General features: G+C 56.0%; 58 protein-coding genes, 1 pseudogene and 1 riboswitch (1 of these 60 running past the window's edge). Of the genes and pseudogenes, 34 read left to right on the top strand and 25 right to left on the bottom strand.

What is annotated here, in order from left to right:
* Positions 1 to 231 (top strand): annotated as a pseudogene (locus ACN0VM_RS12320) (hypothetical protein); the annotation flags it as partial.
* Between the two features lie 43 nt (positions 232 to 274).
* Complete coding sequence (locus ACN0VM_RS12325; RefSeq protein ID WP_417451189.1) at positions 275 to 886, top strand: hypothetical protein; 612 nt, start codon at positions 275 to 277, stop codon at positions 884 to 886.
* A gap of 58 nt (positions 887 to 944) precedes the next feature.
* Here ACN0VM_RS12325 and ACN0VM_RS12330 read toward each other — a convergent pair whose 3' ends face one another.
* Entirely contained in the window at positions 945 to 1268 is a 324-nt protein-coding gene (locus ACN0VM_RS12330) for a DUF1476 domain-containing protein (RefSeq protein ID WP_417451190.1), read from the bottom strand.
* A gap of 210 nt (positions 1269 to 1478) precedes the next feature.
* Here ACN0VM_RS12330 and purC point away from each other — a divergent pair, with 210 nt between their 5' ends.
* The 5 genes from purC to ACN0VM_RS12355 all read left to right on the top strand — a co-directional run bounded on the left by purC (position 1479) and on the right by ACN0VM_RS12355 (position 7198).
* Positions 1479 to 2249: a phosphoribosylaminoimidazolesuccinocarboxamide synthase gene (gene purC / locus ACN0VM_RS12335; protein WP_262689476.1), complete on the top strand. Its 771-nt coding sequence runs from the start codon at positions 1479 to 1481 to the stop codon at positions 2247 to 2249.
* Positions 2250 to 2327: 78 nt separating this feature from the next.
* Positions 2328 to 2567 (top strand): phosphoribosylformylglycinamidine synthase subunit PurS, encoded by a 240-nt coding sequence (purS, locus tag ACN0VM_RS12340; protein WP_262689475.1) that lies wholly within the window; start codon positions 2328 to 2330, stop codon positions 2565 to 2567.
* A gap of 5 nt (positions 2568 to 2572) precedes the next feature.
* Positions 2573 to 3235, top strand: coding sequence for a phosphoribosylformylglycinamidine synthase subunit PurQ (purQ, locus tag ACN0VM_RS12345; RefSeq protein WP_417451191.1), 663 nt, complete (start codon positions 2573 to 2575; stop codon positions 3233 to 3235).
* Positions 3236 to 3246: 11 nt separating this feature from the next.
* Positions 3247 to 5451, top strand: a complete 2205-nt coding sequence (gene purL, locus ACN0VM_RS12350; RefSeq protein ID WP_417451192.1) for a phosphoribosylformylglycinamidine synthase subunit PurL — start codon at positions 3247 to 3249, stop codon at positions 5449 to 5451.
* A gap of 124 nt (positions 5452 to 5575) precedes the next feature.
* Positions 5576 to 7198: a hypothetical protein gene (locus tag ACN0VM_RS12355; RefSeq protein ID WP_417451193.1), complete on the top strand. Its 1623-nt coding sequence runs from the start codon at positions 5576 to 5578 to the stop codon at positions 7196 to 7198.
* A gap of 7 nt (positions 7199 to 7205) precedes the next feature.
* On the opposite strand, the gene ACN0VM_RS12360 is transcribed toward ACN0VM_RS12355, so the two are convergent.
* Complete coding sequence (locus tag ACN0VM_RS12360; protein WP_417451194.1) at positions 7206 to 7655, bottom strand: hypothetical protein; 450 nt, start codon at positions 7653 to 7655, stop codon at positions 7206 to 7208.
* A gap of 176 nt (positions 7656 to 7831) precedes the next feature.
* Between ACN0VM_RS12360 and ACN0VM_RS12365 the strand changes: the two genes are divergently transcribed.
* The 3 genes from ACN0VM_RS12365 to ACN0VM_RS12375 all read left to right on the top strand — a co-directional run bounded on the left by ACN0VM_RS12365 (position 7832) and on the right by ACN0VM_RS12375 (position 9476).
* Entirely contained in the window at positions 7832 to 8272 is a 441-nt protein-coding gene (locus ACN0VM_RS12365; protein ID WP_417451195.1) for a hypothetical protein, read from the top strand.
* Positions 8273 to 8458: 186 nt separating this feature from the next.
* On the top strand, positions 8459 to 8857 hold the full coding sequence (locus ACN0VM_RS12370; protein WP_417451196.1) for a hypothetical protein: 399 nt from the start codon (positions 8459 to 8461) through the stop codon (positions 8855 to 8857).
* Positions 8858 to 9065: 208 nt separating this feature from the next.
* On the top strand, positions 9066 to 9476 hold the full coding sequence (locus tag ACN0VM_RS12375; RefSeq protein ID WP_417451197.1) for a hypothetical protein: 411 nt from the start codon (positions 9066 to 9068) through the stop codon (positions 9474 to 9476).
* Positions 9477 to 9640: 164 nt separating this feature from the next.
* On the opposite strand, the gene ACN0VM_RS12380 is transcribed toward ACN0VM_RS12375, so the two are convergent.
* Together ACN0VM_RS12380 and ACN0VM_RS12385 are read right to left on the bottom strand one after the other, a co-directional pair.
* A complete protein-coding gene (locus ACN0VM_RS12380) occupies positions 9641 to 10054 on the bottom strand; it encodes a DUF1330 domain-containing protein (RefSeq protein WP_417451198.1) in 414 nt (137 codons plus the stop codon).
* A gap of 125 nt (positions 10055 to 10179) precedes the next feature.
* The gene (locus ACN0VM_RS12385) at positions 10180 to 11421 is read right to left on the bottom strand and encodes a glycosyltransferase family 4 protein (protein WP_417451199.1); all 1242 of its coding nucleotides are present in this window, start codon (positions 11419 to 11421) and stop codon (positions 10180 to 10182) included.
* 454 nt (positions 11422 to 11875) lie between these two features.
* On the opposite strand from ACN0VM_RS12385, the gene ACN0VM_RS12390 reads away from it, so the two are divergent.
* The 4 genes from ACN0VM_RS12390 (at position 11876) to ACN0VM_RS12405 (ending at position 14162) form a co-directional block, all read left to right on the top strand.
* Complete coding sequence (locus ACN0VM_RS12390; protein ID WP_417451200.1) at positions 11876 to 12109, top strand: BolA/IbaG family iron-sulfur metabolism protein; 234 nt, start codon at positions 11876 to 11878, stop codon at positions 12107 to 12109.
* 117 nt (positions 12110 to 12226) lie between these two features.
* Positions 12227 to 12559 carry a Grx4 family monothiol glutaredoxin gene (grxD, locus tag ACN0VM_RS12395; protein ID WP_417451201.1) on the top strand — a complete coding sequence of 111 codons (333 nt, stop codon included), beginning with the start codon at positions 12227 to 12229 and terminating at the stop codon, positions 12557 to 12559.
* Positions 12560 to 12592: 33 nt separating this feature from the next.
* A complete protein-coding gene (locus tag ACN0VM_RS12400) occupies positions 12593 to 13648 on the top strand; it encodes an aldo/keto reductase (protein WP_417451202.1) in 1056 nt (351 codons plus the stop codon).
* 25 nt (positions 13649 to 13673) lie between these two features.
* Positions 13674 to 14162 (top strand): GNAT family N-acetyltransferase, encoded by a 489-nt coding sequence (locus ACN0VM_RS12405; protein ID WP_417451203.1) that lies wholly within the window; start codon positions 13674 to 13676, stop codon positions 14160 to 14162.
* 54 nt (positions 14163 to 14216) lie between these two features.
* Here the strand turns inward: ACN0VM_RS12405 and ACN0VM_RS12410 are convergent, their stop codons facing one another.
* Entirely contained in the window at positions 14217 to 14996 is a 780-nt protein-coding gene (locus ACN0VM_RS12410) for a class I SAM-dependent methyltransferase (RefSeq protein ID WP_417451204.1), read from the bottom strand.
* A 348-nt stretch (positions 14997 to 15344) separates the two neighbouring features.
* The gene (locus tag ACN0VM_RS12415) at positions 15345 to 15887 is read right to left on the bottom strand and encodes a DUF3291 domain-containing protein (RefSeq protein ID WP_417451205.1); all 543 of its coding nucleotides are present in this window, start codon (positions 15885 to 15887) and stop codon (positions 15345 to 15347) included.
* Between the two features lie 198 nt (positions 15888 to 16085).
* On the opposite strand from ACN0VM_RS12415, the gene ACN0VM_RS12420 reads away from it, so the two are divergent.
* From ACN0VM_RS12420 to ACN0VM_RS12445, 6 genes are all read left to right on the top strand, one after another.
* The gene (locus ACN0VM_RS12420; protein WP_417451206.1) at positions 16086 to 16709 is read left to right on the top strand and encodes a PadR family transcriptional regulator; all 624 of its coding nucleotides are present in this window, start codon (positions 16086 to 16088) and stop codon (positions 16707 to 16709) included.
* The gene (locus tag ACN0VM_RS12425; protein ID WP_417451207.1) at positions 16699 to 18084 is read left to right on the top strand and encodes an MFS transporter; all 1386 of its coding nucleotides are present in this window, start codon (positions 16699 to 16701) and stop codon (positions 18082 to 18084) included. Before ACN0VM_RS12420 ends, ACN0VM_RS12425 begins: the two co-directional genes overlap by 11 nt.
* A 40-nt stretch (positions 18085 to 18124) precedes the next feature.
* A complete protein-coding gene (locus tag ACN0VM_RS12430; protein ID WP_417451208.1) occupies positions 18125 to 18766 on the top strand; it encodes a metal-dependent phosphohydrolase in 642 nt (213 codons plus the stop codon).
* A gap of 74 nt (positions 18767 to 18840) precedes the next feature.
* Positions 18841 to 19362: a hypothetical protein gene (locus ACN0VM_RS12435; protein ID WP_417451209.1), complete on the top strand. Its 522-nt coding sequence runs from the start codon at positions 18841 to 18843 to the stop codon at positions 19360 to 19362.
* A 2-nt stretch (positions 19363 to 19364) separates the two neighbouring features.
* A complete protein-coding gene (locus tag ACN0VM_RS12440; RefSeq protein WP_417451210.1) occupies positions 19365 to 20477 on the top strand; it encodes a hypothetical protein in 1113 nt (370 codons plus the stop codon).
* Positions 20478 to 20531: 54 nt separating this feature from the next.
* The gene (locus tag ACN0VM_RS12445) at positions 20532 to 21482 is read left to right on the top strand and encodes a sulfite exporter TauE/SafE family protein (RefSeq protein ID WP_417451211.1); all 951 of its coding nucleotides are present in this window, start codon (positions 20532 to 20534) and stop codon (positions 21480 to 21482) included.
* A gap of 24 nt (positions 21483 to 21506) precedes the next feature.
* Here the strand turns inward: ACN0VM_RS12445 and ACN0VM_RS12450 are convergent, their stop codons facing one another.
* The 5 genes from ACN0VM_RS12450 to ACN0VM_RS12470 all read right to left on the bottom strand — a co-directional run bounded on the left by ACN0VM_RS12450 (position 21507) and on the right by ACN0VM_RS12470 (position 24066).
* Positions 21507 to 21767 (bottom strand): hypothetical protein, encoded by a 261-nt coding sequence (locus ACN0VM_RS12450; RefSeq protein ID WP_417451212.1) that lies wholly within the window; start codon positions 21765 to 21767, stop codon positions 21507 to 21509.
* Between the two features lie 105 nt (positions 21768 to 21872).
* On the bottom strand, positions 21873 to 22478 hold the full coding sequence (locus ACN0VM_RS12455; RefSeq protein WP_417451213.1) for a RebB family R body protein: 606 nt from the start codon (positions 22476 to 22478) through the stop codon (positions 21873 to 21875).
* A 10-nt stretch (positions 22479 to 22488) separates the two neighbouring features.
* Positions 22489 to 22719, bottom strand: a complete 231-nt coding sequence (locus ACN0VM_RS12460) for a RebB family R body protein (protein ID WP_417451214.1) — start codon at positions 22717 to 22719, stop codon at positions 22489 to 22491.
* A 35-nt stretch (positions 22720 to 22754) separates the two neighbouring features.
* Positions 22755 to 22985 (bottom strand): RebB family R body protein, encoded by a 231-nt coding sequence (locus ACN0VM_RS12465; protein ID WP_417451215.1) that lies wholly within the window; start codon positions 22983 to 22985, stop codon positions 22755 to 22757.
* A gap of 103 nt (positions 22986 to 23088) precedes the next feature.
* The gene (locus tag ACN0VM_RS12470; protein ID WP_417451216.1) at positions 23089 to 24066 is read right to left on the bottom strand and encodes a DMT family transporter; all 978 of its coding nucleotides are present in this window, start codon (positions 24064 to 24066) and stop codon (positions 23089 to 23091) included.
* Between the two features lie 144 nt (positions 24067 to 24210).
* Between ACN0VM_RS12470 and ACN0VM_RS12475 the strand changes: the two genes are divergently transcribed.
* Together ACN0VM_RS12475 and ACN0VM_RS12480 are read left to right on the top strand one after the other, a co-directional pair.
* Positions 24211 to 25101 (top strand): LysR family transcriptional regulator, encoded by an 891-nt coding sequence (locus ACN0VM_RS12475; protein WP_417451217.1) that lies wholly within the window; start codon positions 24211 to 24213, stop codon positions 25099 to 25101.
* Positions 25102 to 25228: 127 nt separating this feature from the next.
* On the top strand, positions 25229 to 25993 hold the full coding sequence (locus tag ACN0VM_RS12480) for a hypothetical protein (RefSeq protein WP_417451218.1): 765 nt from the start codon (positions 25229 to 25231) through the stop codon (positions 25991 to 25993).
* A gap of 370 nt (positions 25994 to 26363) precedes the next feature.
* On the opposite strand, the gene ACN0VM_RS12485 is transcribed toward ACN0VM_RS12480, so the two are convergent.
* The 5 genes from ACN0VM_RS12485 to ACN0VM_RS12505 form a co-directional block, all read right to left on the bottom strand.
* Positions 26364 to 27683: an alkaline phosphatase PhoX gene (locus ACN0VM_RS12485; RefSeq protein ID WP_417451219.1), complete on the bottom strand. Its 1320-nt coding sequence runs from the start codon at positions 27681 to 27683 to the stop codon at positions 26364 to 26366.
* 266 nt (positions 27684 to 27949) lie between these two features.
* The gene (locus tag ACN0VM_RS12490; protein WP_417451220.1) at positions 27950 to 28756 is read right to left on the bottom strand and encodes a hypothetical protein; all 807 of its coding nucleotides are present in this window, start codon (positions 28754 to 28756) and stop codon (positions 27950 to 27952) included.
* Between the two features lie 133 nt (positions 28757 to 28889).
* Complete coding sequence (gene katG, locus ACN0VM_RS12495) at positions 28890 to 31061, bottom strand: catalase/peroxidase HPI (protein ID WP_417451221.1); 2172 nt, start codon at positions 31059 to 31061, stop codon at positions 28890 to 28892.
* Positions 31062 to 31388: 327 nt separating this feature from the next.
* Complete coding sequence (gene thiC, locus ACN0VM_RS12500; RefSeq protein ID WP_417451222.1) at positions 31389 to 33227, bottom strand: phosphomethylpyrimidine synthase ThiC; 1839 nt, start codon at positions 33225 to 33227, stop codon at positions 31389 to 31391.
* Positions 33223 to 33348: riboswitch (TPP riboswitch) on the bottom strand. It overlaps the preceding gene by 5 nt.
* Positions 33349 to 33438: 90 nt before the next feature.
* Positions 33439 to 33918: a GNAT family N-acetyltransferase gene (locus ACN0VM_RS12505; RefSeq protein ID WP_417451223.1), complete on the bottom strand. Its 480-nt coding sequence runs from the start codon at positions 33916 to 33918 to the stop codon at positions 33439 to 33441.
* A 128-nt stretch (positions 33919 to 34046) separates the two neighbouring features.
* Here ACN0VM_RS12505 and ACN0VM_RS12510 point away from each other — a divergent pair, with 128 nt between their 5' ends.
* From ACN0VM_RS12510 to ACN0VM_RS12525, 4 genes are all read left to right on the top strand, one after another.
* Positions 34047 to 34223 carry a hypothetical protein gene (locus tag ACN0VM_RS12510; protein WP_417451224.1) on the top strand — a complete coding sequence of 59 codons (177 nt, stop codon included), beginning with the start codon at positions 34047 to 34049 and terminating at the stop codon, positions 34221 to 34223.
* A gap of 265 nt (positions 34224 to 34488) precedes the next feature.
* A complete protein-coding gene (locus tag ACN0VM_RS12515; protein ID WP_262690441.1) occupies positions 34489 to 34617 on the top strand; it encodes a hypothetical protein in 129 nt (42 codons plus the stop codon).
* Between the two features lie 66 nt (positions 34618 to 34683).
* Positions 34684 to 35130, top strand: coding sequence for a hypothetical protein (locus ACN0VM_RS12520; RefSeq protein ID WP_417451225.1), 447 nt, complete (start codon positions 34684 to 34686; stop codon positions 35128 to 35130).
* 65 nt (positions 35131 to 35195) lie between these two features.
* The gene (locus ACN0VM_RS12525) at positions 35196 to 36074 is read left to right on the top strand and encodes a hypothetical protein (protein ID WP_417451226.1); all 879 of its coding nucleotides are present in this window, start codon (positions 35196 to 35198) and stop codon (positions 36072 to 36074) included.
* Between the two features lie 413 nt (positions 36075 to 36487).
* Here the strand turns inward: ACN0VM_RS12525 and rpsD are convergent, their stop codons facing one another.
* From rpsD to ACN0VM_RS12545, 4 genes are all read right to left on the bottom strand, one after another.
* A complete protein-coding gene (rpsD, locus tag ACN0VM_RS12530) occupies positions 36488 to 37099 on the bottom strand; it encodes a 30S ribosomal protein S4 (RefSeq protein WP_262690445.1) in 612 nt (203 codons plus the stop codon).
* 194 nt (positions 37100 to 37293) lie between these two features.
* Positions 37294 to 37830: a rhodanese-like domain-containing protein gene (locus ACN0VM_RS12535; RefSeq protein ID WP_417451227.1), complete on the bottom strand. Its 537-nt coding sequence runs from the start codon at positions 37828 to 37830 to the stop codon at positions 37294 to 37296.
* A 13-nt stretch (positions 37831 to 37843) separates the two neighbouring features.
* A complete protein-coding gene (locus tag ACN0VM_RS12540) occupies positions 37844 to 38098 on the bottom strand; it encodes a metal-sensitive transcriptional regulator (protein WP_417451228.1) in 255 nt (84 codons plus the stop codon).
* 108 nt (positions 38099 to 38206) lie between these two features.
* Entirely contained in the window at positions 38207 to 39199 is a 993-nt protein-coding gene (locus tag ACN0VM_RS12545; RefSeq protein ID WP_417451243.1) for an NAD(P)-dependent oxidoreductase, read from the bottom strand.
* Between the two features lie 44 nt (positions 39200 to 39243).
* On the opposite strand from ACN0VM_RS12545, the gene ACN0VM_RS12550 reads away from it, so the two are divergent.
* The 7 genes from ACN0VM_RS12550 to ACN0VM_RS12580 all read left to right on the top strand — a co-directional run bounded on the left by ACN0VM_RS12550 (position 39244) and on the right by ACN0VM_RS12580 (position 48801).
* Positions 39244 to 41700 carry a penicillin acylase family protein gene (locus tag ACN0VM_RS12550; protein WP_417451229.1) on the top strand — a complete coding sequence of 819 codons (2457 nt, stop codon included), beginning with the start codon at positions 39244 to 39246 and terminating at the stop codon, positions 41698 to 41700.
* Positions 41701 to 41756: 56 nt separating this feature from the next.
* On the top strand, positions 41757 to 42665 hold the full coding sequence (locus tag ACN0VM_RS12555; protein ID WP_417451230.1) for a flagellar motor protein MotB: 909 nt from the start codon (positions 41757 to 41759) through the stop codon (positions 42663 to 42665).
* Between the two features lie 152 nt (positions 42666 to 42817).
* Positions 42818 to 44650, top strand: a complete 1833-nt coding sequence (locus ACN0VM_RS12560) for an SLC13 family permease (protein WP_417451231.1) — start codon at positions 42818 to 42820, stop codon at positions 44648 to 44650.
* 19 nt (positions 44651 to 44669) lie between these two features.
* Complete coding sequence (locus ACN0VM_RS12565; RefSeq protein WP_417451232.1) at positions 44670 to 45407, top strand: arginyltransferase; 738 nt, start codon at positions 44670 to 44672, stop codon at positions 45405 to 45407.
* Positions 45408 to 45530: 123 nt separating this feature from the next.
* Positions 45531 to 46715, top strand: a complete 1185-nt coding sequence (locus tag ACN0VM_RS12570; RefSeq protein WP_417451233.1) for a TRAP transporter substrate-binding protein — start codon at positions 45531 to 45533, stop codon at positions 46713 to 46715.
* 3 nt (positions 46716 to 46718) lie between these two features.
* On the top strand, positions 46719 to 47216 hold the full coding sequence (locus tag ACN0VM_RS12575; protein WP_417451234.1) for a TRAP transporter small permease subunit: 498 nt from the start codon (positions 46719 to 46721) through the stop codon (positions 47214 to 47216).
* Positions 47217 to 47220: 4 nt separating this feature from the next.
* Positions 47221 to 48801 (top strand): TRAP transporter large permease, encoded by a 1581-nt coding sequence (locus ACN0VM_RS12580; RefSeq protein WP_417451235.1) that lies wholly within the window; start codon positions 47221 to 47223, stop codon positions 48799 to 48801.
* Here the strand turns inward: ACN0VM_RS12580 and ACN0VM_RS12585 are convergent.
* Positions 48798 to 50981 carry an ATP-binding protein gene (locus ACN0VM_RS12585; RefSeq protein ID WP_417451236.1) on the bottom strand — a complete coding sequence of 728 codons (2184 nt, stop codon included), beginning with the start codon at positions 50979 to 50981 and terminating at the stop codon, positions 48798 to 48800. The two genes, ACN0VM_RS12580 and ACN0VM_RS12585, sit on opposite strands and share 4 nt — an antisense overlap.
* Positions 50982 to 51229: 248 nt before the next feature.
* Between ACN0VM_RS12585 and ACN0VM_RS12590 the strand changes: the two genes are divergently transcribed.
* Positions 51230 to 51376, top strand: coding sequence for a hypothetical protein (locus tag ACN0VM_RS12590; protein ID WP_417451237.1), 147 nt, complete (start codon positions 51230 to 51232; stop codon positions 51374 to 51376).
* Positions 51377 to 51426: 50 nt separating this feature from the next.
* On the opposite strand, the gene parC is transcribed toward ACN0VM_RS12590, so the two are convergent.
* The 4 genes from parC to rnc form a co-directional block, all read right to left on the bottom strand.
* Entirely contained in the window at positions 51427 to 53679 is a 2253-nt protein-coding gene (gene parC, locus ACN0VM_RS12595) for a DNA topoisomerase IV subunit A (RefSeq protein ID WP_417451238.1), read from the bottom strand.
* An 87-nt stretch (positions 53680 to 53766) separates the two neighbouring features.
* Positions 53767 to 54510, bottom strand: coding sequence for a DNA repair protein RecO (recO, locus tag ACN0VM_RS12600; RefSeq protein ID WP_417451239.1), 744 nt, complete (start codon positions 54508 to 54510; stop codon positions 53767 to 53769).
* A 9-nt stretch (positions 54511 to 54519) separates the two neighbouring features.
* Positions 54520 to 55431: a GTPase Era gene (era, locus tag ACN0VM_RS12605; protein WP_417451240.1), complete on the bottom strand. Its 912-nt coding sequence runs from the start codon at positions 55429 to 55431 to the stop codon at positions 54520 to 54522.
* Positions 55428 to 55865, bottom strand: the 3' portion of a protein-coding gene (gene rnc, locus ACN0VM_RS12610; RefSeq protein WP_417451241.1) for a ribonuclease III. Its footprint extends 228 nt past the window's final position; 438 of the gene's 666 nt are visible here — the last part of the coding sequence; the start codon falls outside the window, past its right edge; its stop codon occupies positions 55428 to 55430. Before rnc ends, era begins: the two co-directional genes overlap by 4 nt.

Below are 55865 nucleotides of genomic sequence, written 5' to 3' on the forward strand. Positions count from 1 at the left end.
GGCGACGAATATGTGCCGCTACCTTATGGTGGCTATGGCAGGACCGGCAACGATACCGACTTGGCATATGATGGTTCGACAAATACGAGCTTGGGTTATTCCAGTTCATTTGCTATTAATGTAGCCGCCCCGGTTCCTGAGCCGTTGGCAGCACTACTGCTTTTACCAGGCATTGCGTTTATCGCACGTCGGGAACGCCGCCGGGCAAAAGCAGAACTTTCAGCCGCTTGATACAGGCTTTTGCCTGATACGGATATTTCGAAGGAAACACACCATGGTCAATTTCTTCACCAGAAAATTGGCGTTTATTGCTTTGGCTTTTGGGTTTACCGCCGCAGCGACGACGGGCGCAAGCGCGACATACTCAAGCGCCGATGTGGTCGCGGATGCTGGCTCATATTCGCCGGTCTCCATCGGCTCTGACATTATTCTTGATGCCTGCGGATCGTCCTTTGCCGGATATTCCATTTGTGACCTGCCGAGCACCAACAAATTTGGCATCGAATGGTTCATTCTGCGTCGCAACACGCAGTATAACTACGATGAATGGTTAGCCCAGTATACATACCACCAGGGACAGGTGGACCCTAACCTTGAGAAAACCATCAATACCGGCTCTGGCAACGTGATTGACGTACCGGGAACCTACTTTATCGGTCTCCATGTCATTTCCTATCACGACTGGATTCAGCTTCCCGGTGGCGGTTACGCCAAGGGCGGCAACAGTGACTGGAGCTGGTCTGGCTACTTTACGGTTGGTGAGGCAGGCCCTGTGACGCCGCCCTCAAGCGTACCGGAACCTCTTGGCGCCCTGCTGTTACTGCCGGTCTTTGCATTGATCGCGCGCCGTGAGCGCAGGAAACAGCGGCAACTCGCTATAGCTTGATAAAAAAACGGGGCCAGATCGGCCCCGTTTTTCTTTGTCTTAGGTGATACTGATCCGGTCAGACTTCACGCATCAATTGAGCCTTAGCCTCGACAAACAGTTCATCAAGGTGCTTCTCAACCCGGTGACGGGAGATATCTACGCCCTTGGCCTCGATATCCTTCATCACCTTGCGTATCACATCTTCATCACCTTCTTCTTCAAGGTCAGCTTTCACGACAGACGCCGCGTATGCTTTTACCTCATCACCTGAAAGGCCAAATTCAGCCGCGAGCCATTCGCCAAGCAGCCGGTTCCGGCGTGCCCGCGCCTTGAACATCATCGCCTCATCATGGGCAAACTTGTCTTCAAACGCTTTCTCGCGACCGTCAAAAGTGGTCATGGCTTACATCCTCCTGTCCGAGTCTCACTGTGAGATCTCGCTGAAACACAATAGCATTCCCTTTATTAAGGGTGTTTGCTTGCTCATTTCCATAGCGTAAACAAAACTTATTGCAAATTATTACAGAAAGATTGTCGCGGCGCACCTTCTCGGTTATGTTCGCGCCCGCGCAACCCACTGACATCCCTCAAGCTGAGGAAGAGGCAATATATGTCCCGCCGCAACAAGCTTTATGAAGGCAAGGCCAAAGTACTTTTCGAAGGGCCCGAGCCAGGAACTATCATTCAATATTTCAAAGATGACGCTACGGCCTTCAATGCCCAGAAAAAGGGCACCCTGCAAGGCAAGGGCGTGGTGAACAACCATATCTCTGAATATATTTTCACTGCCCTGAATGACATCGGCATCCCCAACCATTTTATCGAGCGTCTCTCCATGCGGGAACAGCTGGTCAAAGCGGTTGAGATCATTCCGGTTGAAGTCATCGTCCGCAATATCGCGGCTGGCAGCATCTCAAGCCGCCTCGGCATCGAGGAAGGCACTCACCTGCCCCGCCCACTGATTGAATTCTGTTTCAAGTCGGATGAACTTGGCGATCCGCTGATCGCGGAGGAACATATCCTCACCTTCGGTTGGGCCAACGAGCTTGAGCTTGAGGAAATGACCCATTATGCGTTCCGCATCAATGATTTCCTATCCGGCCTTTTTGCCGGCATCGGCATCAAACTGGTGGATTTCAAGCTCGAATTCGGCCGTCTTTATGAAGGCGACGACTGCATCACCATCCTCGCGGACGAGATCAGCCCGGACGGATGCCGCCTGTGGGACATGGAAACCGGCGAAAAAATGGACAAAGACCGTTTCCGCCGTGACCTCGGTGGTGAGATGGAAGCTTATCAGGAAGTCGCCCGCCGTCTTGGTATCCTGCCCTCCGCCGACATCACCGAATTTGCAGACCACCGCAACAAGGACCAGAAGTAACGCTTCTGGTCTCAGTTTTTATATCGCCCATCACCAATGCCTATCAGGCGAATTTGACTTGAGAAGAAAGTGAGCCCCATGAAAGCCCGTATCTTTGTCACCCTTAAAAACGGCGTTCTGGACCCCCAAGGCAAAGCCATTGAGCATGCCCTTTCCAATATGGGATTTGAAGGTGTCGACGAAGCCCGCCAGGGCAAGTTTATCGAGCTTGAGCTCTCAGAGACCGACCGCGCGAAAGCCGAGGCCAACGTCGACGAGATGTGCCGCAAGTTGCTTGCGAACACGGTGATCGAAAATTACTCCATCGAACTGGAGTAGAGCTGATGAAATCCGCGGTTATCGTTTTCCCCGGCTCCAACTGTGACCGGGATATGGCTGTCGCCCTTGAGAAAATCACCGGGCAAAAGCCACTCATGGTCTGGCATCAGGACTATGATTTCGACAAGGTCGATTTCATCGCGCTGCCCGGCGGTTTTTCCTACGGCGACTATCTGCGTTGCGGCGCCATGAGCGCGCGCAGCCACGTGATGAAAGAAGTTGTCAAACGCGCGGAAGACGGCGTGCCCACCTTCGGGGTGTGCAATGGCTTCCAGATCCTGACAGAAACCGGCCTGCTGCCCGGCGCGCTGATGCGCAACGCAAACCTCCACTTTGTGTGCAAGGACGTGAAGATGACGGTGGAAAACGCCGACAGCATGTTCACCAACGCCTACAAGGCAGGGGAAGAGATCACCATCCCTGTCGCGCACCATGACGGCAACTATTTCGCCGACGATGAAACGCTTGACCGACTTGAGGGTGAAGGCCAGGTCGCGTTCAAATATGCCGAAGACATCAACGGTGCCCAGCGCCGCATTGCCGGCGTGATGAACGCCCGCGGCAATGTGCTGGGCATGATGCCCCACCCCGAACGCATGATCGAGAGCGCACTTGGTGGCTCAGACGGCCGCAAGATGTTCGAATCCGTCATGAACACGCTGGGTTAAGGGGAAAAGACATGAAAAACGGTAACGAGATTAAGATCACCCCGGAACTCGTCAAGGAACATGGCCTGAACGAGGAAGAATACGCGCGTATCAAACGTGCGATGGGGCGTGAGCCAAACTATACCGAGCTTGGCATCTATAGCGTGATGTGGTCTGAGCATTGCTCCTACAAATCCTCACGCTTTCACCTCAAGAAACTGCCAACCAAAGCCCCATGGGTTATTCAGGGTCCGGGCGAGAACGCCGGTGTGATCGACATTGGAGACGGCCAGGCTGCCATCTTCAAAATGGAAAGCCACAACCACCCATCTTATATCGAACCCTATCAGGGCGCAGCAACGGGTGTGGGTGGCATTCTGCGTGATGTCTTCACCATGGGCGCACGCCCGGTGGCCAACATGAACGCGCTCCGGTTCGGCGAGCCAAGCCATCCAAAAACCCGCCACCTTGTGGCTGGTGTGGTGGAAGGCATTGGCGGGTACGGCAACTGCGTAGGCGTGCCCACCGTGGGCGGCGAAACCAATTTCGACCCGTCCTATAACGGTAATATCCTCGTCAACGCCATGACCGTTGGCCTTGCCGATGCTGACAAGATTTTCTACTGCGCAGCGGCAGGCGTGGGCAACCCTGTGGTATACGTGGGGTCCAAAACCGGCCGCGACGGTATCCACGGCGCCACCATGGCGTCAGCCGAGTTTACCGACGACAGCGAAGAAAAGCGCCCCACCGTGCAAGTGGGTGACCCCTTCACCGAAAAACTGCTGATTGAAGCCTGCCTTGAGCTGATGGCAACCGACGCCATTATCGCTATTCAGGACATGGGCGCGGCGGGGCTGACCTCCTCAAGCGTTGAGATGGCTTCCAAGGGCGGTGTGGGCTTTGAGCTGGACCTTGATAACGTGCCGCAGCGCGAAGAAAACATGCTGCCCTATGAGATGATGCTCTCGGAGTCTCAGGAGCGTATGCTCATGGTGCTCAAACCCGGCCGCGAAGACATGGCAAAAGCCATCTTCGAGAAGTGGGAGCTTGATTTTGCCGTCATCGGCCACATCACCGACACCGGCAACCTGACGCTCAAGTTCGGCGGCGAAGTGGTGGGCGACATGCCGATCAACAGCCTTGTCGAAGACGCGCCAGAGTATGAACGCCCGTTTGAGTACACGCCAAAGCGTGAGGCCATCAGTGTGAAAGCACCGGCTGACCTGAACAAGGCTGCGATGGACCTTATCGGCGGGCCGAACCTGTGTTCGCGCCGCTGGATATGGGAACAGTATGACCATATGGTCATGGGCGACACGATCCAGCGCCCCGGTGGCGACGCCGCCGTTGTGCGCGTGCACGGCACGGAAAAAGCACTGGCCATCAGCACCGACGTTACCCCGCGTTACTGCTTTGCTGACCCGGTTGAGGGCGGCCGTCAGGCGGTGGCGGAGACATGGCGCAACATCACCGCCGTGGGTGCCCTGCCGCTTGCCATCACCAACTGCCTGAACTTCGGCAACCCTGAGCGCAAGGACATCATGGGCCAGTTTGTCGGCTGTCTTGAAGGCATGGGCGAAGCCTGCCGCGCGCTTGATTACCCGATCGTCTCAGGCAATGTGTCGCTCTATAACGAAACCAACGGCAAAGGCATCCTGCCCACCCCTGCCATCGGCGGTGTGGGTGTGATGAAAGACAGCGCCCGCATGGCCACCGTTGCCTTTGGGGGCGCGGGCCAAACCGTGGTGCTGATCGGCGAAACGAAGGATGAACTGGGCGCAAGCCTGTACCAGCGCGAAATTATGGGCGAAGACGCCGGCGCACCGCCGCATGTGGACCTCACGCTTGAGCGCCGCAATGGTGACTTCGTGCGTGCGCTGATTGAAAACGGCCAGGTGACCACCTGTCATGACCTCTCCGACGGCGGCCTGATCGCAGCGCTCGCGGACATGGCGATGGCTGGCGGCGTGGGCGTAAACGTGACAGTGGATGACACCCTGCCCGTGCACACACACCTGTTCTCCGAAAGTCAGGCCCGCTACCTTGTCGCAACCGACACCGACACGGCTGAGGAAATCCGCAAGGAAGCCAAGGACGCCGGTATCCCCGTCACCGTGCTGGGTGAAACCGGCGGTGACAGCATCAGCGTGAACGGTGGTGCTGTGAAGCTGGACCTCGCAGCCCTCAAAGCCGCCCACGAAGGCTGGCTGCCCACCTATATGGCCAATGCCAGCTAAGACGGCGAACCAAAAGCCAGAAACACAAAAGGCGCCCTATGTGGCGCCTTTTTCTTTGCAGCATGATAATGTTTTAGCTACAATTAGGTGTCGTTATAATTCTGGAATGGTGGGAGATATTTGAATGACCACGGAGTCTAGCAAGCGCTCTGAGAACAGAATTCGCCGACATACCATTTTGCAATTCATGTGCGACCTCAGTTCCGGCAAACACGAAGAAAATGCATCTAAAGCCAAGCTTGAAATTCTGAAATGGACAAAGAACAGAGTACCCACACTACCAAATGCGGCTTGGGAATTTGAGGCTTTTGAATGGCCACATGCAGCACCGTCCGCCGAAGTCGCAACCTTGGAAACGAGTGAAATAAACTACTGGATATTGCGACTAGATGATCCCGACAAAAACGTTCCTGGCCGAATATGGACAACTGAAGCTTCAATAGTTAAGACTCCCAAACAACTAATGCTGGGTCTCCGTTCGCAGGTAAGCACACGCGAGGAAGAACTTGATATTACTCCAGCAGTACCCGGGCTGGTACTTCAGCTATCTGACACCATAGGTATTTATAGTAGACAAAGACAGCTAAAGCCAACCGCGCATCATATTAAAGATGAAGCCGACTTTGATGGCCTGCTGGCTCTTATAGAAGATCCACATCGTAAACGCCCTGTCTTCGTAATATCTGAAAATGAAGTTGATAACACTGCGTCAATTGATGCAAATCAACTCGCGAGGAAAAGCATCGGGTTAGCTCATGTCGTAACGATACCCGCTTCGCTGACTTATAAACTCACGGACGAATTTGGAAAGGGACTTTCGGTATTCGGAGGCGCAATTAGGACATATAATAAAGGATTTGATCGATACACTTCCTCAAGCTTTCACCATCCATTAGCCATGCCGGAATCGATAGAAAACTGGCAACGTGTAGGACGCGACGCGTTCGTTGATTTCTTAGTTGCAAGGTCCGCACGGCAAAGTTCTTATAACATTGAGGGCGATGCTAATATCCCTAGCTTTCAGTATATCCGCCAACAATCCCTGCAGTTAGAGCAAAAAGCCCGACGTGAATTTGGGCGCCACGACGTGAAATGGCAAAACTTGATCGAGCAAGAAAACAAGCAGCTCAAAAAAGCGCTAAATGAAAAAGATCAAGAACTTGAGGAAGTTTGGGAACTAGCAAGCGAGGCTCAAATTGCTGAAGAAGACGTCAAGCGAGAACGCTTTTATCTTCGGGATAGAGTTAGGGAGCTAGAGCAATTACTTGCAGTATCGGGGGCGAAGGTAGAAATTCCTATACCTACAACTCTTGCGGAGGCAAAAGATTGGTGTGAAAAATACTTCGCCGGGCGACTACTTTTCACGCCAAAAGCGGCAAGAGCCGCCAAAAACTCAGTCTTTGAAAACATCGATCTTGCATATCGAGCCCTAATGGTAATGGGCCAAGAGTATTTCGAGATGAAAACCTCACATGAGAAAAGTTTATTACCTCAATTCAATAAGAAACTTACGGAACTAGGCCTCGTCTTGACGCCAAGTGGCGAGGAAAGCCGCCTAAAGGAGCGAGGAGATGAATTTTTTGTAGCGCACAATGGTCAACGCCGATTGCTAGATTTGCATATTAAAGATAAATCAAGCCCGAAAGACCCAACTCGCTGTTTTCGTTTATATTTCTTTTGGGACGACGAGACCCAACAAGCGGTAATCGGATCGTTACCTGGACATCTTCGCACTCGACAAAGCTGAAATATAGCTACCTTTTCCCGAATACCACAACACTGCCCACAAGCATCAGCAGCATGCCGATAAGCAGGGCGAAGCCGCCCCATTCGAGGTCGAGCACGTTGGTGAACAGCTTTTCGGTCATTTCCTCGGCCATTTTGCGCGCGGGGTCTGAGACGATGTCCTTGATTTCGCCGATTACACCGCCATCATCACCGCCCAAATTCTTGAGGATGGGCCACAACAGCACGAGCCATGCGCCAAGGGCGGCGGGCAGTGCGAGTTTGGCGCGGCCCAGAAACAGCACCACAACAACGATGGCGGCAAGTGCCGTGATGATATAGGCGTCTGTCTCTGCCACGTCGGCGTAGGCGGCGCTCTCGATCCCGCCAATATTCAGTATGGGCGCAAATACCCCCACGATGGCCACAATGGCACCGATGGTGGTGACAAGGCCTGCACGCCCGATAGAATTGTTCATGATGTAGCCCTTCCCCGGTTGATGAAAAACGAGCTTAGGCCGATAAATATTTATCGTCAAAATGATAATCAGCACTCGCAACTGCCTTTACTGCCACAATTATGCTACAACTATAGCGCAGTATCGGTCCTCGGTAATGCACCAGTTTGGGGTTATAAACTTAGGGAGACGGTACAATGAACACACTGATCAAAATTACAGCCATAAGCGCGGTATTTGCTTTGGCTGCATGCGGTGACAAGAAAGAAGAGAAAAAGGCCGAAGACATGGCCCCTGCGGCGGCGAGCGAAAGCAGCACCATGGACACCGCCAAGGACACCATGGACAAAGTGGCTGAGGCCCTGACGCTCGACGCCTCGTCGCTTGAAGCCTTCAAGGAAAGCCTTGCGAGCATGAAAGCGTCGCTGACCCCTGAGGACGGCAGCAAGCTGACAGCGGCCCTTGGCAAGCTGGCAGCCAAGGCCAGCGACACCGGCGGTGACATGATGGACGGCGCCAAGGACATGATGAAAGACATGGGCGACGGCGATTCCATGATCGAGAAGCTGTATGAAAATATGGCTGACGCGCTGGACGGCAAAAGCTTTGACGATATTATCGACATGGCCGACGAATAAGCCACACCACTAGTGACGGCAAAAAAGGCGCCCTTTGCGGCGCCTTTTTTCATTGGCCCCGTGCCTGTGCTCCGCCTACGGCCCTCTCCACCTGACACAATTGTGAGGCGCGCTCCCTCGCTTGTGACTTAGCCCTCCAGCGGTACTGTGGCACGCTTGAGCTGGGAAACACGGGAGGACTATCTGATGAAAACATTGCTTGTAGCCTTTGGCGCGGCGCTTGTGGCCGCAGTAATCAGCGCATCATATGGCGCAACCGCCAATACCAGTGCCACGACAAGCTGGCGGCTGGCATATGCCCATGATGGGCAAGGCAGGGCCATAGAAGGTAGCAAACAGGCCCTTGTTGACGCGGTCCTTGAAGGCAAACCTGTCCGCATTTACTGGACGGGACGCACCGTGCAGCATGTCTCGGACGCGGGCTTTCTGACCCTATTGCAGGGAGAAGTGTTCGCCCAGATCCCGATGATCACGGCACAAAGGCCGTCAACAGACCCGGCAACCGTTGACCTACGCGATGGCACCTGGCAGTCGGTCTTCGCCACCAACGGCGACAGGGCGCTCAGGTGGTTTGTCCAGAACTGACCCCCGCCCCAGATTAAGTAAACTCGCCCCCGCGTCACTTATGCACTTTTTATGCGCGTGCGCCGCAAGCCGTATTTTTTCCTGAACCGACCTCAGGCTTAATGTTTCTCACAGACGACGTCTGGTGTGCGGTGCGGGACCCCCCGCTTCCCCCCCTCCCCGCCCGCACCGCCACCGGACACCCCTCTCACCAAAAGGGAGACGAGAGATGAACGGTTTGATGAAGATTACAGCGATCAGCGCAGCGGCCATGTTGGCGGCTTGCGAGGGCGAAACAAAAACGCAGGACACCAGCACAGAGCGTGATGTCATGGCGGAAAAAACGCTTGAAAAAGACACATATGAAAGCACACAGCAGGTTGTGCTCAACACTTCCAGCTTGCAACAGTTCAAGACCAGCCTTGCGTTCATGCGGGCCAGCCTCCCGGACGATGACAGGGCTGAGTTGACCGATGCGCTGGCGAAACTTTCCGGCACCATGATGGAACGCGCCGAAGCGGCAGTGACCCCAGGCACTGAAATCACGGTTGATGAAGAGGTCGCAGAAGCGGTCTACAGCAAATATGGCAACAAGCTCGACGGCAAGACCTTCGACCAAATTATTGCCATGGCAGGGTAAGCAACCCCCAGCTTCCCGAGTTCCGAGTATAAGATGTAAGTGACAGTCACGAGTATCAGTTTTGAGTAAAGGGCTCTGCGTAGCCCCCTCCCCTTTTCTTTCCCCAGCACTTGTGGGCGCCCTCGCGGCGCTCATTTTTTTTGGCGTACTTACGCTTAAGCTGCTCAGCCGAATTCGCTGCTGCCGTCCAGTTCAGCACAGCGGATAAGGCGACTGTCCAGCACTGCGGCCTGCCGGTGCTTCACCGCTTTGCGGTATTCCGGGTCGGTGACCATTTCCAGAAAGGCTCCCGCGTGCGGGTAGCGTGCGATGAAGGCCACGTCCCATATCTCATCGGTTGGCCCGGTCAACACAAGCTTTGGGGTACCGCGCCAGATGATTGTACCACCAACGCGCTTGAAAATCGGGCCGCTGGTCTTGCCGTAAGTGGCGTAGGCCTCTGCGCCCGAAGCCTTTGTGCCATCTTCATAGGCCGCAGTCTCGCGAAAGCGAACGAGGTTAATCATATTGATTGGCGTATCGCGCGGCAGGCTTTTGAAAGCTTCAAACTGTTTGCGCTCGGGGTCGATATAGCTCATGGCTGGTGGCTCCCTTGAATATCTCAGTCAGTGACTTAGGCGGAATTAAGCGCGAGACAAGCGCAGTTTACGCCGCCGGCCCAGCCGTCTCCTCGTACACATTAGCCATTTATCGAAGCCAGGCGTCAACCGCTAGCGTCGCCGTCGCGACCTTTCACAAGCAGGCTGTCAAAATACGCCAAAAGCTCAGCAGCCTTGTCTTGCCAGCCCTGTGTCATCGCGTGTTGCCGTGCCGCATCGCCAAGCTGAAGTCGTCTCACTTCATCTGTCAGTAATTCCGTCAACGCAAATGCAATGGCATTCGGGTCATCCCCGTTCACCAGCAGGCCGGTCTCGCCGTCGATGATGGCATCAACTGCACCACCAGCACGCCCCCCGACGGACGGCGTGCCCGCCGCAGCAGCCTCCAGAAAAACCAGTCCAAACCCTTCTGTATCACCATCCGGCATTGTACGGTTTGGCATGGTAAAAAGATCGGCAGACGCATAGAGCGACGGCAGAACCCCGTCCGTGACATGCCCCAACATATGCACAGACCCGCCCATTTCGTCAGCTTCCGCGGCTTCTTTCAAGCTATTCTCAAGGGGGCCCTTGCCAACAATAGCCAACTGGGCTTGCGGTACAGACGCCAGCACTTTAGGCCAGGCTTCCAGCAAGCGGTCAAAGCCTTTGCGCTCCACCAGACGGCCAACCGCAAGGACAAGCGGGCCTGCGGTAAGACCCAGCGGCACACGCACATTCTCTGACGGGCGATCCCGGAAACGTTCCACATCAACGCCATTGCCAAGGCATTTTATCCGGGCCGGCGGTACCCCATATTTTTCGGCGATTAATTGGGTAGTGAAACTTGAAACCGCAATCACGGCATCCGCTGCCTGCAAGGCTTGCCCGCGAGCCTTTTCCGCTTTGGGGCTGTATGCCGTTTGCGAAATTTCTTCCCCGTGTGTGTATACAACAACCCGCGCGTCGGTTTTCTCTTTAAGTTCGGGTACCAGCCCGCCGAGGGCATCAAGAGCCCCGATACAAATGATATTTGCCTCCGTCTCACGAACCGCATCAAGCGCCGACCGCAGGACCTCTTGGCGGATACGCCGGGCCTTGACGTGGCTGGCAAGGCGGACAATGGCTCCCGGGCTGTCGCCAAGCAGGTCAGGCCGCATGCGTGGAATTCTGAAGATTTTATAACCGGCAGCTTCGTCAAATGCCCTGTAGCCATCGACGTCTTCACCGCGGGCATAATCGCGCTGCGCCGTCAGCACGCAAAAACGTGCCGGCACCTTATTGGCCAACGCGTCGTAGACGGACTGTGCACCACCAACCAGAGGCTTATAATGTGTGGTGATAATCAGGCATTTAGCATGGGGCATTCGACACATTCCTTCCGCCTTCCAAAAGAGCAATAGGAGGCCCCTGCCGTCAACAGGAAATGAACGTGGATCCTAAAATGAATTGAGCCGATGATAAATCACCGGCCCAGATCACAATAAAAATGCAAAAAGCTGGAATATACTCAGCTGCTCCCTTGAAAATACGGTCCGGCCGTCAGCGAAAAAAACTGACTTTACCGCCTGAACCGGCCCCCACGGCCAAATGAGCCGCTTTAAATGTATTTAATACACTTAATATGAACAAACTATACTGTCAAGTGGGTGATGACGAACCCGGAAAAAGTTTAGCCTATGCCCAAGCGAGACATTGCCAGCCCATTGTGACACCGGTATGAATGGCAAAGCAAAAGGGTGACGTCGTTACGGCTGCACTGCTATAAAGTGAAATACCGCAGAGCCGCAATATCGGCATGACGTATTGAGGGGACCATATATGGCCATGATCGCAGAAGAAATTGAACGTCTTATCAAGGAAGACCTGACAGGTGCCGAGGTCCGCATCGAGGATCTGCGCGGTGACGGCGACCATTATGCCGCCCACGTGACTTATGAGGGCTTTCGCGGGCTTTCCCGTGTGCAACAACATCAGCTTGTTTACAAAAGTCTTAAGGGGCGCATGGGCGGCGAACTACATGCTCTCGCGCTGCAGACAAGTGTACCGGAATAATCATCGGCAGCTGGCCTAAATCCGGACTAAAAACATCATAATTTGACGCCTCCCCTTGGCAGATGGCCAAAAGCGTCTTATTTCTAGCGCAGATGCGCAACGTAAAGGATATCCGTGATGAGTGATCAATCGGTTCATGACCGTATTAAAGAATATGTCGAAAAAGATGATGTCGTGCTTTTTATGAAAGGCACCCCCATTTTCCCGCAGTGCGGCTTCTCCAGCGTGGTGTCTCAGGTTCTAAGCCATATCGGTGCACCCTACGAAAGCTATAACGTGCTGGAGGATTTCGACCTGCGCGAAGGCATCAAGGAATATTCCGACTGGCCAACAATCCCACAGCTGTATGTGAAGGGCGAATTTGTCGGCGGATGCGACATCATCCGCGAGATGTTCGAAAGCGGCGAACTGCAGCAACTCTTCGCCGATAAAGGTGTTAAAGCCGCATAAAGTCAAACTCTTCCGCAACAAGGAAAACTCCCGATGCGCTATCGTGAATTGGGCACGACCAGTATTCGTGTTTCTGAAATTTGTCTGGGCTCCATGACGTGGGGTGAACAGAATACAGAAGCAGAAGGCCATGCCCAGATCGAGCGCGCGTTAGACGCCGGGGTCAATTTCATCGACACAGCGGAAATGTATGCTGTGCCAGCGCGCGCGGAAACCTATGGCCGAACCGAAGAGATTATCGGCTCGTGGCTTAAATCCACGGGCCGGCGTGACGAGATTGTCCTCGCCACCAAGGTCGCAAGCGCCGGGCGCGATTTCAGCTATATGCGGCCTGAGATCAATGGCGGACTTACAAAGCTGGACCGGGCTTCCATCCATGCGGCCTGTGATGCCAGCCTCAAACGCCTCAAAACAGAGTATATAGACCTGTACCAAATACATTGGCCGGAGCGCCCGACCAACTTCTTTGGTCGCCTGCGCTACCGCCATTTTGATGATGATCATTCGACACCACTTGAGGAAACCCTGAGCGCACTCAAGGAGCTCGTTGATGCCGGCAAAGTACGCGCGGTTGGTGTCTCCAATGAAACTGCCTGGGGGGTTACTCACTGCCTTGGCCTCGCCGACCAGCTTGGCTTGCCGAGAATCGCGTCGATACAAAACCCCTATAGCCTCTTGAACCGCAGCTATGAGGTTGCTCTGGCCGAGATTGGCATCAAGGAGAAGGTTGGCCTTCTGGCGCACTCACCGATCGGCTTTGGTATGCTCAGCGGTAAATATCTGGACGGTAAACGCCCCGAAGGTGCCCGCATGACGCTTTGGGCTGATAAATTCCCGCGCTACTGGTCCGAAAAAACATTCGCCGCCACAAAGCGTTACGTGGATATCGCCAAAGCAAACGGCATCAGCGGGGCGGAGTTGGCCATGGCGTTTGTACTGCAGCAACCCTTTGTCACCGCCGCCGTGGTTGGTGCCACCAGTGTTGAACAGCTTGAGGAGCTATTGGGCGCGACACGCCTGACGCTGGATAAAAGCATACTCAAGGCGCTTGATACGGTCGACGATGACCTCACCTTCCCCTGCCCTTAACGTATTGATAGCGTGAGTAAAAGCCATGCAATGGCGCGAAATGACAGAAGCCGACATGCCGCAGGTTATAGCCCTTGCCGCCATCATTCATGTGGACCACCCTGAGGATGACGACGTTATCACCGAACGCCGCACCTTCTTCCCTGAAACCTGCCTGGTACTTGAAAGCGGTAGCGCGATATATGGCTATACCCTTGTACATCCAGCGGGATTCGAAAAGCCGCCCGCGCTTAACAGGCTGGTTGGCTCCCCGCCTGAGGCAACCGACACCCTGCATATCCATGATATCGCGCTGGCGCATCAGGCGCGCGGCAGCGGGGCAGCGCAAAAAGCCCTTAACCTCATAGAGAAAAAGGCAAAGTCCGCCGGATACAAACGCCTCAGCATTGTCGCGGTCAACGGGACGGAGCCGTTTTGGCAGAAGCAGGATTTCCGGCATCACACCAGCGAAACCCTGACGAAAAAGCTGGCGTCCTATGACGGCTCGTCAAGTTATATGATCCGTGATCTCTAGCAAAAAGGCGCCCGGTCTGTGGCGCCTTTTCTTTATTTTCAATAGCTTGTCGTCTTATTCAGGCTTCACGTAAAGCTGAATGAACCGGTCGGTTTTACCGCGCATTTCCTTGCGAAAAGGGCTTTCTGTCGGGCTGTCGTCCGCGTTGGCCAGAAGGTCGCTTTCCGCGTCCAGCTTGAAGCCCGCTGCGGTCATCTCGTCAAACACCCGGTCAGGGTCGATACGGTGTAACTTGTTGATGGTCGCCGCGTCCGCACCCTTAGGACCAACATGATCAATGATCAGTAGTTTTCCACCTTTTTTCAACGCCTTGTAATAAGAAGCTAAAGCTGATTCTACATCTGCTTGCGGCTCTGCGCGGGCTTTGTGGACAAAATAAAAGTCGTGATATGCCAGCACCATAATAGCCAGATCAGCGCTGCCTTCCGGCAGGTCAACAGCCTCGGTATCAGGCGACAAAAGCTCAACATTCTCAAGGCGGCCATCATAACGCGCACCAACACTGCCTTTGACAAAATCCCAGTAAACCGGGCCATTATGGGCATAAACTTTGCCTTCTGGGCCAACGGCTTGGGAAATTATCTCGGCATAATAGCCACCACCGGAATTGATATCGAGCACGGTCATGCCCGGCTCAAGCCCGACAAACGCCAGCACTCCGGCGGGTTTACGTGTCGCACCGCGGCCTTTTTCCTCAGCCTTGCGATCAGCACTCGCCACCGCCGCCTCGATCGCCGCCTTGCCGTGATGCTCAGCCGAAACTGAATAAGAAATCCCTGTAAAACAGGAACTTACAGCCAATACCGAAACAATAGATTTAACTGATTTTTTCATTATCCTCACGCCTCCTGAGATATATGTCCTCACTATTGAGACAGCTTAGAGAGCGTATCCCTCACGGAAAAATCATTTTGCTGTGATGGCTGTTTGGCGCGGATTGCCTCGCTTCCACGCCTGCGCCCGCGCATGAAAAGCTGCACAAAACTGTGCAACATGTGAGCAATATCTGTGCAAGAAAACCGGCAATTTGTGCCAAATGTGTGCCAAATATGTGCAAGATATGTGCAAGATATGTGCAACGGTTTTAACGGGCCGGAAGGGCGCCCCCGAAGGGCGTAAAATCACGCCGCGACAGCGCCCTATTCTACCATAGGCCCGCAACCGTTTCAGCCATTTTTTGTATCAGGCCGGCGCCGTCACCTTCGCCGTCACCTTCGCTGTTGCCTTCGCGGTCTCTCCGGCCGCAGGGAGAGGCTCACCGTCCGAGCCGAAGGCGCGCTTGAAGGTAAAGGCCATTGGCGTCGGGCCATGGTCGCGCAGGTACATCAGGCGCTCCACCGCTTCGTCAATCGTTGGCTCATGCCCCGCAGGCACCCACCATAACACCATGTGGCCTTCGGTCGGCATATGGAACCATTCCTTGCGCCGCGCGAGGAAAGCCGTATGCGCCGAGCGGTAAACATAACCGAACAGGCTGTCGCGGTCCTTCCACACACTCATGTTCACCAGGGTTTCATCATCGATGACCGTATAGTCCATCGCGTTACCCGCATCGCCCTTCAGCCGCCAGACAAAACCCGGCGTTGCTTCAGCAAGCGCGTTGATCTCATCCAGCGCGTTCACGAAGCCTGACATTTCTTCGCTGTCCTGTGCGTACAGGATTTTACCGACATTGAGTTGCGCCAGATGATACTGGCCATGGCCATCGGCCTTCCCTTGCGACATTGTCGCCTCCTCTTTTCGCCTTTTGGTTGCGAACCCCTGCAGTCAAAGTTGGGTACCCCCAGCGCAAATTTAAACGCAAAATTTCTAAGGCCACACATAAGCGGGCATAAAATGGCCTTGCCAAAAGCCTCGCACCAGCTTATTAGTCAAATCAAACTAGTTTAATTAAACTATATAACACACCAAGCGAGGACATCCATGAAAGCCGAAATCCTGATCCTCGGGCTTTTGCACCGGGACGACATGCACCCCTATGAGATCAAACGCCGCCTGAAAAACGCGCACGCAGAAACCTATATTGATTTTGATGTCGGCACGCTCTATTACGCCGTGCGGCGGCTGGCAAAAGACGGCCTGATCGAGGAACGCGGGCGTGAGAGCGTCGGCGGCCGGGCCGAGCGCACGATCTACGGCATCACCGATGACGGGCGCGCGCGCTTCCATGACCTCATGGGCGAAATCCTGGCGGGCAACAAAAAATTCTACCACCCGCTATTCCCTGCCCTGTTGTTCCTGCCGCTGGCGGACCAGACAGACGCCGCTGATATCGTCAAGGAACGCGCGGGCGAGATCAGCGAGAACCTGCCCGCGACCGAGCTTTTCCTCAAGGCCGCGGGCCCGCACCTCAGCCTTGGTATGCGGCTGGGGCTGGAAAACGCAGTGATGCACCAGCGCGTTGAACTTGAGTGGCTGGAACGCCTGCACGGCCACCTCGCGGCAGGCGACTTCAGCGAAAGCGATACAACAGCCAACCAAACGGCGATAAAAAACGCCCTCGAGGATTTTATGGGCACCCTGAAGGACACAGGACATGACAGCTGAGACAAACAAAAAGCCGGGGTCAACACCCGGCACCGATCACCCCCACAGCACCACAACAGCGGAGCCAAAAAACAAAAGCTTTTTCTGGCTGATGCTGTCGGGCTTTATCTCGATGGTGGGAGACCAGTTCACCCTCATCGGCCTGCCGTGGCTAACTCTCAAGTTAACGGGCGACCCCATGGCGCTTGGCCTTGTGCTGGCGGTTGTCGGCATCCCGCGCGCGGCCTTCATTCTGTTGGGCGGCGCGATTGTCGACCGCTACTCCCCCAAATCGGTGCTGGTGTGGTCAAAATATGTCAACACGGCGCTCATCGGCGCGCTCGCGGCCCTTGTCTACAGTGGCGGGCTGACCTTGCCGTTGCTCTACACCCTTGCCGCCGCCATCGGGCTTGCCAGTGCCTTTGCCTACCCGGCGGGCACCGCCATCCTGCCCTTTGTTGTGGCGCGGGAGAAGCTGCCGCAGGCCAACGGCCTGATGATGGGCATGCGCCAGCTTACCTTTTTCATCGGGCCCCTGATCGCCGGTTTTGTCATTGCGCTGTTTGGCGCAGATGGCCTTGGCGCCCCCGCACTGAACGGCGGCGTGGCGGCTGCAAGCCCGCTGGCGGCGGAGGCCACCGGCCTTGCCATTGTGTTCGCCGCCGATGCGGCCAGCTTCCTCATCTCGGGGCTGACGCTTATCCCCGTGCGGCTGCGCAGCAGTGGGCACGGCCCGGACAGTACAGCATCCCCGGCTGCCACCAATGTCATCAAGCTGCTGTTTGAGGGCATCCGTAGCCTGCTGGCGGACCGTGACCTGCGCACGCTGTTTGGCTATATGGCGCTTATTCAGGTGTTTGTTGTGGGGCCGATGCAGGTGGGCCTGCCGGTGTTTGCCGAAAGCCAGCTTGACGGCGGCGCGGCATCCTTTGGCACCATCATGGCCGCCCACGGCGCGGGGGTGCTGATTGGTGTTATCGCGGCGGGGGCGGGGCTGAAGCTTGGCTTCCGCACGCTGGGGCAAACCTTCCTTTCCATCGATATTGTCATCGGGCTGATCGTCGCGGCCTTCGGGCTGGTACACAGCACCTTCGCCGGCGGCGCGCTGATGCTGCTGGCCGGTATGCTGGGCGGTGTGGTGCAGGTGCGCATCTTCTCATGGCTTCAGGGCCGCACACCGCCCGCACAAATGGGCCGGGTGATGAGCTTTTTCATGTTCATTGTCATGGGCATGGCACCCATCGCGGCCTCAGCCGCCGGCTGGGTATTGAGCCGGGTGGACATTGTGCCCTTTTTCATCGCCGCCGGGGTGATGCTCAGCCTCACCGCCGCCGTCTCGCTGATGATCAAACCCCTGCGCGAGGTGGGCGCGGAAGACACGCCACCAAGGACCTAAAGAGCTGGCGGGTATGCCGCATATCAGGCATACTCGCCTTATGGTTAACACAGTCAACACCAGCCCAGAGGGCACCGAAACAACTGAGGAAGCACGCCGCAACCGCTGGTGCGAAGCCTTCGGCTCGTTTGAAAACAACATCATGGTCTATAACGACCTGTGCACCCGCATGAGCAGCGAAGGCCGCTACTATCACACCATGGATCATATCGACGAGCTGCTCGCGCTCGCAGAAGCCGCCAACATCACCGATAAATGGTTCCACGCCGCCATATGGTTTCATGATGCCGTCTATCACCCCGGCGCCAAAAACAATGAGGAATTCAGCGCGCGCCTGGCGGGCAAAGCCATGCCGGTTCTGGGCATGGAAGGCGATGAGCAGGCCAAAACCATGGCCGCCATTCGCGCCACCAGAACCCACAAAACGCATGACAAGGACATCCAGCTTTTTCTGGATGCCGATATGGCCATACTGGGCGCGGGGCGAGAGCGATACAAGCGCTATGCCGCAGATATCCGGCAGGAATTCAGCCATATAGGCGACTGGCGCTACGGCTTGGGTCGCAGGCGTTTCCTTAAATCATGCCTCAAGCGCAAAGCCATTTTCCTCACGCCCTGGTTTAACCGCAAGTTTGAAGCCATGGCCCGCGCCAATATTCAGGCGGAGTTGAAAGGGTTTTGAATTTAGTTAGCCACATCTATTTGAAATTGTGCTACTAAACGCTAAAGATGCGCCAACTTGTCGAGAACTAAAAAATGGACTCTTCGAAGAAGCTAGAGATTTGGAAACAAGCAATTGCAACCCAAATGCATTTCGCTGAGCTATCAATCAAGATGCGCCAAATTGGTCTGGCCATGGCTGGTGCAACATTGGCTCTCGCAGTGGTACTGTATCGGGAAGGCGGCGCCTATCTAATCGAAATCTGTAGCCTCAAAATACCGGTGAGCGCAATTTTATGCATTAGTGCTGCCGGTATACTCTATGCGGCGAAAATAATTGACGTCGATGTGTACCATAATATGCTTCGCGGAGCCGTAAAGTTTAATGAAAAATTTGAACAGGAACACCGGGCTTCTCTTCACATGTCCACAGGTTTAACCCAGACAATTTCGGCCTATAGTAGATATGAGGCTCCGGTATTTAATGCTCAAACCGGCAACTGGGAGGATGCCAAAGTTGGAAAACTGGCAGCATCCAAAATCGACAAGTTCTACTGGTTCTGCATTGCCTTTCTAGTAATAGCTGCACTTGGATTAATGCTGGTATCGAACGCTTAAATATGACGAGCCTAACTTTCCAAGAAAACTGTCGCGCTATTTGCTCACAAGCTATTGAGAATGCAATCACATTAGACCATGCCTTCCAGAGCACACAGGGCCTTTTTCCTACCTTAGCTATAGAATATTTTCACGAATACGCGCCTGCTAAAACTATCTCGTTACAATCCGCAGCAGTATCTGACCCCAATATTACCCAGAGCGTCGAACGGTCTAGTTTCATCCGCTCAAATTGGGATTTTACCGATAACGCCATTGCTAAAATCTTCGACCAAGCGCTGATGAAAGAACGCCCTATCTGTTTACTAGGATGCCCATCCTTAGTACCGCCAATCACCAAAACTTCCGCGCGAAACAACAGTGTCCTATTCGATCTGTTTTCTCCCGAGAACACTGACGATGCCATTTCGACCTTTGTCTTCGATATTAATCAACTTACTGGCGATGAACTTGAGGGCCAGTTTTCAAGCTGTTTCTTAGACCCCCCTTGGTACGTTGCTGATTATTTGCATTGGATTACGGTTGCCAGTCGATTCTGTGAGATGGGCGGGCAAATTTCGTTTTCACTATTCGGAGCACTTACTCGACCTTCTGCAGTCGACGACCGGAAGACCATTCTTAAGCACTGTGAACAGATAGGCTTGGAGGTGCAGATAATTCCCGAGTGCCTAGAGTATCGGGTACCTACATTTGAAGCAGCTATGCTTTGCAGAGCAGGCCTGCCCGTTGTCGTCTGGAAAAAATCAGACTTGGTAATATGCACAAAGTCGACAAAGCACAAATCTACGTCCAAGAGCGTTGTTGGCCGAACACCTCTCATAAGGAGGTTCATCTTGGATAAGTTGGGCATTGAGATTGTTATTGACCGCAACGACACCACAACAGCTAACCTAATAGAACCGCCACAATCAGGTTTCTGGCTCGACACACCAAGCAAGCGGAGTTCATTGGCAAACAACAGCAATGTTTTTACCTCAAATGGAGCGGCTCTTACTAGTTATCGACCTTTTGACCTAGCGAAAACCATTTCGAACCTTGAGGGTCAAGGCTCAGGCGCGGTAAAGCAGAAGCTTCAACACCTCGGCATACCGGATGAAGTATTAGATTGGGGATAGTCCTTGCCTATGCAAAGATGGTTTTGGGGTTCCATTTGATCTGGTTTTGCGTTGATGCACGGTACTGAAGTCACAGCTAAAACAGCCGGAATAACGCCGCGCCTGCCGGTGCGTGTGCGGCGGTTCATTGTGTTTGGGGCGTGCATGCTGGCGCTCGGCTTCCTTACCATCCTGTGGCTTGGCTGGCATGAGATGCTGGACGGTGTGACGAGCTTTTTCCTGTTTCTCGTGGCTGTGGGCGGTGCGACGATCGCCAACGCGACCGGGGTTGGGGGCGGTGTGGTGTTCCTGCCCACCTTTGAGTATCTGGGCAGCACGGGCCTTGTGAGCATTACCGCCGCGCAGATTGTGGGCATGAGCTTCATCATCCAGTGTTTTGGCATGACGACGGGGTCACTTAACTGGCTTGGGCGCATTTATGACCACCGGGCGGCGGACACGGGCGTGCAGCCGCGTGCTTTCTGGCGGCTTCTGGGCATTGTGATGGTGATGGCCCTGCCCGCGCTGTTGCTCACGCAAGCCAAGCTTAACGCGCCGCCCGAGGCTGTGCTGTTGTGGTTCAAAACGCTTTCCATCTGCCTTGGGCTCACGCTTCTTGTGACCACGCTGGTATCGCGCCAGAACGCGCTGCCGCGCCTTGAGGTTGGCGTGGTTGATTATATCGCCCTTGCCGCGCTTGGGCTTATTGGCGGGGTGGCCACGGCGTTTTTCTCCGTTGGTGTGGGGGAGTTGGTGGCGCTTTACCTGTTCATTCGCAACTTCCCGCTTATTACCGCGGCGGGCGTGGCCGTGATGGCCAGCAGCCTGAGCGTGCTCACAGGCGTTTGGCACCATATCATGGGTGACCCGCAGCCGTGGGGCATGCTGATTTTCCTCGCGCTTGGCTGCACGGTGGGTGGCGCTGTGGCACGGCATTTCGCCTTTATGCTGGGCGCGCGGCGGTTGAAGATTTTTGCCAGCCTCTGGATCACACTCTCCAGCGCTTACCTGATGTGGGGGGCGTAAGGCACCGTGAGGGGTGGTTTGCCCTCAGTCTTCGCCCCTGCCCTCGTCACGCTTCTTTTTGAAAGCGGCTTCCATGGCGGTCCCCATGCCCGCGCCGACGGCAACGCCAAGGGCAATGCCTAGCCCGATATTGTCAAGCGCGAAGCCAAAAGCAACCCCCACCGCAAGCCCCGACCCCATGCCCACGGCAAGCCCGGCGCCTTTCGCCTGTTGCTCCGGCGCACGGTAGCGCTCGGAAACGCGGTTTCTTTTGGGCGTGCTGCCCTCATTCTTGCTAGCGCGCATGTGCTCCTCCCGCCGATGTTTATAAACAGCTTTATATATGGCAAGGCCGCGCCGACATTTCCAGCGAAACATCGGCACGGCCACATGGCTTACAACAGCGCGGGTTCAGCTTTTGAGCTGGCTGCGCAGGTTCATCAGTTCCGTCGCGGCATCCCTGAATTGCTGTGTAATACCGGCATAGGCCGCCATATCATCGCCATTCGGGGCATCCAGCACATCCAGCCCGGCCTTGAGCTGCTTCATGCGGGCTTCAAAGTCGTCCGGCTTGCTGGTGCTGATTTCCTCCACCGCGTGCGCAAGCGCGGCCTGTAGCAGTGCGCTGCGGCGCTGGCGCCCGGCCACAGCGTCATGGAAGGCGAGCGACAAAGCATGGCTGTAGCTTTGGCACAAGGCACCCAGCGCCACGTCAACGGTATTCTCGTCATCCAGCAGCGCCGCACCGCCACCACCGCCGCCTTGCTGTGTTGGCTCTTGCGTGTTGGGGGCATCCTCGGTCATCTGCTCTGCCGCACGGACGATGGCCTGCTCGGCCTCGACACCGGCATTATTCGCCCATGCCGCCGCCTCCTCAACCCGCGGGTCAAGCTCGGCCTGAGTGTGCGGCTGGCTTTGGCGGGCTGGCGCATCCTCAGCCTTTTGAGCGGCCGTCTTTTTAGGCACAGCCTTTTTGGCCGGTGCCTTTTTTGGCGCAGTTTTGGGTTTGCTTGCCATCGGCCGGGCCTTAGCTGGACGGGCCGGTCAGCGCCGTCACCGCACGGGCTGTCGCGGCCTGCGCCACCACGCTCATGTTGTTCTGTGCGCTGACCGAATTGGCATACAGAATGCTGAGCGACTGCGCGAGCGACTGGCTGAGCACGCCCACCGCCATGCTTGGGCTTTGGCCAAGGGTTGTGACATTGGCTTGGGTGATGGCGTCGGTGATTTGTCCGTTAACGGGTGTTGGCATCGCCATGAGACGGTCCTTTCAAAATGAAAAATCGGTATGAATTACGAGTTTACGCCGAGAAGTTTGGTCACCGCGAGCGTGGTCGCGGCTTCGGCGGCAACATTGGCCTGCTGCTGGGCATAGACCGCATTGGCGTACATCATGGCCATGGCGTTCGCCGATGTCTGGTACAGGCTGCCCATTGCCATGGCGGGCGCTTCGGCCACCACCTGAATATTGGTTTGGGTGACACTGTCGGTTATCTGGGAATTGACGGATGTTGGTTCTGCCATGAAAGCCCCCTCATGCACTGAAAATACCATTTATAGTTTAACTCATAACCTCTATCAGGAGCATATGGCAGAAATTTACGATTATAAAGGGTAAAAATACACTCTAGACCGCACGCGCCCTGAGCATCGGGCCAGTCACCACACCGATGAGGCCCAGCGCCATAAGGCCGACGGCAACAAAGGTGACAGCTGTGTAACTTTCGCCAAGGAAAATCGCGCCCATGGGTAGGCCAAAGGCAAGCGCAAGCTGGCCGATGAGGCTGAAGATCACCGGCGGCGCCACACGCTGCAGCGCGAAATAGGCAAGGAACTGCCCGGCGGAGACAAAAGCCTGCGCCAGCACAAGGGGCCACACCCCCGCCACGGCCATCAGGTTGAGGTCCGCGCCAAAAGGCACACTGGCGACGGCGAAAAACACCACCGAGGTTGCCACCACGCCCGCCGCCATCACCCGGGGCCGCGCGCCCACCGGCCAGGCCACCGCGCGGTAGATGTTGCCCGCCGCCAATATCACCGGCACCAGAAGCGCGAGCGCCATCCAGGGCAGCGCGTCTGCTGGCAAGCCGCCGTCGGTGGGCATAAGCAGCAAGGTGGCCCCCAGCGTACCCACAAGCGCGCCCGCCATGCGCACCCCGCCTTTGCCCTCAAGTCCCAGCACGCGGGCGAACAGGTAGGTCAGCAAAACCGGCAAAGCATAAACAATGCTGGCCAGCCCCGCGCCAATATGCGTGAGCACGGTAAACATCAAAAGCTGCGGCGCCGCCAGCGACAGCACCCCCGACAAGCCCGCGTACCGCGCCATCGCGGGTTGGCGCAAATCGGCGAGGTGCCGCCCGGCATGCAGCGACAGCAGCAACGCCGCGCCCACGCTCATCCAGAAACCATAGGTCACGGGGGAAAGCCCCATGCCCTGCGCCGTGCGCGACAGGATAAGCGTGAGCGCGAGCAGGAAACCATTCGCCGCCAGCAAAAGCGCAATCAGGAACGGTCGCGGCAACAGGGACTGCGCCGCAGCGCCCGGATCAGGGGCTGTGTTGGGGGGAGAGGCCGCCCGTGTGATTGTGCTCGTGTGGCTGCTCATGGTTTCAGGCTCGCTGTTTTGTGCTCGGGTTTTCATGGCCGGTGTTTGCCCGGCCACCCTCAGCTAAGCCTTTGCGCTTATATTTTAAACATGCATAATCGTGTTATCACTATTAACCAAACGTGAAGAATGGGGCGACACATCATGGACAAGCTGACCGCCATCACCACCTTTCGCCATGTGGCGGAGCTGGGCAGCTTTGCCGCCGCCGCCCGGCGCATGGCGCTATCACCCGCCGCGATCAGCAAAAACATCCGCGCGCTTGAGGAACATCTGGGCGCACAGCTTATCAACCGCACCACCCGCCGCATGAGCCTGACGGAAGCGGGCACGGCCTACCACAAAAGCGTGGTGCGCGTGCTGGACCGCCTTGCCGTGGCCGACCAGTCGGTCAGCGAAATGAAAGCCCGGCCCAGCGGGCATTTGCGCGTGTCTGCGCCGCTGACCTTCTCATTGACGCAACTGACCGACCGCATCCCCGAATTCCTGGCCGCCTACCCCGATGTCACGCTGGACCTCAGCCTTGAGGACCGCATCGTCAACATCGTTGAAGAAGGCTATGACGTCGCCATCCGTGCCAGCGCCCGGCTTGAGGACAGCTCGCTGATGGCCAAAAAGCTGATGAGTATGCACCATGTGGTGTGCGCCGCGCCCGCCTACCTTGCCAAGCACGGCACACCGGAAAGCCCCACCGACCTCGGAGGCCACGAGATGGTGGCCTTCTCGCTTTCCACCCATAGTGCCGAGTGGCCCTTTACCCGCGGGCGGGAGGCCGTGCGCGTGCCGGTGCAGGGGCGCTACAAGGTGTCATCGTCCATTGCCATCAAACACGCGCTAACCGGCGGTTTTGGCATTGGCATAATCCCGGAAATATATGTGCGTGATGAGCTCAAGACCGGCACCCTCACCCGCCTGCTGACCGACTGGCAGGGGCCGGAACACCCGGTGTATGCAATTTACCCCGAGCGGCGGTTCGAGACGGCGAAATTAAGGGCGTTTCTGGATTGGCTGGGGGATGTGTTGCGGGAGGGTTGAGTAAAATTCTTGTCACCTCGTTCAACACAGACAGCTTGCGTGCACGCTAAGAACTCAGTCAATAACTAGCTGAATTTAGCAATCTGTGATAGAATGTTAGCTTGCTGGGAAATTGGGGACAGGCATCATGAGCCGTAAACAAGAAGAAAAAGAATACACGGAAGAATTTTTCAAAAAAAATGATAATCAAATTGAGCGTGTTAAGGCGACTGAAGCACTCAAGTACGCGCTTGACATACGTAAGTTTGAAATCGAGCTATATTGGAAGCGAACCACTTACTTCTGGACCGTCCTAGCTGCAACGTTTACAGGGTACGGTATAGCCTTTGCACATAATATGCGTTGGTTAAGCATATTACTCGCCGGTTTGGGCTTAGTGTTATCCTATGGATGGTACTTGGCTAACCGAGGCTCAAAACATTGGCAACAAAACTGGGAACAGCATGTGGATATGCTTGAGGATCCAGTTTTAGGGCCCCTATATAAGACTGTTTTTACAGAAACGCCACGCCCCGACAAAACTATAAGGGCTATCTTTACCGCCCCTGCACCTTTCTCTGTTTCCAAGATCAATCAAATGATTAGCCTATATATTACACTAATCTGGGCTGCGATATTGACCTATATATTTTTTGGCGAGTTGCGTCCTGTATGGGACGCCACAATCAGTAGCCGATGTTTCGTTCTTTTTCATTGTTATCCACTCCCCATGGCATTCGAGTATGTGAAGCCGACCCTCACTTTTGTAGCGCTCCTCCTCCCCGCTGCGATGTGCATCAACCTATTCGTATGGGGAAAACAATCATCAAGCAGTGCTAGCAACCAAACTGTTTTAATCGAGACACGACCTTGCAAGACTCCTATCTCAAAGCCAAAGACAGACAGAACCTAACCATTTAAATTGAATATTTTAATTCAAAAAATCAACACGACCAACCGGAGGTCCGGCCATCAGACGTAGCCGTGCGCCATCACCCTTTCGTCACTCGCCGACTTGATCGGCGAGTCCATGGTTGGTGAAAGGCTATGGCCTGACAGCGCGGAGTGGTGGATTCGCCGGTCAAGCCGTCGAATGACGAATAGGGATGGAGCTCATATGCTCGCATTCACTGCGGCGTCACCCCCGCGTAGGCGGGGGTCCAGTCATGGGTCCGCTTACGCGGTTTCAAACGCTGCTGCTTCGTGCCAAAACCGTCTGGATGCCCGCCTGCGCGGGCATGACATGTTAAGCGCGGGCATGACGGTGGTGGCGGTGTTATGACTTAAACCCGCAAGCTCTCCCACGGGCCTCTGATCGCTACGGTGCGGCCGGGGTCTTTTTGTATGTTGGCGAACAGGGTTTTGCCGTCGGGCGAGAAGCAAGCACCGGCCCATTCTGAAATATCGGTCGCGGCGATGTGGTATAGCTTGCCCTCTGGCGTCAGGCCGACTAGGCGCTGGCTGGTGAGGTCACAGTCTTCACAGATGATCAGGTCGCCCCATGGGCTGATGACGATATTGTCGGGCTTTTCAAGCGCACCGGGTGTGGTGGCTTCGAACACCAGCATCACCTGCCCGCCCGCGTCCGCGCTGTCACCGGGGATATATTTGAACACCTGGCCAATGCCTGCGGCCCCGCCCTGTGTGCAGGTGAAATAAAGGCCGTCTGGCGCCGTGACAATGCCTTCCCCGCGCACAAAAATGGCCGCGCCCTTGCTTTGGGCTTCACGGCGCAGGGTGTTGTCTTCGGGGTCAGGCTCGTCGATCGTCACCCAGTCACACGCGTAAGGCTGGCCGGGCTGCATGGGTTCATCGGTGGTGTGCAGGCGACCATCGGTGAATTTGAGCGCCTGCAGGGTGCCGCCTTCGGCCAAGCGCCCGCCCACACGCGGGATATAGCGGTAAAAACAGCCGTTCATGTCATCTTCGGTTTCATACACGGTGCCGTTGCCGTCAACCGCGATGGCTTCATGGTTGAAGCGGCCCATGGCCTTGATGGGCTCAATTTTTTTCAAGGGGTCCAGCGGGTTGACCTCAAAGGCGTAGCCGTGGCGCTTGCCCATTTCCCAGCCGCTGCCGCCCGCTTCCTCACAGCTTACCCACGTGCCCCATGGCGTGATGCCGCCCGCGCAGTTGCGGATAGTGCCCGTGAGGCTTAGGTGGTGTTTGATGACATTCAGCGCGTCATCCAGCCAGATGGTGGTGGTGCCGCCCGATGACGCCGGGTCATAGGCCATATCAGGCACCGGCGACGGCGGGTCCTTGGGGAAGAAAAGCGGCGTTTCATGGTTGCGCACAAGGATGGTCTCCCCATTCGGGCCTTTAAATGCGCCCATGCCGTCATGATAGCCGGGCACCTCAAGGCCGCCTGACATCACCTCCCCCGCTTGTGAGATGATTTTATAGCTGAAGCCTTTGGGCAGGTCGCAAATGCCGTTCGGGTCCGGCGTCAGGCCCGGCCCCAGGGTTTGCCGTGGCCCGCCACAGGCGCCGAGGCTCAGCAGTGTGGCAGCAAGGGTGCCCGACATGGCCAGCGCACCAGTTGCCCCGGCCGCGCCTGCGACCGCGCCCAAAAACCCACGCCTGTTGAGTGTGTTTGTCATGTCTGTCCCCACCAAAAAAAAAAGACCATGGCATGGTGCCCCGGCCTCGCTGGTTCGTCAAGAATTGCCGGGTCAAGCTGCCGAACGACGATTGTGGTGGCGGTTCCATGCTCACGGCAGGGGCTTTCGCTCAGTTGCCACCCGCGCAAAGGCGCGGGGATGACAGGGTATGGGTAAAAGGCGTCACAAAAGGCACAAAAAAACCGCCTGAATGAGAGGCGGTTTTGTGTTTTATGGCCAAGTGCGTGCCGCAGCGGCAACCCGTATCAGGTTGGAGACCCGGCCTGCGACGGGTTTGGCTCAAGAATGACCACTATGTCATCCCCAGTCGGTGGTGCCTCAGGCGGGCTTTGCGTCTGTGTCGTCGTGCCGCTGTCGCCGTCGCCGCCGCCTTGCTGAGTATTGCTGGCAAGGATAGCAGCAATGCTGTCCGAGCTACCCGAGTTTAAACCGTTCATGTCTATGTTTGACTGAGCGTCGCTCAGAATGCCGGTCACCCGCGACCTGACGGTCGGCGAGGCAGCGGCAACACTATCCACATTTGCAACCGAGTTGGAGTTCGACATCACATTCAACGCAGCTGTCGGGTCCAGATTGTAAACGCCAGGTTCAGAAACCACCTGCGCAGCCGTTACCGCCACTTCCCCCGCCCCTGCAGGCGATGCCGAAATGACAGACGGATTCGACGAAATGTTCGAAGCAGAAACCGCAACGGACAGCGCGGCATCTGCCGCGACAGTCTTGACATCAGGTGAATTGACCACATCAAGTGCCGCAGAAACGGCACTTAAAGCACCAGCAGGGTTGCTGTCCGCCATGCCGGTCGCCGCGCTGGCGACACTTTGCGCAAGGCTTGCCATCCTGGTCGGATCGCCACCGGATAGAACTCGAATAGCCTGCTTTATACTCTCGGGATTCCCGCTCATCATCGCGGCGCGCAGCGCGGGAGGGAGAGTGTTCATCGAAGAGCCGCTAGACTGCATGGCCTGAGCGGCCTGTTGGCCCGTTGGTGCAACAATGGCCACAGCCGAGACCGCCATCATACCCAAGACCATGAAATGTCTGATTTTCACCGAAACCCCCTACAAAAAAATTTCATTAACGATATCTGGAGATGCCTTTTCCCACAAGTAAGAATTGCCAAACCACGACAAAAAGCCGGGACAGGGTGCCCCGGCCTTGGTAGTTCATTCCGTGCACGCCGGTTTAGGCGACGTCGAAACGGTCCGCGTTCATGACTTTCACCCACGCCTTCACAAAATCTGTGGTGAACTTTTCCGCGCCGTCGTCTTGTGCGTAAAGCTCGGCAAAGGCGCGCAGGATGGCGTTTGAGCCGATGACAAGGTCGATGCGCGTGGCTGTCCACTTCACAGCGCCTGTTGCGCGTTCCACCACGTCATAGAGGTTTTCACCCTTGGGTTTCCACGTGTAGGCCATGTCGGTCACGTTGACAAAAAAGTCGTTCGTCAGCGCGCCCTCCCGGTCTGTGAAGACACCGTGTTTGGTGCCGCCGTGGTTGGTGCCCATGGCCCGCATGCCCGCGATCAGCACGGTCATTTCATGCGCCGTGAGGCCCATCAGTTGCGTGCGGTCCAGCAGCAGTTCCTCCGGGCTGACGTTATAGTCTTGCTTCAGCCAGTTGCGGTAACCGTCGTGGATCGGCTCCAGCACATCGAAGGAGGCCGCGTCGGTCATCTCATCGGTGGCGTCGCCCCGGCCCGGCGTGAACGGCACGCTCACATCGCGCCCGGCCGCCTTGGCCGCACGCTCAATACCCACGCTGCCGCCCAGTACGATGACATCAGCCACGCTGGCGCCGGTTTCCGCCGCGATGGCCTCATAGACCTTCAGTGCCTTGGCCAGCCGTTCTGGCTCGTTGCCTGCCCAGTCCTTCTGCGGGGCAAGGCGGATGCGGGCGCCATTGGCGCCGCCGCGCATGTCTGAGGCCCTATAGGTGCGGGCGCTGTCCCACGCGGTGCTCACAAGCTCGGCCACGCTCAGGTCACTGGCGGCGATTTTGTCCTTCACCGCATCCACGTCATAACCGGTGGGGCCAGCGGGGATCGGGTCCTGCCAAATAAGGTCTTCCTGCGGTACGTCCGGCCCGACATAGCGCACACGTGGCCCCATATCGCGGTGTGTCAGCTTGAACCACGCGCGGGCGAATGTTTCGCGGAAATAATCCGGGTCGGCGCGGAACCGCTCTGATATCTTGCGGTAGGCCGGGTCTTTGATCATCGCCATGTCGGCGTCTGTCATGATCGGGTTATAGCGGATGGACGGGTCCTCGACATCAACCGGTTTGTCTTCTTCCTTGATGTCGACCGGTTCCCACTGCCATGCGCCAGCCGGGCTTTTTTTCAGCTCCCACTCGTGGCCGAACAGCATGTCGAAATAACCGCCGTCAAACTTGGTGGGGTGGGTTGTCCACGCGCCCTCAATGCCGCTTGTGACCGTGTTGCGCCCGATGCCGCGGCCCTTTTTGTTGATCCAGCCAAGGCCCTGATCTTCAAGTTCCGCGCCCTCTGGGTCTGGCCCAAGGTCGCCCGCGTCGCCGTTGCCGTGGCATTTACCCACGGTGTGACCACCGGCCGTCAGCGCCACAGTTTCCTCGTCATCCATTGCCATGCGGGCAAAGGTTTCGCGCACGTCATGGGCGGTGCGCAGTGGGTCCGGGTTGCCGCCCACGCCTTCGGGGTTCACGTATATGAGGCCCATCTGCACAGCAGCCAGCGGGTTCTCAAGGCTCGTGCGGTCGTCGCCGTCTTCGTCATAGCGCGTGGCGCCCAGCCATTCGTCTTCAGAGCCCCAGTAAGTGTCTGTCTCAGGGTGCCAGATATCCTCGCGGCCAAAGGCGAAGCCGTAAGTTTTAAGCCCCATGCTCTCATAAGCGATGGTACCTGCAAGCACGATAAGGTCGGCCCAGCTGATTTTGTTGCCGTATTTTTTCTTGATCGGCCACAACAGGCGGCGGGCCTTGTCGAGATTGACGTTATCGGGCCAGGAGTTGAGCGGCGCAAAGCGCTGGTTGCCGGTACCCGCGCCGCCGCGCCCATCCGCCATGCGGTATGAACCCGCCGCGTGCCACGACATGCGGATCATCAGACCGCCATAATGGCCCCAGTCCGCCGGCCACCAGTCCTGACTGTCGGTCATCAGCGCGTGCAGGTCAGCCTTCAGGGCGTCCACATCAAGCTTCTTGAGTTCTTCACGGTAATTAAAATCTGCCGACATCGGGTTTGTCTTGATGTCATGCTGGTGCAGGATGTCGAAATTAAGCGCATTCGGCCACCAGCTCATGTTCGATTTACCGCTCGAAGTATGGCCACCGTGCATAACCGGGCACTTGCCGCCGGTGGTTTTGATCTTTTCATCCATAATAGGCTCCAATCTGGTTCTGGGACCGCCAGCGGGGATGCTAGGGGGCTGACAGTCGTGACATGGGAACAACATTACTACGGTGCGGGTGCGGCGCTAAATTTGTTTATTGCATGACAGTCAGTGGAAGGATTGATCACTGCGCGCGCCGGGCCGGTATATTTGAAAATTGTACGTATATAATGCCATGTCACCGGGCCGCGTGCCATGACCAAAGTCAAGCTGCGCGAGAAATACTGCGCGCAAAACAGGAAAAGTCCAAAAGCGAAAAGACCGGAGCATGGTGCCCCGGCCTTTCCAATCTCGTCAAGCGTGTATGTGTAAAGCCTACTCCGCTGCTTCAACCTCGTCGGCGGGCAGGTAGAGGTCGGCGCCGCGTTTGGCGAACTCTTCCGACATCTTCTTCATACCGGTTTCTTGCTCTTCCTTGGCGGCAGCGAAATCGCGCACTTCCTGGGTGATTTTCATCGAACAGAACTTCGGCCCGCACATGGAGCAGAAGTGCGCCACTTTGTGCGCTTCCTTTGGAAGCGTCTGGTCGTGATACTGCCGCGCGGTTTCGGGGTCGAGCGACAGGTTGAACTGGTCTTCCCAGCGGAATTCAAACCGCGCGCGGGAAACCGCGTCATCCCTCAGTTGGCTAGCCGGATGGCCCTTGGCCAAATCCGCTGCGTGGGCCGCAAGCTTGTAGGTGATCACACCCACTTTCACGTCATCCCGGTCCGGCAGGCCAAGGTGTTCCTTGGGTGTGACGTAACACAGCATCGCGGTGCCGTACCAGCCGATCTGCGCCGCGCCGATCGCGGACGTGATATGGTCATAGCCTGGTGCAATATCGGTTGTAAGCGGCCCGAGGGTATAAAACGGCGCTTCATGGCAGTGCTTGAGCTGCTCTTCCATGTTTTCCTTGATCTTGTGCATGGCCACATGGCCGGGGCCCTCGATCATCACCTGCACGTCATGCTTCCATGCGATTTTGGTCAACTCGCCGAGGGTGCGCAGCTCCGCAAACTGGGCTTCGTCGTTGGCGTCGGCGATGGAACCGGGGCGGAGACCATCACCAAGGCTAAAGGCCACATCATACTGCTTCATGATCTCGCAAATCTCTTCGAAGTGCGTATAGAGGAAGCTTTCCTTGTGGTGCGCGAGGCACCATTTCGCCATGATCGAACCACCGCGCGAGACAATGCCAGTGACGCGCTTGGCGGTCAGGTGAATGAACGGCAGGCGCACACCGGCGTGAATGGTGAAATAGTCAACACCCTGCTCGCACTGCTCAATCAGCGTATCGCGGTAAATCTCCCACGTCAGGTCTTCGGCGACGCCGTCCACCTTCTCCAGCGCCTGATAAATCGGCACCGTGCCAATGGGCACCGGCGAGTTGCGCATGATCCACTCGCGGGTGTTGTGAATGTTGCGGCCTGTCGAGAGGTCCATCACCGTATCCGCGCCCCAGCGTGTAGCCCAGATCATTTTGTCCACCTCTTCCGCGATGGAGGAGCTGACCGCCGAGTTACCGATATTGGCGTTGATCTTCACGAGGAAATTGCGGCCGATGATCATCGGCTCGGTTTCCGGGTGGTTGATATTGTTGGGGATAATGGCGCGGCCTGCGGCGATCTCGTCGCGCACAAACTCGGCCGTGATATAATCGGGGATATTGGCGCCCATCGGGTCACCGTCCCGCTTCAGCTTTTCCTTCATCACCTTGCGGCCAAGGTTTTCACGCACCGCGACATATTCCATCTCAGGCGTGATCAGGCCTTTGCGTGCATAGTGCATCTGGCTGACATTCATGCCTGCTTTGGCACGCAAGGGACGCCTGTGCACAGGGAATTCAGGCGCCAGATAGTCGCCTTCCACCTTGCCGTTATCCTCAGGCTTGATCTCGCGGCCCTCGTATTCTTCCACGTCGCCGCGGCCTTCGATCCACGTCCGGCGCAGCGGCTTGAGGCCTTCGTAGATGTCGATCTCCGCCGTGGGGTCCGAGTATGGGCCGGATGTGTCATACACCCGCACCGGCACTTCGTTGGCGCTGGGGTGCAGGTGGATTTCGCGCATTGGCACGCGGATGGTCGGGTCCAGTTCCGACCTTACATAAATCTTCTTCGAACCCGGCAGTTCGCCGGTAGTGACATTAAAATTCTGGTTCGCTGTATCAGGCATATGATTGCTCCGTCCCTTGCGCTGGTGTTAGCCAGATCAGGTTCTAAGGGTCTCTGCGCCGGGCGCAGACTCTCAGCCCCACATGCAGAAATGCACGCAGCGGGCTCCCCTCGGAACGCGGTTGATAGTGCGCCCTTATGTACGCTTCCCCATCCTCGCTCGCAAGGGTTTTCGGGGAAAAGTTAACGTTATCGGCACTTGCGTTCCGGGGTTACAGTTCCTTGATGAACTGGTATTCGGTGGTATTTGAACTGTCGTGCAAATCGCGGGTTTCCGCCTGTTTGATATAACCTTCGCGCTCATAAAAGCGGTGGGCGCGGGTGAAGCGGGTGTCGGACCATAATTCCATAGATTTGGCTCCACGCGTACGCGCGCGGCCCTCGGCGTGTTGCAAAAGCTTGAGCCCCATGCCGGACCCGCGCAGGTCCGCGCTCAGGTAAATGCGCTTGAGCTGGAAGCGCGAGCCTGCAAGCGGGCAGTAGGACACGCAGGCGAGCAATTTACCGCCCCCCTCGACCACAAAAGCCTCACCTTCCACGCTAGCCATATAGCTGGCATAGGCGTGCAGGTCGCTGTCGAGACCGTCAGGTTCAATATGAACACCGTCATATTCGGCGAAAATCCCACCAATGAGGGTGATAAGCCCCTCTGCGTCATCGTCCCGAACGGGCCTGAGCGTTGTGTCTGTCACCGGTATATGTCCCTTGCTTCACCAAGATTCCCTCCAGATACATGAGTACCTGCCCATAGTAAACCGGTGATGGCGTCGCCATATGTATACAGCGGCAAGTTGATGCCGCCCTTCAGAAAGGACATAAAATGTCCCAAGCTCCACACCCATCCACGACGACCATCGCTGATGCACCAACAACCGCAGAAGCCGAAACAATGGCAAAATACGGCATCGTGCATTCAACGGTAAATTACTACCAGCTTGGCGATTTTCGCTATACCTCGCTCAAGGATGCGGTTGCACAAGCCAAACGCACCAACTGATCCCGCCGCCAGAATTTAACCCGTAAAAATTCAGGCACCTAAACCTTTTGCCGCCCCCTGCGCCCGAGCTGTTCATCACGTCCGTTGGCGCAGGGGATATTTGCGTGCGCCCTGCTATTTTTCATAAATAAAAAAATAATATTAATTTATTTCACAAAATAAATATTGCACTTTTATTTTAAAATTCTGGCAACTATTGAAATAATTATAAAAATAACCATATAAATAGACGATACTATTACTTAATTTTTAAAGGACCGGAAAAATGACTTACAAAGACCTTTTCAAGAAAAAAACAGATGCCACACAGAAGCCTCCTGTTGTCAAAGCAGCCGTAGTCGACGCCAAAGCCAAAGAAGCACCGGCCAAAAGCACCACTGCCGCGCCCAAGTAAATCGCACTGCAAGTAAACCGCACTGGGAGGGAACTTTCCCTCCCGCTGCCGGTCTGGACAAAGAAAATGACGAGCCGCTCCATAGAACGCACAGTAACCTTCAAAAACGACTTCAAAGTGCGGGGGTATAAAAGACCCCTGCCCGCCGGTGTCTACCAAACAGAAACCGAGGAAGTCTTGCTGGAAGGTTCTATCACGCCAGCCTATCGGCGCTATCAAACCACGCTGCGCCTACAGCCTGAGCGTCCGGGCATTGAGGAATATCTGACCCTGAGCCCCGGCGAGTTTGACGCTGCAATCCTGCGGGATCACGCGCTAGCGAAGGCTGAAGAGGACAAAGCAACAGAAGCTCGCACGCTCCGCCTTGAGAGGGAAGCCCAAAAAACGGCCGACCTGCTCGCCGTTGAGAGCGGCGAAGAAGAAGGCATGCTATGGATGGCCGAAGAGCCAGACCGACCGCCGCCTTTCGGCTTCGAGGAATTTACCTCCAGCGGCTATAAAGACCCCGACTGACTATATTCGCCTGCGCGTATCTAATGCCCACCCGGCATGGAACCACAGGCCATTAAGGACAAAAAATGACTTTCCCTTCGCACCTGCGCAACGGTGTGATGGTCACGCTGACCATTCTTTTGTTGCTGCTCTACGCCAGCGCCGCCGCCGTAGCGGGCCCGCCGCCTGAAAACGGCCACACCGATGCATATGGCCGCGGCTGGAGCTGCGATGATGGATTCCAGCGTTCGTCAGACGCATGTGTCGCCGTCATTACCCCCGTCAATGCCTACCTCACCGGCATGACATATGGACAAGGCTGGGCCTGCCGGCACGGCTACCTTGAAAATGGCAAGAATTGCGAGGCCATCAAACTGCCCGCAAATGCCTATATTTCCGAAAACAATTATGGCGCGGGCTGGAAGTGTGAGCGCGGTTATTCTTCTACCGGAGATATGTGCACACCGATCAACATTCCCGCCAATGGCTACCTGACAGACGCGAGCTACGGCGCGGAGTGGGCTTGCGAGCGCGGTTTTCGCGCCACCGACAATAGCTGTGAGGCCATACCGGTGCCCGCAAATGCCTATTTGTCACCCTCCACCTATGACCGGGGCTGGGAATGTGAACGCGGCTACCGCGCAGTACGCGACACCTGTGCCCTTATCAAGGTGCCAAAAGACGGTTATCTGACCGACCAAAGCTTTGGCACCGGCTGGAAGTGTAACCGGGGTTATCGCGCCACCGACACAGATTGCCTTGAGATCAAAATCCCGCGTCACTCCCATCTGGTTGACAATATTTACGACAAAGGCTGGGAATGCGACCGGGGATACATGGAAGCGGGCCAGACCTGTGTGACCGTCGAAATGCCGAAAAATGCCCACCTTAATTATCGTGGCAACGATTGGACTTGCGAAAAGCCCTACCGACGCCAACAGAACCAATGTGAGCTACCCGGATAAAACCGCCAGCACGGCAAAGGCAAGATGATGACACAGACCCGACAAAACAAGACCCTTGAAACCCCGGCACGCGTCACCCCGGAACGGCAACCAACCAACAAAAGGCCGGGCACTGACAGCACACTGCGGCCGGGGTGGGATGTTCCCAAATCGCGGGATTGCCTGATGTGTCATACGCCTTTTGACAGCACTTGGTCGGGCGAACGCCTGTGTAAGCCTTGCAAGCAAAAACAGACCTGGCGCAACGGCATGGCGGCAACCCCCAGCAGCTACCAGCAAGGCCGCGGCGGTGCAAAAGGCCGAAGCTGACCAGCGCCCCAAAAACTTCCCTTGATATAAAAAGGCAGCCGGGCATTTTGCCCCGCGGCCTTTCCAATAATGTCCAGTGCCTTTGTGTGGCCCTGCCCCCGCGATTAACGGGAGTAGAATTCCACCACGAGGTTCGGTTCCATGATAACCGGGTACGGCACTTCGTCGAGCGAAGGGATACGTACGTAGGTTGCTTTGAAACCGTCTACGGAAATGTATTCAGGCAGTTCACGCTCTGGGCTTTGGCCTGCTTCGATCACCATCGGTACTGCGCGGGATTTTTCGCGGACTTCCACGACATCACCAGCTTTCAGCAGACGGGATGGAATGTTACAGCGCTTGCCGTTCACGAGCACGTGGCCGTGGTTTACAAACTGACGCGCGGAAAACACAGTCGGTACGAACTTCGCACGGTATACAACCGCGTCAAGACGACACTCAAGAATACCGATCAGGTTTTCACCGGTATCGCCGCGACGACGCACAGCTTCGTCATAATAGCGACGGAACTGTTTTTCGGTGATGTTGCCGTAGTAACCCTTGAGCTTCTGTTTGGCACGAAGCTGGATACCGAAGTCAGACAGCTTGCTTTTGCGGCGCTGACCGTGTTGACCCGGACCATATTCACGGTTGTTCACTGGGGACTTTGCACGGCCCCAGATGTTTTCGCCCATACGGCGGTCAATTTTATATTTCGCTTGGATACGCTTGGACATGCGAATCGCTCCTTTCAAATAAGCGCCACGGGCGGCGTGCTGTCCGAAAACAATGGCACTATATTGCCCGTGCGGCCCAGGGTCACTATTGCCCCGGCCATTCATTAACGGGCGGGTGGTATAGGGTTGCGGCTGCATTGTCAATCAAAATGCGCCACTTCCGGCACTTTATCCACCCAGCCGGAAGTGTTGCCCTAGCCCTTGTTCCATGGCAGACGGGCAATCAGCATACCCATAGCGCATGTATCGGTAACACCGGCAAACACCAGTCCCGCTCCCACAAAGCCCGACAGCGCGTAAAACAGCGGGTTCACCAACCAGCCCAGCATGACACCAATGAACACCAGCGAACCAGCCGCGATGCGCACCTGACGTTCGAGCGACATGACGGTAGCGCCCTCGCTTCGGTTCACGTCCATGCCGCAGGCCACACAGGCATCTGTGCCGCCTTCAACCACCACAACATCACGTTTGGTAGCTGGTGCGAGCGCTTCGGCGGCCTTCTGTGCACGCCCACCAGCCTTGCACAGCACATATATAGGCTCTCCGCCTGTACCGGTAGCGTCCAGGATTTCGCCCGGTACCAGATCCTGCAACGGGAAGTGTTTGGCACCCTTGACGTGGCAGGCCTGATATTCCGCCCCAGTGCGCACGTCGATGACATGCAGATCACCCTTCTCGTCGCGCAAGCGCTGGAAGTCGGCCGCTGGGATCTTTTTGATATTTGTCATGATACTTCTCCCTTCACGCATATTTGCTAATAAGTTTGCCAAGCTCGTCGGCGCTGGCGTCGGTTCCGGTTCGGATATGCTCCTCCACCATGCAGGCAAGCATGGTGTGCTGAGCCTTATCCAGCGCCTTACGGGCTGCGCTCATCTGCTGCGCGACCTTTTCACAATCCGGCGCATCAGCCGCCATCATCTTGCTGATGCCGCGAAGCTGCCCTTCAATGCGCGCAAGGCGATTAATCATCGCTGTTTTGTCTTTTTCACCAATCATGGAACCATCCTTAAATACTATACCCCCTATAGTATATGACTTAAGTCAAAAAATACAAGGGACGAGCAAGACATCGCCCCTTGTCAAGGACTCAGGTAAACGCGGTATCTAGCCCCTGAAGCGCCGGATCAGGCTTGAGGTGTCGTTTCGGTTGCCGCCCATTTTTTGCACGTCGCAGTAAAATTGGTCAACAAGGGCGGTGACGGGCAACGACACCCCCATATTGTTCGCTTCCGAGAGCACAATACCAAGGTCCTTGCGCATCCAGTCTACCGCAAAGCCGAAGTCGAACTTGCCGTCGATCATCGTCTCGGCCCGGTTTTCCATCTGCCAGCTTTGCGCGGCTCCCTTGGAGATCACATCCACAACCGCTTTGGCGTCAAGCCCGGATTCCATGGCAAAATGCAGCGCTTCCGAAAGCCCCTGCACCACCCCTGCGATACAGATCTGGTTGACCATTTTGGTAAGCTGTCCCGCGCCTGCCGCGCCCAAAAGCTTTACCGACTTGGCGTAAGCCTGCATCACCGGCTCAGCGCGCTCAAACGCGGCCTGGTCGCCGCCGCACATCACAGTAAGCTGACCATTGACCGCCCCGGCTTCGCCGCCCGAGACCGGCGCATCGATGAACGACAGCCCTGCATCGCTGGCGGCGGCCGCCATGGCGCGGGCACAGTCTGCGGACGCTGTTGTATGGTCGACAAAAATCGCGCCTGTTTTCATGGCGGCAAAGGCACCGCCCTCCCCCACACATACATCAGCCACATCCTTGTCGGCGCCGACGCAAGCAAACACAATATCGGCATCCGCCGCTGCACCCGCTGGCGTTGGCGCGGCAAACAGCTCTCCCGCCGCGTCATCGGCGTATGTTTCAAGCCATTTTTCAGCCTTGTCGGCTGTGCGATTATAAACCGTGACATTATGGCCCATACGGGCAAGATGCCCCGCCATGGGAAAGCCCATTACGCCAAGGCCGATGAATGCTACGTTTGCCATCTTTTGCTTCCTTCCTGCCCACCTGCTGCGCACTGTCTGCGCTTTACCGGACTTGACGGTCCAGTATGTTAGGTGCTTGATACGGTTCGCTAACTTCGTAAGCGCCAGATGGCGCGATGTCCAGTCCGCACTATCGGGGAAAAATAAAAACTATGCGCGCACTCAAATTCTGGTCACTTGTCGTCGGGTCCCTTGTAGTCCTTACAGCCCTTCTGGGCACCGCATGGCTCAGGAGCAGCCTGCCGCAGACGGACGGCACGCTTGAACTGAAAGGCCTCTCAGCGCCCATCACCATCGCGCGCCATGCTCACGGCATCCCCCATATCGGCGCGACCAGCGACAATGACCTTTATTTCGGCATGGGGTATGTGCACGCGCAGGACCGCTTGTGGCAGATGGAGATGAACCGCCGTATCGGCCATGGCCGCGTGTCGGAAGTATTGGGCGAAGCGGGCCTCGGTTTTGACAAATATTTCCGCACTCTGGGTTTCACCGAGGCCGCAGAAAGCGCGCTTGAAAAGCTCGACGATGAGACAAGGGCATCACTGCAAGCCTACGCCGCCGGTGTTAATGCCTTTATCGACAGCCACAAAGGCGCATGGCCCCCAGAATTTATCCTCACCGGCACCACGCCGACCCACTGGCAACCGGTGGACACACTTGTGTGGCAGAAAATGATGTGGCTGGACCTTTCCGGCAACATGCGTACCGAGCTTGCCCGCGCGCGACTGCTCGCGAAGCTCAGTCACGCCCATGTGCACAGCATCTACCCAAGCTACCCCGGCGACGTTGAGACCCCGCTGCCTGACCTTGGCGCGCTTTATGGCGAAACCGACATCGCAAGCGCCATCGCGCTGGTCGGCGACGAAATGCCTGAAGGCTACGGCTCGAACAACTGGGTCGTGGACGGCCGCCGCACCAAAAGCGGCAAGCCATTGCTTGCCAATGACCCCCACCTTGGACTGACCACACCATCTATCTGGTATCTGGTGCGGCTTAACAATACCGCAACGGGCGAAAACCTTGTTGGTGTCAGCTTCCCCGGCACACCGTCGATCATTCTTGGTCGTAACGATAAAATCGCCTGGGGCTTCACCAACACCTACCCCGACATTCAGGATCTCTATCTTGAAAAGGTGCTGGAAGGCGGCAAACAATATCTGACCCCCACCGGCCCGGCTGATTTCATTGCCCGCACCGAGATCATCAAGGTAAAGGATAGCGACGATGTTGTCCTTGAGGTCAAGGAAACCCGCCACGGCCCTGTTGTCACCGGCGTGGTGGGCGACAGCGCAGACTTTTTGCGCGAAGGCTATGTTCTGGCGCTCCGGTGGACCGCACTTAATGCCGAGGACAGCGCACCTACCGGACTTGCCAAGCTCGGCAAGGCACAGAATTTTGAGGCCTTCATGGTCGCGGGCCGCCACTATTTCGGCCCCGAACAGAATATGATCTATGCCGACACCGACGGCAACATCGGCTATCACGCGCCAGCCCTTGTGCCGGTCCGCAAGCCTGATAATGAGATTATGGGTCGCCTGCCTTCCCCCGGCTGGCTGGCGAAATACGACTGGGACGGTTACATCCCCTACGAGCAACTGCCCACGCGCTATAACCCCGAGGGCGGTATTATCGCCACAGCGAATGAAAAGATCGTGGACAGTGACTATCCACACTTTATCACCCGCGACTGGGCGCTGCCTTACCGCGGCAACCGTATCCGGGCCGAGCTTGAAAGCGTACCCCATCATGACCGTAGCAGCTTCAAGGCCCTGCACCATGACATCACCTCCGATATGGCGCGCGATATGATCACAGTGCTTAAGCCTCACCTCAGGGGCCTGAGCCCGGCGGCAGATGCTCTGCTGCTTTGGGACGGCACCATGGATAAGCGCCGCACAGAACCGCTTATCTTCCATGAGTTCATGCGCACCTACCAGCGCCGCATGATGGCGGATGAGCTTGGTGAACTGGCGGGTGATTTTACTGCCATTCGCTCCCGCCTTCTCCGTGACAGTCTTTATTATGACCTGCAGGAAGCCGCGCGCCCGGATCTGAGCGTGGAATATTACCACCTTGACCTGATGCCCGAAGCGGAAGCCACCCTGTGGTGCGACGATGTAACAACCGAGAGCACCGAGACCTGCGGGGAACTTGCCAAAGCCGCCTTTACCGAAGCGATGGAGACGCTGGCCACGCGCAATGAAGGGGATTGGGAAACCTGGCAGTGGGGGCGTGAACACAGCTTGACGCAAAGTCACAGGCCCATGAGCCAAGTCCCTTTCATGGCAAAGTTTTTTGAAATCAAGACCCCTATCGCCGGAAGCCGCAACACCATCAACGTTGCGGGCGTCAGCGAGAGCAAAAGCAGCCTCAACGCCTCAAGCTTCGGACCAAGCTACCGTGGTATCTTTGATCTTTCGGACCTTGACGCGTCGCTCTACGTACTGCCGACAGGACAATCAGGCAATCCGATGTCTGGCACCTATGACGACCTGTTCCCGCTGTGGCGCAGCGGCGATTACATTACCATTCCCGCGCGTGGGCCGGTGACAGAAGGTGCAGAACACACCCTTGTCATTAACCCCGCTTCAACAGATTCACCTTAACATAAGGTTTTTAAGCGACTATCGTGGGCATCGTATGACCAGCACGGGAGAATAAGGTGGCGAAAAACGACGGCGACGACGTCCGCCCCATTATCAAAAAGGTGAAGAAGGTTTCAGGCGGTGGCCATCATGGCGGCGCCTGGAAGGTGGCTTATGCCGACTTCACCACTGCCATGATGGCCTTTTTCATGTTGCTGTGGCTGCTTAATGTCGCACCACCTGAGACACTGGCTGGCCTTGCTGACTATTTTTCACCGACGACGGCGGCCGTTTCGGGCCGCACGGGTGCAGATGCGGTGAATGCACCATCGGACGATTCTATCGGATCCAATCCTTCGCCTATTGTCGCCATCAGCGTGCCAGGCCCGCCGCAGACAGGGCCACAACAAGGCAATAAAACCGGCTCAAGTGAAGATGGCGCCTATGGTGACAAGTTAGCGGAACGCATCAAAGCTCAAGAAGATGAAGCATTCCAGCAGTTGCAGGAAAAATTGCGCCTCGCGATCCAGCAATCCCCTGAGTTGGCCAGGGTTTCAGACCAGCTCATTATGGAAGTGACCGAAGAGGGTATGAAAATTCAGCTGATCGACAAAGACCGCCGTGCGATGTTCAAATCAGGCACAGATGAGTTGTACGACTTTGCCAAAAAAATGCTGAATGAAATTGGTAAATCGATCCAGACCTTACCAAACCGGGTTACCATTCTTGGTCACACGGATGGCAGCGTTTATTTTGGCCCCACCGGCGAAACCAATTGGGAATTAAGCTCCGGTCGGGCAAATGCCGCCCGGCGAGAGCTCGATAGTTCCGGCGTGTCAACAGACCGCGTTTCTGAAGTCATCGGCAAGGCAGGTACCGACCCTCTCTATCCCGATCAGCCTAACCGAACGGAAAACCGCCGCATCACAATCCTCGTGCTGCGTGAAGCGCCTGTGGTGCCACCAAACCTGACAAACGACAACTGATAGCACCGTCGCTGACCGGCCAGCACAGCAAAATTGACTTGTCCTGCAGTGGTCGCCGCTGTAACAATTTTGGGTGTACCTGAGTTGACGGGGACTGTCAGAACGAGGCACAGCGTCAGCTCATCTCTCAGGCAAATGGATATCTCACATATATGGATCTTATTGAACCAACCATTCAGATGTGGCTGACCTTCGCAATTGTCCTTGGGGCAATCGTGGCATACGCTTATGATCGTATCCCGCTTGAGATCTCCTCTATCGCGACCGTGGCCCTGCTGCTGTTCCTGTTTGAAGTTGCTCCACTTGTGGGCCCGGACGGCGAGCGCATCGTCACGATGCGCGACCTGTTGCAGGGCTTTGCCGACCCCGCGCTTATCACGATCATGGCACTTCTGGTGGTTGGGCAGGGCCTTGTGCAGACCGGCGCGCTCAATGGTCCTGCGCGAACGCTTGTGCGTTGGGGGAAAAACTACCCCCGACTGGTTATTTTGGCCTGCCTCGTTACCGTGATGGTGATCTCGGCGGTACTCAACAACACCCCGGTCGTGGTAATTTTTATCCCAATCCTCGCCGCCCTTGCAGAACGACTGGGTAAAAAAGTCGCCATGGTGATGATGCCGCTAAGCTTTGCGGCCATCCTTGGTGGCAACATGACCAAGATCGGCTCCAGCACCAACCTTCTTGCCATTGGGGCCTATGAACAGGTGGGTGGGCCGCATATTGGCTTCTTTGAGTTCACTGTACCGGGCGCCGTTCTTGCACTTGTCGGTTTTGCCTATGTGGTTTTCATCGCCCCCAAGCTGCTGGTGGACCGCGCAGGCATCGCCAAACGCCTTGCCGGGGGCGGAGGTAAACAATTCCTGTTCCAGATGGAACTGACGCCAGACAACGGCCTTGTGGGGCAGACCGCCGTTGCAGGCATGTTCCCGGGCCTTAAGGACGTAACCGTTCGCATGATCGAACGGCGGCGGGCGAAATTGCTGCCGCCGTATGACGACATCACCCTGCAGGTTGGTGACGTCGTGCTGGTGGCTGCCACACGGTCGGTGATGACCGAACTGCTGAATGCCTCCCCTGACCTGGTCTCCAGCGCCGAGGGCGAAGATGTCGACGACAAGGCGGGGGAACGCCGCGTGATTGCCGAGGCTGTGATTGCACCTGCGTCCCGCATGGATGGCCGTACGCTCTCACAAACCGGCTTCCGGGCCGAGACCGGCGTCTCCGTGCTGGGGGTCCAGCGCCGCAGCCGTATGATCCGCGCTGCGCTTTCGCAGCTCAGGCTTGAAGCGGGTGACGTGCTTCTGGTGATGGGCAGTCGCTCTGCCGTGCTGGCGCTGAGGGATAACCGCGACGTACTGCTTATGGAATCATCAGCCAGCGACGTACCAATGCGTGAGTTTGCCTGGCGCGCGCTGGCCATTTTTGCCGGTGTGGTTGCGACAGCCGCGCTTGAGATCATGCCCATTGTCGTGGCGTCACTGATTGGCGCCACCCTCATGATGGTCAGTCGGTGCCTAAATGTGCGGCAGGCGGGACGTTCCATTGACCGGCGCGTTTTCACCATTGTGGGCGCAGCACTTGCCCTCGGCACCGCCATGCAGGCAACGGGCGGCGCCAGTTGGCTTGCCCACGCAGTGATCGAAAGTCTGCGCGGGGCGCCGGTGTGGATATTGCTCTCTGGCTTTTTCCTGTTGATCGCCTTCCTGACCAACGTGCTTTCGAACAATGCAACAGCCGTTTTGTTTACCCCTATCGCTGTATCTATAGCAGCCGAACTGGGCGTCGACCCCATGCCGTTCCTTCTCGCGGTAATATTTGGCGCAAACTGTAGTTTCGCGACGCCGATGAGCTATCAGACCAATTTGCTGGTCATGGCGCCAGGGCATTACCGGTTTATTGACTTTATGCGTGTGGGCACACCGCTTATATTTGTGGTCTGGATCACTTTCACCTTGTTCGTTCCATGGTATTATGGGCTGCTCTAGACTGGGAGAATGAGCGACAATGACGGACCAAGGGGTTCAATTTCCGAAGTTTTATGTCACGGCGCCTTCACCGTGCCCCTATCTTGACGGCAAAATTGAACGCAAGGTTTTTACCGAACTCAAAGGCCCTGACGCCGCAGCCCTGAACGAAGCTCTGGGCCGTGTCGGCTTTCGTCGCAGCCAGTCAGTTGTATACCGCCCCGCGTGCGAAGGCTGTTCTGAATGTGTGTCGGTGCGCGTAAGGGTGAAAGACTTTCAGCCGACAAGGTCGCTTCGCCGGGTAAACAAGGCAAATAATGACCTCAAGTCGGAAGTGAGACCGCCTGTGGTGACCGAGGAACAGTATGCGCTTCTGAGCACTTACCTGCAAAACCGGCACGCCGACGGCACCATGGCAGACATGAGCGACGATGAATTCCGCGACATGGTTGAGGCTAGCCCAGTACAAACAGTATTGGTTGAATACCGCCGCGCGATAGACGGAAAGTTGATGGCGGCCGCACTGACTGACGAGCTCTCCGACGGGTTGTCGATGATCTATAGCTTCTTTGATACCACGGAACCTGGCCGCAGCTTGGGAACCTATCTGATTTCCGACCATATCAAACGGGCGCGACACGCGAATCAGCCTTATGTTTATTTGGGTTACTGGGTCAAAGGCAGCCCTAAAATGAGCTACAAAGGTCGCTTCAGGCCTCTCGAAAGGCTGGGACAAAACGGCTGGTTCGAAATTCAGGACGAAGAAACAGTAAAATAGGCGTCTTTGCTTGCCCCCCTGCATTCGCGCCCTATACTGTGCTGCGGCGGTCCTTCCTGTGATTTTTTCCACCTCCGGACATCCAGAAGGTCGCTCAGGGTTAGGTTAGGGGGAGTCTAGATTTTGCGTAAAAAAAACCTGCAGCCATTGTCTGAAAAATCCGGGGTAAAAAACCACGCCCTTGAAGAGAAAAGCCTGAGCCGGCGCAAGCTTCTGGGGGGCGTCGCTCTTGCTGGAGGTGCGGCTCTATTATCCGGTTGCTCTGGCGAAAAAGAGGACTGTGCCGGTGGCCCGGCTGTTTTGGGAAAAAAACGCCAGCTCAAGATGGTGACAAGCTGGCCGAAAAACTTCCCGGGCCTCGGTACCGGGGTCGAGCGACTGGCAAGGCGTATCGAAGCACTTTCCGACGGCTCCATCACAGTGAAGGTTTACGCGGCCGGTGAACTCGTCGGTGCACTCGGCGGTTTTGACGCCGTCAGCCAAGGCAAGGCCGACATGTATCATGCGGCGGAATATTACTGGCAGGGAAAATCCCCCGCATTCAACTTCTTCGCAGCGGTCCCCATGGGCATGACAGCGGCGGAAATGAACGCTTGGGTACGTTTTGGCGGCGGGCAGGAACTGTGGGATGAGCTTTCCGCAAGCTTCGGAATCAAACCCTTTCTCGCTGGCAACACCGGCGTTCAGATGGGCGGGTGGTTCAAGAAAGATATCAGTAGCGTTGAAGATTTCCAGGGCCTGCGCATCCGCATGCCGGGCCTTGGCGGCGAGGTCATGAAACGCCTTGGCGCAACACCTGTCACCAAACAGGGCGGTGAAATTTTCCAAGCGCTCAGCCAAGGCAACATTGACGCCAGCGAATGGATCGGTCCGTGGAACGATCTCGCGTTCGGTTTCCACACCATTGTGAAAAATTATTATTATCCCGGCATACATGAGCCGGGCTCTTCGCTGTCTCTCGGCTTGAACAAGGATATATGGGAAGACATGACACCGCGCGAACAGGCGATCATCAGCGCCGCGACCGCTGCCGAAAATGACATCATGTTTGCAGAATTCAATGCCAACAACGCACGGGCACTCGATACGCTGGTGAACGAGCACGGCGTAAAGCTCAAAAAATTCAGTGATGACATCCTGACACAACTTGGCAGATTGTCAGCCGAAGTATTGGCTGATGCCGCCAGAACCGATGATATGACCAAGCGCGTATTTGACAGCTTTTCAAAAGCACGGCACGAGGGTATCCGTTGGGGCGCAATTTCAGAACAGGCGTTTGCACACGCTCGCAGCCTGGTTGACAACTAATCAATGCAGAAATTTATTGTCGCGATTGATGCTTTTTCAGAGAAGAGCGGGCATTTGCTTGCCTTGCTGCCTCTCGCCCTCGTACTCACCCAGTTCATTGTCGTATTGATGGTGTATGTTTTCTCTTCCGGCAGCATACAACTGCAGGAAAGCCTGCAATATATAAACGCTTTGATGTTTCTGGGCGGCGCCGGATATACCGCCGTGAGAGGTGAACATGTACGTGTAGACATCTTTTATGCCAAGATGACCACGCGGGGGAAAGCCATTGTCAATTTCTGGGGCACGCTCCTCCTTCTTGTACCATTCCTTGTTCTTTTCTGGGTCTCCACCCTGCCCTATGTCACCGGTAGTTGGGCCATTATGGAAACCAGTACGGAGACAAGCGGCTTGCCTTACGTGTATATTCTCAAGTCGACCCTTTTGCTGTTCGCCTTCACCCTTAGCTTGCATGCGGTCGCCGATTTGCTGCGCCATGGCCGCACGATGCTGAAAGGCTAAGTGAATGGATATGTCGATCTTTCTCGTTATCAGCATGTTTATCGTGCTTGTCGGTTTTCTGCTGACAGGTTTTCCAGTTGCTTTCACCCTTGGCGGCACTGGTCTGTTGTTCGGCCTTATTGGCGTTGCCACGGGCACCCTCGACCTTACTTTCCTGGAAATCCTCCCTAATCGACTGTTTGGCAACGTTGTTAAAAATGAGCTTCTTTTTGCCATCCCGCTTTTTGTTACCATGGGCGTGATGCTTGAAAAGTCGAATGTAGCCGAAGACCTGTTGGAGAACATGGGACGATTGTTCGGACGGGTTCGCGGTGGCCTGGGTATTTCCGTCACTATTGTCGGCGCTCTGCTGGCTGCTTCTACCGGTATCGTTGGTGCCACCGTGGTGACCATGACCCTGTTATCTCTCCCGACCATGCTAAAGCGGGGTTATGATCAATCACTTGCGACCGGCTCGATCGCTGCTGCCGGGACCCTTGGCCAGATAATCCCGCCCTCAATTGTCCTTATTTTGCTGGCCGATGTCATTTCCTCAGCGTGGCAGCAAGCACAGCTTGACGCCGGAAACTTCTCCCCGTCACCAATGAGTGCTGGGGAGTTATTCGCCGGAGCCTTGGTTCCCGGCCTAATCCTTGTGGGGCTTTATATCCTTTATCAAGCTGCTGTAGCTTTGTTTAGCCCAGCGTCAAGTCCTGCAATCCCCCGTGCCGCAGACCAACGTCTCGACGCAGCTTTCTACGGCAGGCTTGTGGCTGCGCTCGCCCCACCGATGATCCTGATCATCGCTGTTCTTGGTTCCATTCTGTCAGGCATCGCCACCCCAACCGAAGCAGCGTCTGTTGGCGCCATCGGGGCGATCCTTCTGGGGGCGGCGCGGCAGGGCAAGCAAACACGCGTCATTGTCACGGCTTCTCTGGCTGCACTTCTGGTCCTACTCGCGCTGGCTGGCAGCATGGACCTCCGTATGGGGCGTCAGATAGTGCCAACCGCTGACCGCATCGCCTTTTACGCAGCCACCGTGCTGACAGCATTGTTTGCCCTTGGCCTTGTCTGGGCACTGTATAAAACCCACCGTAGCGGCGTACTGGACGATGTTATGCGCTCCACCGTGCGCATTTCTTCGATGATTTATGCCATTCTGATTGGAGCGGCACTATTTTCCCTCGTCTTCCGTGGTCTGGGCGGTGACGACGCAATAGAATCTCTGCTGCATGCCCTGCCGGGCGGCCAGTTCACTGCCATTCTTCTTGTAATGGTGCTGATGTTCATATTGGGATTTTTCCTCGATTTCATCGAGATTACTTTTGTGGTCGTGCCGGTAGTAGCCCCTGCCCTCCTTGCCATGGACGGTACCTATGGCCCTGTCTGGTTAGGGGTTCTGATTGCCATGAACCTGCAAACCAGCTTCCTGACACCGCCCTTTGGCTTTGCGCTTTTTTACATGCGCGGGGTCGTACCTGAGAGTGTGCCAACAGTGGCAATTTACAAGGGCGTTATCCCGTTTGTAATCATCCAGCTGTTCGCGCTATTACTGATCGCGCTTAAACCCGAACTTGTAACATGGCTGCCCAAGCTTTTGTTTTAGGCCCGCGCCACATTCTTTCCGGTTCGATTTAACACATCTGTAATCGTAGACATCAATACCGTCCGGTCCACAGGCTTACCTACAACACCGTTCATCCCGGCCTTGAGATAACTCTGTTTATCCTCCTCCATGGTATTAGCTGTCAGCGCAACAATCGGAATATCTGCGCGGTCATCATCACGCGCACGTATGAGTTTGGTCGCTTCAACACCATCAAGCACCGGCATGCGGATATCCATAAGCACCAGGTCGAAATCACGCTCATCGAGCATACATGTCGCTTCCCGACCATTACTCACCATTGCCAGGTCCCAACCATACTGCTCAAGGATCTTTTCAATAAGAAGCTGGTTAATGGCATTGTCTTCCGCGACCAGGACTTTCAACTGCCGGTTCTCTGCTCTTTCGCTGGTTTTATCGACCTCTCGCGGCAGAGGCAACGCGGCTTCTCGCAAAGGCTCCTGAAGCGGCACAGCCAGATAAAAACTCGCCCCCTGTCCTGGTCTGCCGCTCGCCCTTAGCGTGCCTCCCATCATCTGAGCAAGCTCCCGCGAAATAGATAGGCCGAGACCTGTACCGCTAACCTTTTTTGTTGCTGATCCGTCAAGTTGCTCAAACCGACCAAAGATTTTTTCCCGCTCGCTATTGGGGAACCCGGCACCTGTGTCGCGTACCTCCATTAGAAAATGCAGCCCTTCTGTATCGCGTTCGAATGAAAGAAAGACGTCAATCTGGCCCCGCTCCGTGAACTTGATAGCATTACCGACAAGGTTAAAAAGTATCTGACGAATGCGGCTGCCATCCCCTCTAACAGCAGCCGGTGCGTCCCCCGCCGCAACAACGTTCAGCGCCAGGCTCTTGGCGGATGCCGCTGGACGAAGCGTCGCCGCAGCCTTCTCGATAAGCTCCACCGGGTTGAAGTCGGTTTCGCGCAAACTCAATGTACCGGCTTCCATTTTGGCAAGATCAAGAATGTCGTCGATGATCGTCAACAACGTGTGAGCGCTGACATTCGCGGTTTCGACAAGCTGTTGTTGCTCGTCGGAAAGAGAAGTATCCTCCAGAAGACCGATCATACCTATCACGCCGGCCAGCGGGGTTCTCAGTTCATGGCTGGTATTGGCGAGAAAAGCATCCTTGGCCCGGTTTGCACGCCGGGCTTCTTCGCCTGCCACTAACGCCTGCTCTAACTCAACCTGCTTGCTTTCAAGCGCTTCGTTTTTTTCCAGAATGGCCTTCTCTGCACGCAGGAGGTCCGTGACATCGCGGGCGACACCAACAATTCTTGTCACATTACCCTTGGTGTCGGCAATCGTGGTCAGGCTTGCATCAACGGTCAACACCTCTGCGTTGGCACCTTTCATATCAAGGTAACCCCGCCATTCGCCAACGTTCCGAATACCCTCCAGAATAGAGGTTTTGTCTGAACGCCAGCTCCGCTCATATGCCATCAATGACGTAATGCGGCTGCCGACAAGTACATCACGCTGTCCACCAAACAAAAGCGCCGCCCCTTCGTTGCACTCCGTCAACCGCCCTGCCAGATCGCAAACAATGACAGCCTCACGAACCCGTTTAAGGATTTTCGCATTCTCCTGTAATTGACTGAGTGTTTTACATTCCGCCATTTTGGCACTGGCAAGCGAGGCAACGGCCATCAGGATATCAAGATGCTCCTGCGTGAAGTGTCCGACACGCGGATCCTCGCAATCAATGACACCGAGAATGTCATCACCGTAAAACAGGGGGACACAAAGCTCCGAACCGGGCTCTACGATGTCCGAGAGATATAATTCATTATCTCGTACGTCCGGTATCAGAAGCGGCTTTTCGGAAGCTGCAACGGTACCAGTAATTCCCTGCCCCAGTGCAACTTCAAGCGGGTTCAGAATGATCCGGCCTTCCGGGTTTTTGTCGCCAATTGCCGCGCGCTGCACCAGCACGCCGCGTGCGGAATCAACCTCGTAAAAAACGCAGTCCACGAATCCGAGCTTACCAACCACCTCTTTGGCAACATACCAGGCAAGCTCTTCGGCACTGGTGATCTGCATCAGTGACACAGCAAAACTATTCAAGACACGAAGTTGTTGTTCCTGGCGCTGTATAGACGCCAGAAGGTCACGCCGCTCCGTATCCGAACAGGTAGGAGCGTGTTCCGCCAAATGATTAATGTCGGTCAAACCGGCCTCTAACGGTAGTCAACAATTCAACTAGCTCTTTATTTCATAAAGTTGTTAACAATTTCCAAGGCTTGGCGTCAAAAGCACCATGAATCGAATATGCCCTAAATAAACACGCTTATGACAAGTCTAACATTCAATATTGGCGCATTACCATAAGCTCCCCGAGCACCACATTATAGCCATTGGCACACACGACGGGAAGGAATTGACAACAATCGGGTATACAGCTTTTGGTACAAACGACCATGGAGAATGCAATTGAACTTGGCGAAAAAAGCGAGGGAAAGCTTGGCTATCGCGGTCGCGAAGACATGGAATTCTACGTCGGGTATTGTCGCGACCTTGATGGCAACAAAATAAGTGCCTTCCACTACCGCCCGAAGAATGCCTGAATTAGAAGTACCGGGTTTGAACGACCCGGCATTTCCAAGGTTAGGGTAGCTTACCCGCTGAACTTGTTACTGCGCGGGAAGCCCATGGGCGGCAGGCGCCCGGCGTTGCCGCGTTTGCCTGTCCAGGGTGCGAGGTCAACCTCTGTGCGCCAACGGTCAGAGTTGCCGCCCATCGGCCACGTCAGACCTTCTTCCTTGTGGAAAATTGTCACGTCAGCCATACCGCCATCCTTGTAGCGTTGCAGGGCGACACCCTGCCCGCGTGCCAGTGTGGGTATTTCGTCAAGCGCGAAGACCAGCAGTTTGCGGTTCTCGCCGATAACCGCCACGCTGTCACCGTCCACCACCATACAGTGGGTCGCCACCACATCGCCCTTGACGTTCAGAAGCTGCTTGCCGCCTTTTTTCATTGCAACGGCCTGATCGGCGTCGGTGACAAAGCCTTTACCCAAAGAACTGGCGACAAACAGCTTGCCCCCGGGCTGGTACGGCATCAGTGCAACAATTTCGTCGTTGGCGTCCATATCAGCCATCAGCCGCACCGGCTCACCATGTCCGCGGCCACCCGGCAGCTTGTCAGCGCCCAGCGTGTACATCTTGCCGCTGGTGGCAAACAGGAACAGCTTGTCGGTGGTGTAGGCATGGAAACGGAAACGCTCCTCGTCGCCTTCCTTGTACTTTTGCTCTTCCTCCGGCTTGGCATGACCCTTCAGCGCGCGGATCCAGCCGCGTTTGGAGCACAGCACCGTAATCGCTTCTTTTTCGATCATGGCTTCAATCGGCACAATCTCGGCTGTCGGCGCATCACCAAAACGCGTGCGGCGCTTACCGAGAACTGTTTCGGGGCCGAATTTTTCCTTCATCTCCGAGAGCTTGTCACCCACCGCAATCCACTGCAGCGCGTCGGATGCGATCAGCGCATTCAGCTTGGACTTCTCGTCTTCAAGCTTGGCATGCTCTGTTCTGATCTCCATTTCCTCAAGCTTCCTGAGCGCACGCAGGCGCATATTCAGGATGGCTTCGGCCTGATTGTCTGTCAGCTTGAAGGTGCTCATTAAAGTCGCTTTGGCGTCGTCTTCCTCGCGGATAATGCGGATCACCTCATCAAGGTTGAGATAGGCGATCAAATAGCCTGAAAGAATTTCAAGCCGACGTTCAATCTTCTCAAGCCGGAAGCGACTGCGGCGCAACAGCACGTCAATTTGGTGGTCAAGGAAACTGTCCAGCACGCCCTTCAGGCTCAGGACCCGTGGCCGACCATCATAAGCAATAACATTCATGTTGAGCGAAAAGCGCGTCTCCAGCTCCGTCATGCGGAACAGGCTTTCCATCAGCACTTTTTCATCCACCGATCGGTTCTTGGGCTCGAGCACTACACGGATATCTTCGGTGGATTCGTCGCGCACATCGGTGAGGATCGGTATCTTCTTGTCACCGATCAGCTCAGCGATCTTCTCGATCAGCTTTGACTTCTGCACCTGATAGGGAATTTCGGTGATAACGATCTGATACTGGCCGTGAGAGAGGTCCTCGCGCTCCCAGCGTGCGCGCACGCGCATGGCGCCGCGACCCGTTTCATAAGCATGTTCGATGGTCTCGCGGTTCTCAACAACCTGACCGCCGGTGGGAAAATCAGGCCCGGGTATACGTTCCATCAGGTCGCGCACCGTCACCTCACGGGCCGGGTCGCGCCGTGCCTCGATCAGCAGTTGCAAACCGTCGATCAGCTCTCCCGCGTTGTGCGGCGGGATATTGGTCGCCATACCAACCGCGATACCGCTGGAGCCGTTGGCCAACAGGTTCGGGAAACAGCCAGGCAAAACGATAGGTTCTGAATCTTCCCCGTCATAGGTTTCGCGGAAGTCTACGGCGTCTTCATCAAGACCGTCCATCAGCACAGCCGCCACTTCTGTCAGCCGGGCTTCGGTATACCGCATGGCGGCTGCGTTATCGCCGTCGATGTTACCGAAGTTGCCCTGCCCGTCCACCAGCGGAAACCGCACAGCAAAATCCTGCGCCAGACGCACCATGGCATCGTAAACCGACTGGTCGCCGTGAGGGTGATATTTACCGATCACATCGCCCACAACGCGGGCGCATTTTTTATAACCCGTCTTGGGGTCCAGCTTCAAAAGCCGCATGGCATACAAAAGCCTGCGGTGGACGGGCTTGAGGCCGTCGCGCACATCCGGCAGCGAGCGGGACATGATCGTAGACATGGCATAGGCAAGGTAACGTTCGCTGAGCGCGTCTGCGAAGGGTTCCTCAATGATATTACCGGCAAAATCTGGATGTGTCGTCATGACTTCGACTATAGCAATCCGAATATAAAAGGCTACAAGATGTTGTGGTTATCCACAGTTTCTTTTGCCTCTATATACGACCGCTGGTCAAGCGTCCAAACGCATAATCGACGCCAGGAAGCGTTCCCGCGCTGGCGGTTGGCCGCTGCCCTGCACGGTCCAGACGTTACGACCAAGGAAATATCCGGTCAGCTTGAGACCCGCGCGCACATCACCTGCGGTGGCGTCGACCAGTTTGCCGGTGGTCAAAAAAGCGGGCAGCGCCAGCAGCTTTTCCTTATAGGGGCCGCCAGCCTCCCGGCTGACCGCACGTCCGGTCTTGGGCGAGACAAAGACAAGATTATCTGTCTGCCCGGTACCTGCACAGCGGCTGAGGTCAAGACCATAACCGAGTTCCGCCAGTATAGCGGCTTCAAGGCGGACAAGCGCACCGCCCCATACGACCGCGCCCCCTTCTTTGTGTTCCAGCAGATTGATCACAGCCTCAAGGTCGGCAAAAACCCTGGGGTGCGCTTCACGTTCCGGCAAGGTAGAGGCCACAACGGTAGCAATGGCCGAAAGCGCACTTATGCGCGCGCCCTCCCCCATCATCTGGCCCAGCGGGCTATGGATCAGTTCAACGGTGAAGCGGCCAAGGTTGGCCTCAAGCCGGGCATACCATTTTACCGACAGGCGGTTGCCCACCTGCAGGTTGGCTTTATTACGCCGCCCAAGCCCACCCTTTATAAAACCACGCGCACGGCCTCGTGAGCGGGTCATCACCTCCAGAACAGCGTCGGCCTCCCCCATACGGGAAACGGAAAGAACTATGCCTTCATCCTGCCATTCCATGAGGGTTGCCTAGTCTACGTAATCGAGGCCCATGTCCTGATAGACTGTACGGTCTTCAGCCCAGCGCTCGGTCACCCGCACATGCAGGAACAGATGCACCTTGCGGTCAAAATTTTCCTGCATGTCCTCGCGCGCGAGCTGGCCCAAAATCTTGAGCATGGAGCCATGCTTACCGATCACGATACCCTTCTGGCTGTCGCGTTCCACGTGGATGACCTGCTCAATGCGCACGCTGCCGTCCTTGCGCTCTTCCCATTTTTCGGTCTCAACCGTGGTCGCGTAAGGCAGTTCATCATGTAGGCGCAGGTATATCTTCTCGCGGGTAATTTCAGCCGCGAGCAAGCGCAGTGTCACGTCTGCAATCTGGTCCTCGGGGTACATGAACGGCCCCTCGGGCGCGAGCGCTGACAGATGCGCCTTGAGGTCGGCCACACCGTCGCCGGTAAGCGCGGAAATCATGAAAATATCATCGAACACGCCGGTTTCATGCATCTGGGACGCCAGAGCAAGAAGCTTTTCCCGGCGCACGGTATCAATCTTGTTGATGGCGAGGATAGCACGGCGCTTGGCACTTTTAAGGCCGTCAACAATATGCTGCGCCTCTTCGTTCAGGCCCTTTTTCGCATCGATCAGAAGCAAGGTCGTCTCCGCATCTTCGGACCCCTTCCACGCAGCGCTAACCATGGCACGGTCTAGCCGACGCTTGGGCGCAAAGATGCCCGGCGTGTCGATAAACACAAGCTGGGTATTCTCGTGCATGCCAATGCCGGTCACCCGCGTGCGGGTTGTTTGCACCTTGTGCGTCACAATCGCCACCTTGGCACCCACAAGTGCATTCAAAAGCGTGGATTTGCCCGCATTGGGCGCGCCGATGAGGGCGACAAAACCGCAGCGCATCGGTGCGCCTGATACTTCACTCATTTAGTTTCTCCTGCCAGCCTGTCGAGCAGCGCACCTGCGGCGGCTTGCTCAGCCTGACGTTTAGCGGCGCCGGTTGCGACCGCTTCGCCTTTGTTTTCCACCATTGCTGCAATGGTGAATTCGGGGTTATGGTCGGGCCCAGTACGCTCCACCAATTTATATGATGGCAGCGCCAGCCCGCGTGCCTGACACCATTCCTGCAACAGTGTCTTACAATCCTTGAAGGCACTAGGGCCTTCCTTCATCAGCGGTGCCCAGTGTTTACGGATAAACGCATTGGCAACTTCAAACCCGCCGTCCAGATACATCGCGCCAATCACCGCTTCCGTGACATCCGCCTGTATCGCTTCCTTGTCGCGGGTACCTTCCGCCTCCGCGCCGGGTGTGAGCAGAAGTTCCTTCGCTAGCCCCAGCTTCAGCGCCATTTCAGCCAG

Origin of the sequence: Kordiimonas sp. (genome assembly GCF_048260245.1) — a bacterium.
In the GTDB taxonomy this organism is placed as follows: domain Bacteria; phylum Pseudomonadota; class Alphaproteobacteria; order Sphingomonadales; family Kordiimonadaceae; genus Kordiimonas.

Excerpts from the sequence above, each read along its gene's own strand:
- ACN0VM_RS12370 (WP_417451196.1), top strand. The coding sequence starts at position 8,459 with ATGAAAACATTGCTTGTAGCCTTTGGCGCGGCGCTTGTGGCCGCAGTA.
- ACN0VM_RS12565 (WP_417451232.1), top strand. The coding sequence starts at position 44,670 with ATGACGGACCAAGGGGTTCAATTTCCGAAGTTTTATGTCACGGCGCCT.
- ACN0VM_RS12435 (WP_417451209.1), top strand. The coding sequence starts at position 18,841 with ATGGACTCTTCGAAGAAGCTAGAGATTTGGAAACAAGCAATTGCAACC.
- ACN0VM_RS12445 (WP_417451211.1), top strand. The coding sequence starts at position 20,532 with ATGCACGGTACTGAAGTCACAGCTAAAACAGCCGGAATAACGCCGCGC.
- ACN0VM_RS12330 (WP_417451190.1), bottom strand. The coding sequence starts at position 1,268 with ATGACCACTTTTGACGGTCGCGAGAAAGCGTTTGAAGACAAGTTTGCC.
- ACN0VM_RS12425 (WP_417451207.1), top strand. The coding sequence starts at position 16,699 with ATGACAGCTGAGACAAACAAAAAGCCGGGGTCAACACCCGGCACCGAT.
- ACN0VM_RS12470 (WP_417451216.1), bottom strand. The coding sequence starts at position 24,066 with ATGAGCAGCCACACGAGCACAATCACACGGGCGGCCTCTCCCCCCAAC.
- purQ (WP_417451191.1), top strand. The coding sequence starts at position 2,573 with ATGAAATCCGCGGTTATCGTTTTCCCCGGCTCCAACTGTGACCGGGAT.
- ACN0VM_RS12525 (WP_417451226.1), top strand. The coding sequence starts at position 35,196 with ATGACTTTCCCTTCGCACCTGCGCAACGGTGTGATGGTCACGCTGACC.
- ACN0VM_RS12510 (WP_417451224.1), top strand. The coding sequence starts at position 34,047 with ATGTCCCAAGCTCCACACCCATCCACGACGACCATCGCTGATGCACCA.
- ACN0VM_RS12390 (WP_417451200.1), top strand. The coding sequence starts at position 11,876 with ATGGCCATGATCGCAGAAGAAATTGAACGTCTTATCAAGGAAGACCTG.
- ACN0VM_RS12590 (WP_417451237.1), top strand. The coding sequence starts at position 51,230 with ATGGAGAATGCAATTGAACTTGGCGAAAAAAGCGAGGGAAAGCTTGGC.
- ACN0VM_RS12465 (WP_417451215.1), bottom strand. The coding sequence starts at position 22,985 with ATGGCAGAACCAACATCCGTCAATTCCCAGATAACCGACAGTGTCACC.
- ACN0VM_RS12580 (WP_417451235.1), top strand. The coding sequence starts at position 47,221 with ATGGATATGTCGATCTTTCTCGTTATCAGCATGTTTATCGTGCTTGTC.
- ACN0VM_RS12520 (WP_417451225.1), top strand. The coding sequence starts at position 34,684 with ATGACGAGCCGCTCCATAGAACGCACAGTAACCTTCAAAAACGACTTC.
- ACN0VM_RS12365 (WP_417451195.1), top strand. The coding sequence starts at position 7,832 with ATGAACACACTGATCAAAATTACAGCCATAAGCGCGGTATTTGCTTTG.
- ACN0VM_RS12485 (WP_417451219.1), bottom strand. The coding sequence starts at position 27,683 with ATGACAAACACACTCAACAGGCGTGGGTTTTTGGGCGCGGTCGCAGGC.
- ACN0VM_RS12400 (WP_417451202.1), top strand. The coding sequence starts at position 12,593 with ATGCGCTATCGTGAATTGGGCACGACCAGTATTCGTGTTTCTGAAATT.
- ACN0VM_RS12440 (WP_417451210.1), top strand. The coding sequence starts at position 19,365 with ATGACGAGCCTAACTTTCCAAGAAAACTGTCGCGCTATTTGCTCACAA.
- parC (WP_417451238.1), bottom strand. The coding sequence starts at position 53,679 with ATGACGACACATCCAGATTTTGCCGGTAATATCATTGAGGAACCCTTC.
- ACN0VM_RS12420 (WP_417451206.1), top strand. The coding sequence starts at position 16,086 with ATGAAAGCCGAAATCCTGATCCTCGGGCTTTTGCACCGGGACGACATG.
- ACN0VM_RS12480 (WP_417451218.1), top strand. The coding sequence starts at position 25,229 with ATGAGCCGTAAACAAGAAGAAAAAGAATACACGGAAGAATTTTTCAAA.
- ACN0VM_RS12455 (WP_417451213.1), bottom strand. The coding sequence starts at position 22,478 with ATGGCAAGCAAACCCAAAACTGCGCCAAAAAAGGCACCGGCCAAAAAG.
- katG (WP_417451221.1), bottom strand. The coding sequence starts at position 31,061 with ATGGATGAAAAGATCAAAACCACCGGCGGCAAGTGCCCGGTTATGCAC.
- thiC (WP_417451222.1), bottom strand. The coding sequence starts at position 33,227 with ATGCCTGATACAGCGAACCAGAATTTTAATGTCACTACCGGCGAACTG.
- ACN0VM_RS12415 (WP_417451205.1), bottom strand. The coding sequence starts at position 15,887 with ATGTCGCAAGGGAAGGCCGATGGCCATGGCCAGTATCATCTGGCGCAA.
- ACN0VM_RS12575 (WP_417451234.1), top strand. The coding sequence starts at position 46,719 with ATGCAGAAATTTATTGTCGCGATTGATGCTTTTTCAGAGAAGAGCGGG.
- recO (WP_417451239.1), bottom strand. The coding sequence starts at position 54,510 with ATGGAATGGCAGGATGAAGGCATAGTTCTTTCCGTTTCCCGTATGGGG.
- ACN0VM_RS12540 (WP_417451228.1), bottom strand. The coding sequence starts at position 38,098 with ATGATTGGTGAAAAAGACAAAACAGCGATGATTAATCGCCTTGCGCGC.
- purC (WP_262689476.1), top strand. The coding sequence starts at position 1,479 with ATGTCCCGCCGCAACAAGCTTTATGAAGGCAAGGCCAAAGTACTTTTC.
- ACN0VM_RS12355 (WP_417451193.1), top strand. The coding sequence starts at position 5,576 with ATGACCACGGAGTCTAGCAAGCGCTCTGAGAACAGAATTCGCCGACAT.
- ACN0VM_RS12450 (WP_417451212.1), bottom strand. The coding sequence starts at position 21,767 with ATGCGCGCTAGCAAGAATGAGGGCAGCACGCCCAAAAGAAACCGCGTT.
- ACN0VM_RS12535 (WP_417451227.1), bottom strand. The coding sequence starts at position 37,830 with ATGACAAATATCAAAAAGATCCCAGCGGCCGACTTCCAGCGCTTGCGC.
- ACN0VM_RS12430 (WP_417451208.1), top strand. The coding sequence starts at position 18,125 with ATGGTTAACACAGTCAACACCAGCCCAGAGGGCACCGAAACAACTGAG.
- ACN0VM_RS12405 (WP_417451203.1), top strand. The coding sequence starts at position 13,674 with ATGCAATGGCGCGAAATGACAGAAGCCGACATGCCGCAGGTTATAGCC.
- rpsD (WP_262690445.1), bottom strand. The coding sequence starts at position 37,099 with ATGTCCAAGCGTATCCAAGCGAAATATAAAATTGACCGCCGTATGGGC.
- ACN0VM_RS12475 (WP_417451217.1), top strand. The coding sequence starts at position 24,211 with ATGGACAAGCTGACCGCCATCACCACCTTTCGCCATGTGGCGGAGCTG.
- grxD (WP_417451201.1), top strand. The coding sequence starts at position 12,227 with ATGAGTGATCAATCGGTTCATGACCGTATTAAAGAATATGTCGAAAAA.
- ACN0VM_RS12550 (WP_417451229.1), top strand. The coding sequence starts at position 39,244 with ATGCGCGCACTCAAATTCTGGTCACTTGTCGTCGGGTCCCTTGTAGTC.
- ACN0VM_RS12460 (WP_417451214.1), bottom strand. The coding sequence starts at position 22,719 with ATGGCGATGCCAACACCCGTTAACGGACAAATCACCGACGCCATCACC.
- era (WP_417451240.1), bottom strand. The coding sequence starts at position 55,431 with ATGAGTGAAGTATCAGGCGCACCGATGCGCTGCGGTTTTGTCGCCCTC.
- ACN0VM_RS12325 (WP_417451189.1), top strand. The coding sequence starts at position 275 with ATGGTCAATTTCTTCACCAGAAAATTGGCGTTTATTGCTTTGGCTTTT.
- ACN0VM_RS12560 (WP_417451231.1), top strand. The coding sequence starts at position 42,818 with ATGGATCTTATTGAACCAACCATTCAGATGTGGCTGACCTTCGCAATT.
- ACN0VM_RS12375 (WP_417451197.1), top strand. The coding sequence starts at position 9,066 with ATGAACGGTTTGATGAAGATTACAGCGATCAGCGCAGCGGCCATGTTG.
- ACN0VM_RS12380 (WP_417451198.1), bottom strand. The coding sequence starts at position 10,054 with ATGAGCTATATCGACCCCGAGCGCAAACAGTTTGAAGCTTTCAAAAGC.
- purS (WP_262689475.1), top strand. The coding sequence starts at position 2,328 with ATGAAAGCCCGTATCTTTGTCACCCTTAAAAACGGCGTTCTGGACCCC.
- ACN0VM_RS12515 (WP_262690441.1), top strand. The coding sequence starts at position 34,489 with ATGACTTACAAAGACCTTTTCAAGAAAAAAACAGATGCCACACAGAAG.
- ACN0VM_RS12410 (WP_417451204.1), bottom strand. The coding sequence starts at position 14,996 with ATGAAAAAATCAGTTAAATCTATTGTTTCGGTATTGGCTGTAAGTTCC.
- ACN0VM_RS12360 (WP_417451194.1), bottom strand. The coding sequence starts at position 7,655 with ATGAACAATTCTATCGGGCGTGCAGGCCTTGTCACCACCATCGGTGCC.
- ACN0VM_RS12385 (WP_417451199.1), bottom strand. The coding sequence starts at position 11,421 with ATGCCCCATGCTAAATGCCTGATTATCACCACACATTATAAGCCTCTG.
- purL (WP_417451192.1), top strand. The coding sequence starts at position 3,247 with ATGAAAAACGGTAACGAGATTAAGATCACCCCGGAACTCGTCAAGGAA.